We start from the raw sequence: 54,412 nt of genomic DNA on the forward strand, positions 1-54,412 counted from the left end.
TCCGAGGAACCTGGACATACGCCACAGGCTCCTCGACCGAAGGTCAAGGAGTGTGATGCCGTTACGGCCGGCATCAACCACGTGTAGGGGTTTCCACACCCCAGGGCAGCGCGTACTGCCCTATCGAAAAAGATAGCGGGAATCCGCCCGCTGCGCAACCGAATTCTTTACAAGATTCAATAGCTTCGCTTTACGCGCGGACACTTGTCTCAAAAGCGAGAGGTCACGCTTCGGGCGGTAAAGTGGTCAGAAAACCAAAGGAGGTGCGATCAGCGGAACGCCCATTGCGAGGATTGTCTGCCCACTCTCCCGGAGGAATAGGCTACCGCAAGCTCCGCCCATAGGGGGTCCTGGGTGAAGCTGGAAAGGGGCCCGCAAGCGTCGATAATGCTCATCTTGCCGAACTGCCCGAGAAGCGTTTCAATTCCCCCACGGCTAAAAGCATTCAACAGCGAAAATGGCTCGCACGGCGAGGAGATGATGCGATGGCCCCAAACCCCCGGCCGTTCGTCCTTTGACAGTGCGTTGAGAAGCTGTGTGTCACGATGGTTGTTCCTCAACGCCTCGCAGAATGCCCAGCGCATCAACGGATAATAGATCGTATGCCGACTTCCACCCAGGACACGCACGCCAGGCAGGATCGACGTTACGATGAACATCAGCAGAAGGTTCGGAACGATCCGGCCAGTTCTCAGGGCCTCCACAAGACTTGGCGGCGAGAATTCAACACAGACATCATCTGTCTCCTTCGACCGGAGGACCCTGCCATCCAGCCAAAGTGGAAAAAGCCGCCCTTCAATGCAGCCCCAGAAAAAATGCGTCGAGTTTTTCAGCCAGCCTCGCCAAGCCGTGTCAGCGAGTTGATCGATGAAATGGATGAGGCGCATCGCGAATGCTCGGTCCTCGATCAACGAGGCTCGCAGCCAGGACCGGCCATCGGAAAGGTGGTCCGCGACCAGATCGGCAACGTCGCTATCATCAAGCTGAAGAAAGTCCACCTGGCTCTCAGAATACCGCTTCCAGAGGCAAAGATTTGCCGCTTTGATCGCCTCTGCCGCCGACTGGAATTCGCCAAGAGGCAAAAGGTCTCGCAAGTAGGAAATTGCCTCCGAGTCATCACCGGGCCTGTCGACGTTTTGAAGATGGAATCTGTAGCAGCCGTTTCTGCCAAGAATGCTGTAGGGGATCATTTTGCTGCGCGACAGGCCGAAGACATTGACTGCATCGCCATCGACGTGGAGCCAGGCCGGACCCTTGCGACCGCGTTCTACGAACTTCACTGTCGAGCAAGCGTAGGAGATATAGGATGTCCTGCCATGCGCGCGAAGTCCCATCAGGGAGAACAGATGGGTGTAAAATGCGTCAGGCTCGATCAACAGGTGGAGGTGGGGGCCACACTGCAGCACCGGAGCGACTTCGATTTCGGCTTGAAAGCGCGTCACGGCCCCTGCTGAATAACCCTGACGTTGCGCGACGGCCGCCACGCGTGACCGCAATAGAGACATTGCCTGGCTTCGCGCGACGCACCCCGATTGATCCGATCCAACCGAGAAAGCCGCCTTTGCGTAGTCGTTCAGCGATGCCTGCTCAAACTGACGCAACCAAGGGAATAATTCAAAAATGAGGGCCAACACCTCACCTTTTGAAACCAGGTCACTATTGGGCGACGTCTCCATCCTCAGACGAACCGCCTTTCCACCGGCGCTCCCCGATCCATGTTAAAGTGAAAGAAGAGCGCGACGGTCACCATCAGCGCCCCGAAGAGGCCGAAAATCCCCGAAGGTGGAATTGCGTCTCCGATCGTCCCGATGATGCCATACGCAAGAAGCCCTATCGAAACACAGATCGTGTGGATCTGGCTTCGCGCCCGCCCCAACATGTCAATCGAAACAGTCGATTGAACCCGTACATCGATCAGGATTCGCGTGACATTGTAGCAGAAGCCAAGCAACACCAGTTGAACGAGCGCGGACAAAAAGCTCTGGAAAACAGGAAAGCCCAACAGAACAATGCCAGCGAGCGCCGACTGGAAGAGGATGCTTTGTCGTCGCGAACGCGCCCTTCTGAGAAGAAGGGTTGAACAGCCCGCAATCGAACCGAGGGCCCAACCTGCCTCGAGATAACCGAACTCTAGCGCCGACCCCATGAGTTCACGGGTGACATATGCGGCGCCCAATACACTCACAAGCATGCCCATCGCATAGGTCAACGCATACATGACGGCGGTGGTCTTCAGTGAGTGAACGACGAAGGTCATCGGCAACAGATCCATCCGACGAATGCTCTTTGCCTGCAAATCCGATCGAGAACGAGAAAGCGGCAGTCGGCCGAGTGCCAGCAGCCCCAACAGTGATAGGCCGAAAAAGGCGCCAGGGAGGATCGACGTCAGATTCATCCCGATGGCGGTTAAGCTGTACCCGGTGACGATGGCGGCGATGAGATTGCCCGCCTGCATCGCAATATAAGACGCCGAATTGAATGAAGTGAGGTTTTTAGGACGAACGATGTCTGGAATGATGGCCTGCAGCGCAGTCGAATAGGTTCTGTCGAGGAACGCGAAGATGGTCCACGATAGGCAAAGAACATCAAGTGGGTGACCGAACGAGAGACCAATGCCCGTTGAAAATATGAGGATCAACCTGGATAAATCGCAAGCGATACAGACGAAGCGACGATCAAATCGATCAACTAGAACCCCACCAACATTGCTGGTGAGCAACTCGGCGGCACTGCCGAGCGCCAAAAGGATGGCGAGAGCGCTCGTGCTCTTGCTGACATCTGTCGCAACCCATGCCGCCAGCACGAAGTAGACATTGCGGCCGGTGGCCGACGCCAGAACACAGAAGAGATAGATGCCGCGAGAGGCATAATACCCCATGCCGCTGCTTTCTGTCGCGCCCACTTCATCCACACTCCCTACTGGCAGGTTCATGGGGACATGCTATTCTTCTGAATAGCTGGCGGCTTTCATGAATTTGATATTATCTCTCGTCCAGAACCAGCTATTCTTTCCAGAGCGCCCGGTACTCGGCAGGGGAAAATCCCGTCTCTCGGCGAAATCTGGTCGAGAGGTGGCTCCCGCTGGAGTAGCCACAGGCGATTGCGATCTCGGTCACGCTGATCGCAGTTGTGCGGAGAAGGTCGGTCACGCGTTCAAGCCGGCGCTGGTTATAGAAGCCATAGGGCGTCGAGCCTTGCGACTGCTTGAAAGCGCGGGAAAAATGCTCGTAGGTCAATCCCGCCTCTTCAGCCAGAGCGCGCACGCTCGGAGGTCGATCGATGTGAGCTTCAATTCGCCCTATCACCCGCTTGAGAACCGTAGGAGACAATCCTCCTCGAGACAATCTGCCAGATGTGCCGGAGCGGCGCTGCAGAAGTCCGAAGATAGCCGCTAGGTGCCCTTCAACGATCAGACTCCCTACGGAATCGTCGTGTGAAAGTTCTCCGGCAATCTGCCGCGCCAAGCATTGGATTGGCAGATCTCTAAATCCAAGCTCCGGACGTAAGGTGCCTACGCGCGGGAGCTTGGTCGTGAGGTTGGAAAAAAAATCCTGCGTCACGGTTATCATAAGATAACAACCCTCAGCATCGCCTTCATCCCAACCGCTCCAATGGCAACCGGGCGGAATGTAAACAAGCGAGCCGTCTGGACGCGGACTGAACTCGACTCTTCGTCCGTCCACAAAATTTTCGCCGGATGCCGCCGTACCCCTTATGTTGAGGAAGATCAGGTGGTCATCCGCGACAACGTCGATAACCTGTCGCCCGAGACTGCGCCGGCGAACGACATCTGCGCGGGCATGGCTCCAAAGGCCTTGCTGGTGAAGAATGATCTCCCCTTGTGACTTTTTCATCCTCTCGGGGTGAATTGATGGAATGATCCCCACTCGAAAGCTGCTCCCCTGAAAAACCGGTGTGGTAGCGACCCTACCTCACCCCAAGTTGTCAACAAGCCAGGCTTTAACCTCAGGTCGAATTTCATGTCAATTTCATGAAAACCAATCAAAATCGTGGATGCGAAAACATGACGTTCGCGATCATCTTCTGCCGACATCATCGCTGACGGCACAATCTTTTCGGGATGCGCGATTTCCCTCCTGAATCCCAAAAACGCGATGGTGCGAGAGAAAGGCAGGCTTTCGCATGCGTGAATTTGCCGACTTCATTGAGGAGTGCGACCGCGCCCCTCGCCTTAACGAGCTTTCTGAGTTTTTTTCGACCACCGCATCCGGTGAGGCCGGAATGCCTATCCGTCCGCCCGAGCTCGATCGCCGCTTGTTTCCAGTGGACATGACGTTCAGGCGCTTTTCAGCCCTTCATCCGCTGCGCCGAGGTCCATTCGATAAGCACTACTTGAGCAGCATACCCTACCGCCTCGAAGAGGAGTGCCGCATAGGCGGCACGATCCTCAAATACGCGCGGGCCAGAAAGGGTCAACTGCAACTCTACACGCTAGGTACAGCCGAGGGGACGATGGCTCGTGTGATCGGCGAACTTGGCAAGGGCAGGATAGAAACGCTGTCATGCAGTCCCAACGTCGAAAACCTTAGAAGCTTCTATGCCTATGGCGTTCCTCCTCATGCCATGTTTTTTCACGGACCATTTCATCATTTGACATCGCAAAGGGTCCAAGAAGACGTGAAGCTCCGAAAGTTTGGCAGCGGTTTCGATATCATCCTCGAGGACACGACTTTCCAGATGTATTCGCCAAATCGCTTCGATCAGATCCGTTTCGTCTCGCAGCATCTCAAGACCAACGGGCTCTTCATGTTCGTCGAGAAGTTCAGGCATGAAGACGACGAGGAATATCGGCGGCGGGAACGCCAGAAGGACCATAGCTTCAAAGCTCGCTTCTTCAGCGCGTCAGATATTCGCGCGAAGGAAGAGACGGTGCTGACGCGAATGGATCGAAACGAAGTCACCCTTTCGGAGATGAGCGAAACACTACGCCGGTTCTTTGGACACTCATTCGTCACCTGGAACAGCGGCAATTTCTACACGCTTGTCTCCAGCAACAGTCAGCAGAATCTCGACCTATTCCTATCGAAGCTGTCCCCACCCGCGATTCCGGCAGAATATGTCTATGCGGACCTTCCCTACCGCCTTTATCCGGAATCCGAGGCAAGGCGGCTATCGGGGCGATCCTGGACCCTTTAGCGATTCCTCATCTTCACCGTCGCGTGAGCGCAACTGCGTCACGTCTTCACGAACAGGCAGGAACAGCATGAAGAAATCAATTGGCGAAGTCCGTCACTTCGTTGAGCTGAGCCCGCCGTGCAACGCGCATCTGGTCCTGCCACGAGCGCCATCATTCGCGGGTGAGGAAGATGTTCCAAAGTGCGTGCACGTCGCCGAGGCGTGTGTCGCAATCTCGCGCACGCAGCACGTTGCCGACAAGATCTGCACGCAAATCGAGGACTTCTACCAATCCCTCGTCTCCGTGGGACCTGACAGACTTCTAGCTTTCGAAGGTGGAGGCGCGATCATAAGGCCGACCAGTGAAAGCCTGTTCTTCACAGTTTCAGCGCGAGACCTCGTCACTTTCTGTGGCATCCGCGCGCTGCTGGAAGCAGGCTTGTTTCTGGCCACGTCCGTGTCCGAGGGGGCTATAGAGTGGCTTCACGCAGACAGCACGCGATCTGGTGAAACCTGCAATCGCCTCTACAACGACCGTTGCGGAACGGATGCACAATAATTTCGTCCGCTTCGCCACCCAAAGAAAGATCGATCTTCGGACAATCGGGTGATAGTGCTTTTTCAATCAACCATACATTTGTCCGCTCTCTTTTTCCCGACCCTCAGAGGTTGATGCCGCGACTGCGGTTGGCGGTCTGTTGGCGCCGCTCCACTATGATCTGCTCGCTGCTCTGCAGGCGGACAGTCTGCTGCAGGACCTTCAGCCGCTCCTGCATCGCCGCGAAAGCTCCGCGCTGCGCCGGTGGCACTACGTTGGCGATATCCTTATCGCCTCGGACGAGGGCATTGCGACCAAAGCGCTCGTCGAGCGCTCGGCTGACAGCGGCAAACTCCCGGCCAATGCCCGGATCGAGGGAAGCGGCGGAAACACTCAGCTTCCTGCTGTCCTTGCTCACCTCGACCGTCAGGTGCGCCAACGCCTCTTCCGCAGCTTTCGAAAGAGCTGGAATGGCAACCGCCATGCGCCGCCGTTCGTCCGTGATAGCCTGGCGTTGTGCATCGAGGGCATTGAGGTGGGCCGCACCGAGCGCGCGCAGGCGCGCTGCAGCTTCCGGCACGGCCGCCACAGCCTCTTTCCGCTCTCGGCCAGAGGTCAGCATCCGGTCCATCAGGCGATCCGAACCACGCAAGGCACCATAGGCGGCAGGATTGTTGGTCACCGCGGCTCCAATGCGCTCGGCGGCAAAACCTTTCTGGAGAAGTTCCTCGATCTTGCCGACGACTTCAGCCGGATCGCGCCAGATTGTCGTTGCCGCGTTCGCCAGTGCCGCACGCTGCTGGCGATAGACAGGCGAAGCAAGAGCCCGAGATCGCGCCTCGTCGTCGATCGGAACCTTGAACTCGGTGACGGCGGCAAACATGGGCGGCATGATGATTTTCTCCGTCCCTGGCTCTTTGCTCAAATCGGCACTCGCGCCGGCGACGACCTTCGAACGATCCCGACGTTCGGCGAGGTGCTGCTCGTCGGCAAAGCGTCGCACGGCGTCGAACAAGCGGGTCAGCTTTCCGCGCCATTCATCCGTCAGGTCCTCCGGCATGCGCTCGACAATGTTGCGTTCAGCGATCGCATCCGCCTTCGCGCTAAATGCGCTCCAGCCAAAGCGGGCCGTCAAAGCTTCGCTCACCGCCTTGATCTCCCGCACCACCGATCGATCTTTGGCGGCGAGCGCAAAGGCCGTCTTATAAGCATCGTCCCCGCCCTGGCTGCGCACCGCCTCGATTTCCATCAGACGTGCCATGGCGCGTTCGGAGAGCGCCGGGATCGACAATGACATATGCGCGCGGCGCGTCTGCTCGCGCAGTTCGAACCGTTCGGCGTTCCTGCGGAACTCGGTCGCATGGGCACGGGCCATCGGAAGCAGTTCCTTCACGGCCGCGACAGCGAGATTGCGCTCTTCACGCGCCGCGCGTCCGTCGACGATCAGCTCGGAGCCACGCAGCCGGCCAAGCCGACCAGGGGCTGCCGCAAGGTCGTCGGCGAGCCTGCGGGGTGCGACCCCGATATCCGACGCCAGTGCATTCAGGGAGACGAGCGCTGCATCCGGATCCCGGTAGATCTTCTGCAGCAGCGGCCGCAGGATCACCTCCCGCTCCGTCCAGGCCGGCGACGCAAGCTGCGCCAACCGCGCATCCTCCTCGACGCTGCTGACAAAGGACGTGGCCGGCGGGATCAGATAGCGTGTTTCAGCAGCACTTGCGCCCGAGACGGAGTGGGATGCAGTTCGCGCGTCACTGGACGTCGCTTCGACCATCGTCTGGCTCCGCTCTTCATTGTAGGCGACCCGCCGTTCCCGCTCGATGGCAAAGCCGAGCGCCACGCTTGCCCTCTCCCAGAGCTTTTCCACCTGCTCCCGCTTTGCGGCAATCCACGCCCAGCGCCGGGTAAGGCTTTGCTCCATCTCGGCGGCGGCAAGCGAGAGATGATCAAGCCCGCGGCGCCGGGCGAAGTCGTTAGCGTGTGCGCGGTAACTGGCCTCGCTCTCAAAATCGAGCGTCGTCGTCTTGGCACCGGAGCGCGACAAGCGTTCGACGAGCGGATTGAAGAGTTCCGGCCGATGACTTTCCCGCTCGATGCGCTCCTGTCGTGCGCTAGCGGTCTCGACCTGGCTGGCCGTCCAGACGTTGCGATCGACCTCCCTCTCCTCGTAATGCTTGTGACCTGTCTTCTCGTCGACTACGGCAATCTGGACCTTGACCCGCTCGACACCATCCTTTCTGAGCGTCACGGTGTCGCCTTCCTGGATGCCGGCCTCCTCGAGTGCCTTCGGCAGGCTCACGCCCCAAAGCCGATGGACGGTTCCGTCGTCCGCCCTGACGTCGGCATAAGGGCTGTCGTCGGCATCCTCGTCATCAGGCCGGAATTTGGCTTCGCCGGTTTCGACAAGCTCGCCGGTCACACCCGTGGCATGATCGACACGCGGCTTGCGTCCCCATTCAGGTTTTGCCGCAAAATCTTCTTTGGCCGCATAAAGATCGACGCGGTCGCGATGCCTCGTCATCGACACATAGGTCAGATGCTGGTCCATCATCCCGGTTGCCAGCACGAAGGTGCGATCGACGGTAGCGCCCTGCGATTTGTGGATCGTTGCGGCATAGCCGTGATCGACATGTCGATAGCTGTCTTCGCTGAAGACGAGCTTGCGGCCGTTGTCGAGCAGAACCGAAAGCAGCGGATCTCCACGCTTGTCGCCGGTGGAGACGACGGTGCCGAGCATGCCGTTCTTCACATACTGTGGCCCGGAGTGCTTGGCGCGCGGCTCAAGGAAGCGAGCGTTCTCCAGGAAGATGATCCGATCGCCGGCGGCAAATTCCCGTACGCCCCGCTCGCTCCGGAAGCTGCGGCTTTCACTGAGCGCTCCCTCCTGCGTCATCACCGATCGCAGCGCCTCGTTCAACTTGCGAACATCGTCGTTGGTGTGGGCGAGCACCAGCAGTTCATCACCGCGAAGGCGGCCATCCCCGCCCTCAGACGTTGATCGCTCTATTGCCTCTCTGCGCGCAGCAGCCCAGTCGGAGACGATGCGATCGATCGTTTCCTCGCGTGACCCTGCCTCGACCAGATGGCCATGCCGGGCATAGGCGTCGAGGCCCTTCTCGACCTCGCCGCGGGCAAACAGCCGCGAGGCATTACGTGCCCAGGCCTCACGCTGGCGGCGCACGCCGACAAGCTCTGCAAAGCCGATGCGTTCGGTAATTGCCCGGAAGGCAGCACCGGCCTGGATCGGCTGCAGCTGCATCGCATCGCCGACCAGCACGACCTTTACCTCAGCCTCCTCGGCAATCTTCAGCACACGGGCCATCTGCTGCGAGGCCACCATGCCGGCCTCGTCGATCACCAGCACATCACCGCGATGGAGCGTATCGCGCCCATTGCCCCAGGCCAGTTCCCAGGAGGCAAGCGTCCGCGACTTGATGCCGGAACTGTCTTGCAGCCCTTCCGCGGCCTTGCCGGCAAGGGCTGCACCGATCACCCGGTGTCCCTCGCTCTCCCAGGCAAGACGTGCGGCAGCAAGCAGCGTCGATTTGCCGGCGCCGGCAAGGCCTACAATAGCGGCAATGCCACCATCACCGGTGACATGACGGACAGCATCGACCTGCTCTGCATCGAGCCGAAACGGATTCTTTGGATCGCCGCTCTCCACGCGTTCGATCGCCACCGTCACATTCCGCTCGGAAACACCGAAGCCGCGACGCTCCGACAAAACCCGCGCCGACTGCGCCATGTCGTATTCGATGCGCAGCATCTCCCGCGTCGTAAACACCGCGGGCTCCGACACCTTTCCTGTCTCTGCCTCGATCTCCTGCGGCTTCAGTATGACCAATTGGTCCGACGCCATCAGCCTGGCGCGGATGTTGGCAAAATCGGTGGGATCGTCGACGTAACGGTGCAGCGCCCTGGCGATATCCCTCTCGTCGAAGGTAGAGCGTTCATTGCCGAGCTGCTTCAGCAAAAGCTCCGGCTCTGAAAGCAGCCGATCGGCCATCTCCTGGCGGCGGGCGAGATCGGCCGGCGCGAAGTGGAGCTCCCTGCCCTTCCTCGCCAGCGCCGCCTTCTCCGGCCCGAGATGTTTTTGCGCGATCCCGTCGAGGCCCTGTTCGGCATAGGAGCGACCGTCGAGGCGGATGTCATGTCCGGCCAGCGCCAGATGCCGGTTGGCCGTTTCCGCCCAGGCGATCTTCCACGCTTTCATCGTTTCCTTGTCGCCCGCCCAGACTTTGTAGACGATCTTGCCGTTCGGGCGGTCCGGCGTGACGACACGCAGCGGCTTGCCACCCTCACCAAGCACTGGAACCTTCTTTGCCCCGAACCCCTCCTCCGTCGCCGGCCGGAGCGTCGTCATCAGGTGGATGTGCGGGTTGCCGTCCTTGTCGTGATAGACCCAGTCGGCGATCATTCCTTTCGAGGTGAGATTGTCGCGGACGAATTCGCGCACCAGCGTGATATTCTCGGCCCGCGTCAGCTCCTCCGGCAGCGCGATGATCAGTTCGCGGGCGAGCTGCGCATCTGCCCGCGTCTCGAAGGCGTCAACGGCATTCCAAAACACTTCGCTGGCCTTGCTGACGGACTGACCTGATATCGCCGACCGCAGCCAATCCGGGATCTCATCCGGCAGCGCCAGTTCCTCATACATCAGTTCGCCCGCCCCACCGCGATAGCTGAACGACGTTCCCGCCTGCTCGTCCATCATCCGGGCGCGGTGGCGATAGGCGGCAGCCGAGACGATGCTGCGTCCCGATCCCCTGCTGATCACCTGCGCTCTGACGAACATGATCGCCACTGGCGTCTCCAGACTGGCCCAAGCACGTCGCGACAGCGACGTATATTGCGCCCTCAAACAGATCGGACCGAAGGGCCGATGCCGCTTTTCTGGTTGCACGGTAGCGCATTTTACTGTTTTATTCTAGTTAGTATAATCGCCCCTTCGACATCAAAGCAGAAAAGGAACCAGGAATGGCGACAAAATCATCGATTTCCGATCTCGACGCCCAGATCGAAAAGCTGCGCGAACGCAAACGATTGTTGATAGTTAAATCGGCCGAGCGGTTTGCCCGCGCCGCGACCAGAACCGGGCTGGCGGAGATGGAGATCGCCGACGAGGAGATCGATCGGATCATCGAGGAAATCGCCGCGCGATTTCGGAAGGGGGAAAGGAAAGGCGCCGCTGGCCCCACTCCTCAAACGCGTCGACCAGCAGATAGCGGCGCTGGAGCGCAGGGGCAGGTTCCAAATGACGGCTGACCGCAAGCGCGACACGCGCGAAAAGATCCTGCTCGGCGGGATCGTCGTCAAAGCCGGGCTATCGAAGGCGGATCGGGCGTTCCTGCTCGGCGGCCTCATAGAAATGGCAAGGCTCGTCCCAGGCTCCATCGAGCATCGGCGGCTGCGCGATATCGGCGAAGAGGCTTTCAAGGTCTCCTCTCTGAGGAACGGTTCATCGCATCTCGAGGAGAAAGTAAGATGGGCCTAAGAGGGAAACCGCATCCGAGCCTGTTACTCGTTTTGGTACCGATCGCCGTCACCACGATCACAATCTACATTGTTGGCTGGCGATGGCCGGGACTCGCCGCCGGCATGTCCGGGAAGATAGAACACTGGTTCCTGCGCGCAGCACCTGTGCCGCCTCTACTGTTCGGACCTCTTGCCGGACTTCTGACAGTTTGGGCCTTGCCGCTGCATCGGCGAAGGCCGGTCGCCATGGCAAGCCTTTTGTATTTTCTCGGTGTTGCCGCGTTCTATGCGCTGCGCGAATTCGGCCGGCTTGCACCTGCTGTGCAGGCCGAAGTGATCACATGGGATCGAGCGCTGTCCTATCTTGATATGGTCGCAGTCATCGCCGCCGTCGCCGGCTTCATGGCAGTGGCGATGTCGGCCCGCATCTCCGTCGTCGTCCCAGATGAAATAAAACGTGCCCGGCGTGGAATATTTGGAGATGCCGATTGGCTGCCCATGACGGCAGCAGGAAAACTGTTTCCGCCGGAAGGGGAAATCGTCGTCGGTGAGCGCTATCGGGTCGACAAGGAAATCGTCCATGCGCTTCCCTTCGATGCAAACGATCGTAGCACCTGGGGACAGGGCGGGAAGGCGCCATTGCTCACCTACAGACAGGACTTCGATTCCACCCATATGCTGTTTTTCGCGGGATCGGGCGGATACAAGACCACCAGCAACGTCGTCCCGACGGCGCTGCGCTATAGCGGGCCGTTGATCTGCCTCGATCCCTCCACCGAGGTCGCACCAATGGTGGCCGGACACCGAGCCCGCGCCCTCAAGCGCGAGGTCATGGTGCTCGATCCGACGAACCCGATCATGGGCTTCAACGTGCTCGACGGGATCGAAGCATCCAAGCAAAAGGAAGAGGACATCGTCGGCATTGCCCATATGCTGCTGTCGGAAAGCCTTCGCTTCGAAAGCTCGACGGGATCCTACTTCCAGAACCAGGCGCACAACCTCCTGACCGGTCTGCTCGCCCATGTGATGCTCTCGCCCGAATATGAGGGCCGGCGAAGCTTGCGCAGTCTCCGCCAGATCGTTTCCGAACCGGAGCCCTCGGTGCTCGCTATGCTGCGCGACATTCAGGAGCATTCCGGTTCGGCCTTCATCCGCGAAACGCTCGGCGTCTTCACCAACATGACCGAGCAGACGTTTTCGGGCGTCTATTCCACAGCATCGAAGGATACCCAGTGGCTGTCGCTCGACAGCTATGCCGCGCTCGTCTGCGGCAATGCCTTCAAATCGAGTGATATCGTTTCGGGCAAGAAGGACGTCTTCCTCAACATCTCCGCATCGATCCTGCGCTCCTATCCGGGCATCGCTCGTGTGATCATCGGCTCGCTCATCAACGCCATGGTGCAGGCCGACGGCGCCTTCCAGCGCCGGGCGCTGTTCATGCTCGATGAGGTCGATCTGCTCGGCTACATGAGGGTGCTCGAGGAGGCGCGCGACCGCGGCCGCAAGTACGGCATCTCGATGATGTTGATGTACCAGTCGGTCGGGCAGTTGGAGCGGCATTTCGGGAAGGATGGCGCGACGTCATGGATCGATGGCTGCGCTTTCGCCTCTTACGCAGCGATCAAGGCGCTCGACACGGCGCGCAACGTCTCTGCGCAATGTGGCGAGATGACGGTGGAAGTGAAGGGCAGTTCCCGCAACATCGGCTGGGACACGAAGAACAATGCATCCAGGAGATCCGAGAACGTCAACTTCCAGCGCCGGCCGCTGATCATGCCGCACGAGATCACCCAGTCGATGAGGAAGGACGAGCAGATCATCATCGTCCAGGGGCATAGTCCGATCCGCTGCGGCCGGGCGATCTACTTCCGGCGAAAGGAGATGGATCAGGCAGCTAAGGTCAATCGTTTCGTCAAACCGGTGCTATGATCGTGGTTTTATGAGCGGCCCACCTCGTCCTCGCCGGCATAGGCGTCGACGGCGTTTTCGAGTTCGGCAAAAAGCTCGTCGGGCATCGTTTCGATAGTGCCGACGGTGCGTCGGTCTGCCTGCCTGATCAGTTGCTGATAATCTTCGATATTGAGGAGAACCAGCCGGGGTTTGTTCCGCTGGGTGATCGTCACCGGATGGCGCAGCGCCTCGACGATGATGTCGCCGGATTTACGTGAGAGGTCACTGGTTGAATACGTCCCGCTTGGCTTCGGCATATGGGCTTCCTTGTTGCTATCGCTGGGATTTACAGCATTTACAACATTACTGTGATTGTTGTGAAACTTCGCAGCCGTCCTTCCTCGGCTCACTTGAGGGCCATCGGCAACTGAGAGGCAACCTCGTCTGTCGCCTCTCAATATGTGAGATGGTGCTGCTACCACCATGACCAAACGGCGCGCCCCGCATAGACCGGGATGCGAGTTGCCAACGTGATATCCTTGATGATCGGCGCCAGCGAGCCGAGTTCGTCCGCAATCAGCGCAACGAGCTCAGGATAGTTGATATCGACGCCAGTGTCGTCGGCAGCCCAAGCGCTCATCCAATCGCCGCCGTTGACGCGGAATTCACGCGTGTCGTAATCAAATTCGAGTTCGTCCAGCAGATTGATAGTGAAGCGCCCGAAAATCTCGATCTCGCCCTCCAGCTGATATTCGGCGAATTCATCCTCCCCGATGAGAACACTTCTTTCCAATTCCATGATGACGCGGATCCGATCGATTGCCGCGTCGAGCCCCTCAACCAGGCGATCGTGAAGCTCTCGTGAAAAATCGCTGTCGCAGCCGAAGCGGTTTGCCAGGACGACGAGCCGGAAGCCGGCAAGCTTGGTGTAGAGCATGAGGTTCTGATCGGTTGTCACAATGTGATTTCCTTCATCTTGATGACGGAGATCGGCCACTCTGTTGCAAAGAGGGGTCAAGGACCGCGGAACGCGGCTCGCAAGCGGGGGAACCGATTTTTCCAGAGCGCAGTGAAACGCAGCAGCGGAAAAATTGGGGGAGACGCGCCGTCCTTGACGCCGGATTTGCTGGAGTAAAATTGGACGTCAGAGAGAGAAGAGACCCGCGGACCCGAAGGGGACGCGACCGTTTCCGGCGTGAGCCGGCAGCAGGTGTCGAGGATAGAACCCCGCCCTGCGGCTAGGCAATTCGCTCACGTCATTCCGCGAGAGGGGGCGTGACCGGAGGCGCAGACGGTGTTCGGGCTCCGTGAGCGGAGCGAATAGCACCCGGCAGGCGATTGGCCGGCTCGCCCAAATCCATGATCTTCGGCTTCGACGATCATCACAAAAATGAATCGGTGTGGGCCGATCGATTCATAAGTGTCGTTAGACGCAAAAGCTGGAAGAGGCGACTCTCCGTCATGCTCACTCAACCCTATCAGCTCTACATCGAACGCACGGACGCGACGAAAAACATGGCGCGCTTCTACGCGCTCGCAATCGAACCGACGTTGTTCGGCACACCTTGCCTGACGCGGCGATGGGGACGCATCGGAACGATCGGACAAGCCATGGTGCATCACTTCGACAGAGAGGAGGATGCAGTCCGTATGTTCCTCGAACTTCTCCGATCAAAACGGGCGCGCGGCTATAGGCCGAACACAAATGCCGGACGGGAACCCATGGTCCGGGCTGTCCGCGGAAGTCTTCCTGGTCCTTGCCGGTGATTATCGGCGTGAAGCGCAGCTTCGGGTCGACGCGCCGGTCGATCCGGCGCGCCGGCCCAGGCGAGGAGGCAAACGCCGCGCCTCAGAAGGGTGGCGCGGCGTCGATGGCGCCCTCCTGCTCGGCGATAGCCACCCTCAGTTCGGCCCGAGCGATCTCCAGCTCCGCTTCGATCTGGCGGCGCTCAGCCGGATCGGCGTTCCTGAGCTCGGCCCGCAGTTCCTCAACCTGAATTTCGAGTGCAATCGTCATCGTCGTCATCTCCTGAAATGTGAAAGATGACGCCCGGGGTCGTGAGGATCGGGCCGGGTCAAGGATCGCGTCAGCGACCGGCGGAGCCGGCGAGCGGAGGAACCGATTTTCTGACGGTGCCCTTCAGGGCGCCGGCTGAAAATTGGAGGGGCCGCGAAGTCCTTGAGGCGGCACGAGCCTCACGGCAGACTTCAAGTATCTGGGCAGACAGGGTCCTTGGTCTCGTGTGGCACGACAGGAGGATTGAAAGCGGGCTCGATGCCCGCTTTCAATCCCGCTATTGCGCGCAAAACTTGAGATACGACGAAGCCGGCCCCGATTGCTCGGGGCCGCTCGCTTTGTTCTTCAGTTCGGGCTGTTCCAGAGGATCACCTTCTTGCTCGGATCGCCGCCGGGTGCCGGTGCGAGATTGCCGAAGATCACACCGATCTCGGGGGCCTCAAGCTTCACTGAGAGGTATTCCTCGCCGGTCTGCCGCGCGATGCGGTTCCAGGCGGCGCCGATCTCGAAGCCCGTCTTGCGGTGAATGACGCGGTAGTCGGGCGCTTCTTCGCTTGCCTTGCTGGCATTTGGGACGATGGCGATCGGGGCGTTGACCCGGATCGTGGCGAAGACGCCTTCGAGGATGCCGTCGGTCTTCTGCGTGAGCGTTGCGATCGTGGTGGCCATGGTTGTTGTCTCCGGTTGCTCGGGACCATTCCCGATGGCGCACGAAGAGACGGCCGACCTGCTGCGGTCAGCTCGCCTGAAAATTTTGCAAAATTCTATTTTCCACCAGGACAAGCGAACCGAAATCGAATTTTGCAAAAATTTCGGGCGAGTCTTACCCCTTCAGGGGTTGGCCGCAAAAGCAGGCGGTCGTCTATATGAGCGACATAAAACGGGAATGGTTCGGGGCAATCGAAGGCTGCGACAAACCATCATGGCCCCCTGGTCCAAGCACTGGGGGATATTGCCGCGCACTCCACGGACGCTTCGCCCGCATGTCGATCAACATAATCCCTCGCCCACTCCCGGCTGCGGCAGGCTGTGAGCACCTCGATAGCATTTCTGCTGATCGGCGAGGTCGCCGCGGCACCGCATTGCCGTCTGCAGACCGTGCTCCAATCCCGGGTGAAGCTGTTCACGCGGGTGTCGAATGAGTGATCTTCCCCAAACGTGCCCGCTCCCAAGCACCTGAGCCGCCGATGGGTCGCCAGGTACATCGCCATTGGCAAACACGCACCCGGAACAATCTGAGCCGGCTTCATCCGCGGAGCCAAGCTCGGTGAGATCACAAGGCAACAGGATCGGAGCAAGTCACAAACGGAATGCCATAAAGCGCGACATTTTGATCGTCCGAAACCAAATACGCTCCCTCCGCCACGGCTTGCGCCATGAGCAGATGATCGAAAGGATCGCGGTGATGAAGTGGAAGAGCAGCGAGAGCGATAAGATGCGCGTCCGAGATATCCAGCCGGTCGAAACCTTGATCCGGCAAAATCGCAACAATCTCTTCGATATCGGCATCAAGTTTGCCGATGCGCAGCTTCACAGTGATTTCCCAAAGGGAGACAGCACTGACGAGGACATCATTCTCGGGATCGCCGATAAGGCGACGCGCATGGTTCCCTAGCTTCTCGTCGTCGTTCAGCCACCACAGCAAGGCATGTGTATCGAGCAGCAGCCTCACGTCCCGTCTTCCATGGACTTCAGAACATCCGCCGGCAGACCATCGAAGTCATCGGCAACTTTGATCTTTCCGCGCAACGCGCCTGGTTTCCGCATGACGACGCCGGCTGACGGCGGGCCGATTTCGGCGACAACCTTGTGATGGGACGTCAGGACGAACCGCTGGCCGTCTTCGACCTGCTTGAGGAAAGACGTCAGGTTGCCGCGAAATTCCCGCACGCCGACACGGCGGGGAGATGGTATCTGCTGCCGAGATTGGGTCATGGCGAAGCTCCGTTTCAACGGCAAATGTGTACACAATTTTTACGAAATGCAAGCATCTCCTTCAGCCGTATGGACAGATGGCGCTTACGCGCCATCTCCCGCCGCTTGCCAAACGGAGATGCCAAGTCGGCGAGCCTTGTCGGCCAGATTGCCGGTAATGCCGGAGCCGGGGAAGATGACGACGCCAGCCGGCATGACCGAGAGCATGTCGTCATTGCGGCGGGAAGCCAGGGGAAGAAACCTGAGCGACCCGCTGAAGGCCCGCCCGCCGCATGGTAAGGGTCGCCTCTCGGCAGGCCCGCGGGGCGGGCGCCTACCCGTGCGGCGACCGGCAGAGACCGGCCATCCTGTAGGCCCTCACGCCCTCACCTTCCCCGTCCGGCTCGATCATGCGGGCAGAAAGGCCAGAGCGTTTTCCAGAACGAGCTGCGCCCTGAGATTAGCGATGAGCCGTTCCGGGCTGAGCCGGCGCAGATCCTCGTTGAAGTCGCCGAGCTCCGGGGCAAGCACTAGCGGCAGGATCCCCAGCGCCTGGGCGCGGCAGCTCAATCCCTCGATACGTGCCGGCCGGCCGCATCGACGTCAGCTGCGATGTAGAGACGCCGGCAGCCATCGGGCAGTCGGAAGGCGGCAAGGTGATTGGCGGTTCAGCGCCGGCCGGCTCGAAGGGCTGGGTAGCCCGCGATTAGAACTCACTTTATGCTGGCGCAGCCTCTACATTTTGACGGGCTGACGTCTAATCAACGCACCGTTGACTTCTAATTATCATGATCGTTAATTTTAATTTTTGGAGGCTGGAATGCACGTATCTTCTTTCCTGCCTATGGCGTTGAAATCGGCCCCAGCGGCCGTAACATTTACATACTAACTAATTTGCGCTAGTAAAGTCCGCGAAGCTCATGCTACGCCTTCCTTTTACGGCTCGATCAGCCTTTGGTCAGGCAAGGGAGGAACGACGTGCGACAGTTTTTGATCGGCAACCAGGCGTTCGACGACAGTTCTCCAGAGTTTCTGCCGCAGCTCGAACGCGCTTACGAACAGAAGCTCAGGCCATTTTGCCCGTGTCGGCAACCGCCGGTGCCGATGTACATTGCCCGGATGGATGGCCAATTCCTGATCAAACGCATGCCGCTCTCAGGCCGGCAGCATGATCCCGGCTGCTCGTCTTACGACCCGCCGTATGAGCTATCCGGCCTCGGGCCGTTGATCGGCAACGCCATCCAAATCGACGCGGCGACCGGTGCGGCAACGCTGAAACTCGATTTTTCGCTGTCGAAACGAGGGGGCCGATCGACGTCGACATCGCCTTCGGAGCCGTCGGAGACTGTGCGAAGCGAGCCCAAGAAGCTCTCGCTCAGGGCGATGCTCCATTATCTCTGGGACATGGGGGAGCTGACGGAATGGACCTCGCTATGGGCCGGGAAACGCGGCTGGGGGCGCGTGCGCAGCAGTCTGGTGAACGCGGCAAAGCAGATGATCGTCCGCGGCGGCCCTCTCAGCGATATCTTGTTTGTCCCGGAAGTGTTTCATCAGGACGACAAAGAGGGGATTTCAGCGCGGCGTGCGGCTATGTTGGCCGGTGCCCAGTTAACCGGTCCCGGTCCGCGGAAACTGATGATGACCGTCGGAGAGGTAAAGGAATTTTCCTCAGCGCGCGATGGCCAGAAGATGCTGGTGCGCCACCTGCCTTTCCCCTTCATGCTCGATGAGGGTGCGTGGAAACGGTTGAATGCCCGATATGAAACCGAACTGGAACTGTGGCGATCCAACGAGGGGTTTCATCTCATCGTCATCGCCACGTTCGGCATTTCGGGAGCGGGGATAGCTTCGGTCGAGGAAGTGGCGCTGATGGTGGTCAACGAGAACTGGATCCCGTTCGAAACCATCCATGAACAGCGTCTCCTGGAGCGGCTCTCAAGCCTGAAGCGAAGAAGCGTGAAAGGACTCCGGTTCGATCTTTCGCGCGACCAGCCGATTGCCTCCGTGACCTTACCGGAGGCAAAGCCAGCGCCGATCGCCATGTTCATCGTTCCGACGAAGGCCGACGAAGACTATGACGTTGCACTGAATGAGATGATCGCCGCGAGAGCCGAGATGACGCCGTGGATCTGGCGTGTGGCCGACGGCGAAATGCCGCGGCTGCCATGATCCACACCAGCCTCCTTGGTCAGCGACGTAGGCGCCCTAAAAGGAAGCCATCGCCCGGGCGATTTCGAATGCGTGAAGCTATATCCCGGTCAAATCGGCCCAGAGAACTCTCTGCCATTTCTGCATAGCTGCACTGCACAAAAAATGTTTTACCAAGCGGTCAAAATATGAGCATATTGTCTCCAGTTGATGCAGTCGATGGTTTTCCTCCCAGTGCCATCGTATCAGCTGTTCCCCTCTGGAGGTTATTGACCTTCACACCTTAAAGGGCCCTGGTTTTCCAGCGGCCCTATTTTTCTGCATAGTTGGTGAGGCGGCCCCTTTGCATTGCACGATCACATCGGAAGCGGAGCGCTTGCCGTTGGCGGTAACCCACGCTTCAAGTTGGCGGGTCGAGCTCGTTCGCCGCGCGCTCCTATGGCACCCGGAAATCGGAGATGGAAAGGGGAAGACATTTCAGTTATTGCAGTTATGAGCGACTTGCCCTATATTCATGGTCAGAGGTGTTCGCCATGACCAGCCATGTTCTTCAATTTACCAAGTTGTCTGATCGCGACCGCAAGGCCGTCGCGCCTATGCCAAATCTGGCGGAGGGCGACCAACTGGAACTACGGATTCGCCGTGAAGGTGGACAACTTCAAACCCTTTTTCTCCCTGCCTCGGCTCTCGCGCCTGTCGAGGCACTCCTCGATCATCTGTTGCGCGGTAAGCGCGTTGCCGTGCTCACGGAAGATCAGGAATTGAGTCCGACCGACGCCTCCACCATCCTCGGCATCTCACGTCCTCTCGTGGTGCTGCGCATGGATCGCGGCGATCTGCCCTTCCGCTATGTCGGCAAGCACCGCCGAGCCAAGTTGAAGGATGTTCTCGCGCTCAAGGCCAAGCTCGATGCTCGCCAGGAAAGCCTCGACGCGCTGGCCGAGGACACAGAGGATCTGATCGTCAATCATGGCCTCTAAGCCGCCTGTTGCGGTCTATGATGCCTGCGTCCTCTACCCTTTCCATTTGCGTAATGTCTTGGTCCAGTGTGCTTTCGACGGTCTCGTCGACGCACGCCGGACCGACGACATCCACGCCGAGTGGATTCGCAATCTGGCCATTCGGCTCACCCGAGATACCCTTCTGGAAGCGACCCGTGATCGGATCAAGGACGTTTTGCCCGATGCCGATGTCGGCAACCATCGAATTCTCATCCCCGACCTCTCGCTACCGGGTCCGGATGATCGTCATGGTTTGGCTGTAGCCATCGCCGGAAAGGCTTCTGTGATTGTCACGGGGAATCTCAAGGATTTCCCAGCCGCGGACCTTCGGCCTCATGGGGTGACCTGCGTATCGCCAGACAATTTCCTCGTGGGCCTCCATTCCACCTTTTCGAGCGCATTGATCGACAGCATCAGGCGCGCCCGTTTGAATTTACGCAAGACGGTGCCGGCGGTTCACGAATTCATTGATGCACTGGACCATCAGGGGCTCCGCGCGTTTTCAGTGGTCCTGCATGACAAGGCCGCACAATTGGACTGACGGTCGAGACCGACAGAATTGTTAGAGGCCCGGACGCAACCCGTTAAGCTCGATCCGACGAAGAGCGGCCGAGGTCAGTCGCGACGTCTCGATAGTAGATCTCGCTCACCCGAAACCGGCCGTCGATCCGCTTGCATTGGATGATGATGTCGACCGCGATCGTCAGCATCTCGCGGATGTCGTGCCGTTCGAGGTCCCCACCACCCTCCGACTCCTTGACCAGCAAAGTCAGCTGCTCAAAAGCGAGGCGGGCCGAGTCGGCATGGACCGTGGTGATGGAGCCAGGATGGCCGGAGTTGACATTGCGGATGTAGTAGAATGCCGTCCCGTCCCGCAGCTCCTGCAGCAAAATGCGGTCGGGCCGCATGCGCAGGCAGGATTCGAGCAGGTCCTTCGCGCCGACCTTGGCGAGCCCCTGCCCGCCTTTGGAGTAAAGGAGCCGAACATGGTTGGGCTGCGGGACCACCAGCTCGGGAGTGTCTTCGATCGAAATAATCCGCTCGCTTTGCGGAATGTGGCGGATCAGCGCTTTCGATAGAGTTGTTTTTCCCGACCCGGTGGCGCCGGAGATGATGATGTTCTTTCTTGCAAACACCGCCTCCCGGAGAAACGCCTTGTAGGCACCGATGCGATAGTATTCCAACAGCCTATGGTCTGATCGTCGCCCGTCGTCTTGGGCCGGCACAACATCGGCGAACAATCCCCCATGATCGAGATCCTCCAGGGTCAACGACACGGAGGATGGCTTACGGATGGTGATGCTGACGGTTCCCTTCGTCGTTGCCGGCGGGATGACGATCTGAATTCGCTCATCATCCGGCAAGGTCGCCGACAGGATCGGTCGCGTCTCGTCGATCGACTGATTGGAGAAGCTCGCGACCGAGCGGGCGAGACGCATCAACCTGTCGAAAGAGAGTTCGGGCATCTCATAAGTCTGCCATCCGTCCCTACCCTCCGTGACGACCTGCCCCGGCCGGTTGACGATGACCTCATAGAGCGTCTTGTCGCGCAGGAAGCGTGATAGCGGCGAAAGCAGTTCTCGCACGACGCCGGAGTCGGCAGCTTCAGTCATTGCCGAACCTATTTTGTCACGAGCTTCGAGGAGGGGCCGAAATCCCCAAGCACGGCGCGGTCATAGACGCGATTGCGGGGCTCCGTCACGCGAAGCCGATAGACGCTGGAGAAATCGAGATCGCGCGCCACGAAGATCGAAACGAGCTCGCCCTGATGTTTCATGAGCGTCGGCGGAATGTTGATCGACTGCTCGACGGCGATCGCCGCTGCCTGCTGACCGGCGCTGGCGGTGTTTTGCGCGTTGACATCACCGTCCTGCAGCCGGCTGCTTGCGTAGGAGCTGGCATCGCCGACAATCGACAGGAGCATTGCGCTGCCAAACCGCTCCCACCAATGGGTGTCGACATAGCCGTCGATGCCGGCGCGGCCGAGCGCATCGGTTGCAGGCGACGCCAAAGTGATGATCACGCCTTTCGGTGTCTTCGCCCGGCTCCAGAGGACGAACAGACGCTTTTGTCCACGCCGAATTCCGCCGCGATATTCACCGACAATCTGCGTGCCTTTTTCCATCAGCACAACGCGGCCGTTATCTGAAAGAACGTCCCGGTTGATGACGCAGCTCGTGAACCCCGGCTGATCGGAGGAGAGCGCGGTCTCGAGAACGCAGGGAATGGATGTCCCCATGGCGACGATGAAATCACGATTGCCCAACGTGCCGGCACGCGATCCCTGCAGTTGCGTCGGCGTCAGCAAGCGGTTGAAGTGCTGGTCCTCGTTTTCGCCCTGCGAGCCGAGGTCTGCTTGATTGTTGCCGAGCGGCACATAATTCGAGGCCTGATCCGACGCCTCGCCCTGATCCTGCCGCCGCGTTGCCGGCGATTTCTCGCCGCCATAGGCGATGACCGGCGCACGGCGGGCCGCATCGAGCAGCTTGTCGCCGTCGGTCGGCGCCTGCTCGGCGGCGACAGGCGTCGGGAGCTGGACCTGCGGCGGTGTCGCCACCGGCTGTGGCTCCTTCGCCGGTTCGAAATCCGATGTCTGCCGGATGACAACGCGCTGCTGCTCGGCACCGTCTGACGGCTTGTCCTGCCCTCGCATCGACCAGAGAGCGAACGCGACAAAGACGACGATCGCCAAGGCGACAGCGCCGCGTTTGAGGATCGGGTTATTGTCGAGCCGGCCGCCGGCCGACGTCTCGGCGCGCTCGCCCGGAATCTGGGTCATCTCTTCCTCGGCCATGTTACCTCCTATTGCGCCGCGCCGGGCGGCACTTTGACGACGCGCTCGACCGATGGTGACGTCGTGTTGGTCTCGGGATTGGTGCCGACGCGATCGTAGGCTTCGTTGAAGACGCAAAGCACGTCGCCGCCACGGCGCAGTATGAACTTGCGGCTGATCGCGTGAACGAGGACGAGATTGCCGTCGACTGACTTCGGAACCAGGCTTTCGCTGCCGTCGGAGTTTTCCATATAGATCGCCGGCATTTCCTGGTTGCCGGCAAAGGCGAAGGTGGTGACCTTGCCGTTGTCATAGACCGCTTGCGGTTCGAGCGCCTGGGACCCTTGCGCCGAATAACGCCAGTTGCGCGGTCCATAAGCTTCGTGAAGGGCAAGCACGCGATCTGCCTCGCCGGCCTGTGCCGCCTGCGCGCGCGCAGCTGCTTCCTGCCGGCGCCGCTCCGCCTCATCAGCGGGATAGCGGTATTTTACATAGAAATAGGTGTTCTGACCGGCTTCGACGCTGCCGTCGCGGACGGTGAGTTCCATCTGATAGCTGCGGGTCGAGCCGTCCCGTCGTGTCGTCACGACCGAGATATTCGTCACCGGCTGATTTTCCCTGGGCTTCAGGAACAGGATGTTGCCGGCCGGCGCCACTTCCCAAGCAACGCTGTTGCCAAGCGCCACATGAGCGATTTCCTCGTCGGCGGCGAATTCGATTTGCACCGAAGACCGCAGCGTGCCGACGACTTTGGTGATGTTATAGGGCTGGTAGTCGACGAAACGGATGCGGCTGTCCTGCGCGGCGCCGCGCGGCGTCTCGAGGGCGAGCGCTGCAGACGAAAACCCGGTGGCCAGGATGAGCGGAAGGAGAAAGTGCGGTCTCAATTGATGGCCTCCGGATCGGCGCGATATTCGCTGACGACGAAGCCGAGCGGATTGGTCAGCCGGTCGGTCGAGGACATCGGAGCGTTGGCATAGGAGAAGGTCAGGGTCGCAACCCAGTGCGTGGTGCGCACCTCGTCACCGCGGGTCACGGTCCTCATATAGCGGACGGATGCCACATTGGCGTTGATCAGCGAGATGGAAACAATGTTGATCCGCGACGTGGCGCTGCGGCCATAAATGTTCTGCGGGGAATCGGGATTGCTGCCGCGGTAGACTGTGGCAAATCGAGTCTGCTCCGGCTGCGTCGATAGCAACGCGACAGTGCGAAAGTTCTCCTCGCCTTCACTCCAGACATAGCCTTCGCGGGCGCGGACATATTTGGCCGCGAAATATTTGGTGACGGCCTCGTCGTAGGTGCCGGCGGTGGATGTCAGCGCCGAGACCACATCGACGATGCCGGTGGAATTGTCGACCCGCACGACGAAGGGCTCGACGGTTTTCAAAGGCGTGAGGCCGGCAACAGCAAAGACTGAAACGGCAGCAAGGATGCTCGCGCAAACAGCGACGAACCAGGCAATGCGGGCGGAACGCTCGACCTGGATCATCCGGTCCTGATCGAACCGGCGGGCCTTGTCGAAGTAACTTTTGAGGTTATCCGTGGTCACCATGTCACTCGCCCTCGCATGGACGGTAGGAGCCCGCGACATCGAAATGCGCGAAAGCGGCCGGCGTAACTGAGGACGGCTCCTGCACATAGGCAGCGGCGTGACTGGTCGGCTCAGCGGGAACGGCCCGGGTCGCCGGCTGCTCGCCTCCACTGTCCTGCCATTGCCACATGGCGCGGTTCAACGGCCGGCGGGAATAACCATCACATTTGGGTAGCGGGTGGGACATCGAACCGCAGCCTACGAGACCGGCGGTCAGCAAAAACGACAAAACGATTCGGAGCATCCAAAAAACCTGTTCAATTGTCTGAAGCGTTGGTGACCGTCATTCGGTCCGGCCTGGAGTCAGGCGGCGGCCGACGGAACGCGCGCCGCGGCCGGCCGCTCTCACTGTGCGGGATGTCGCCCAGGCGAGCGTGCTTTCATGCGCATCGCGGGCGGCGCCGTAGCCGTAGGTGAGCGACGCCCCGCCCGCCGCAAGAGCCGAAGCAATGCCGGGCAGTTGGTAGAAGACGTAGAGGGCGGCAACGCAAATGGCGCAGAGCGCGATCGGCCGCATCAGCACGTCGCTATAGCTTTCGATCGCCGTAAACGTCGTATCGATGCAGGTGATCAGCAGCGAGCCGATGGCAACGACCAAGACCTGAAGGATGACGAAATTGACGAGCTGGCCGATCCAGGATTCCGTGAATCGGCGGGTCGACTGGAACATGGCGAGCGCGATGAAGATCGGACCTATTGCCAGCACGATGGCAAGCGCCAGCCGGGCATAGAGCGAAACTATATAACCGATCGCCGCGACAAGAAAGCTTGCGCCGATAACCAGTAGGCCGCCCACGCCGGTGACGATATCGATAGGCCAGGAGCCCCGCGACCATATCTCTTTGGCGCATTTCTGGCCCTTATCGAGCAGGCTGTCGAAGGTCGACGCGCTCGGCGCCGTGCCCGAATTCAGCGCCTGCGAGATTTCGCGCGGCAGCGCATCGAAAAAGATATTGGTGACGTAGGTCTGATAGTCGCCGGCGTTCCTCACCAGCATGACGATGATGGCGAGCTTCATCGCCCGGAAGGCGAATTCGAGGATCGGTTCCTGCACGGAGCCGCGCAGAACGAGATAACCGTAGAGCACGACATAGAGGGTGAGTGCCGCCGTCAGCGGGCCGCTGACCCAGCTGGCGATATTTGAGGTGCCGGAGGAAATGAAATTTTCGAGCGGTGTCTTGAACTGTCCGTCGACGAAGCTGAAGACCTGATACATCGTCAGCCTCCCAACGATTTGCCCATCCGCTCCAGCCGCAGCTTGCCGTCGGCTGCCTCGGCGTTGCGGCAATTGGGCGTATCGCGGAGTTCTCCGGGATTGTTACGGCATTCGCCGATAATCCTAGCGAGCAGAGCATCGTCCGCCATGAGCTCATCGACGGTGTAAATCTTATCCGCCTGTGGGGAGCAGGCCGCCAGTAAAAGCATGGCCGTGCCGGAAAGAAACCACCTCATTTGAGCGCCGCTCCCATCGTGTCCATGCGCTTGCGCCAGTCCTCGGCCTTGCGTTGGTCGTCGACCTGCACCTGGGCCTGCTGGACCATCTGCAGGCCCTGCATGCGCAGGACGTCGGTTTGCAGGAAGGCGGTCTCGGCCTGGAGGCGGGCCTGCAGATCGGCGATGTCCTTGGCGTCGGCAGCACTGGAGATTTTCTGGCGAAGCTCATCGATGCCGTCGATGCGCTTGGTCGCTGCATCGTAGATCTGCTGGCCGAGGCTCATCTGCCCGGCGTTCTGGTTCTGGATGCGCGACAACTCCTGCGCATAGAAATCGTCGGCATCGGTGCGATAGCTGGAGTTGTCCTGGCGGAATTTCGAAGCGGAACTGCCGAAGACGCCGCTGCCGGAACCTTTGAGCAGCCCCTCGATCGCGTTAAACTCCTGTGGAAGCGCCTTGCGGATCGACGGATCGTTCAGCAGATTGGCGACGTCGGCCATGTTGGTGATCTTGTTCAGCGAGCCGTAGAGCTGCTGGGCCTGCTGGAGCTGCTGGTTCAAGGTGTCGAGCTGGGACTTCAGCTGCGTGATGCTCTCGATCTGCTTAGCGATCGATGTCTGATCGATGACGGGGATGCCTTGGGCCGATGCCAGCATCGCCGACGCCAAAAGAGCGGCCGATACAAACAACGGCCGCATCGTTCCTGTTCGGATCATGCTGTCTTCCTCCTCTGGTGAAACACGGCAAGCCAGTCCTCCCGTCCCTCGCCGATCTCCAATCGGATGGCATCGGCAAGCTCGACATTGGCCGTCCGGCCGGAGAGGATGGCGAGTTCGTCGTCGAAGCCGTTGAGGTTCAGCTCGGCGACGACGCTGTTGTGCCCCTGCTTGACGATGAAGCGGCGGCTCTCGACGGAGAGCTCGCGCGAGACGAGCTCGAATTCGCGCTCGGTCAGCTTGAAGCCGTCGACATAGTCGGCGCGGTCGCCGCGCGGGTTCGGAAGAAAGATCTGGGTCGGGCACTGCTCGATGATCGTGTGGGCGATCGGCGAGACGATGGCATCGCGCGGGCTCTGGGTCGCAAACAACATGAGACCGTTCTGCTTGCGGATCGTCTTGAGCTTGTTCTGGGCGAGATCACGAAAGCCTTCATCCTGCAGCGCCTTCCAGAACTCGTCGATGACAATGATGATGCGACGCCCGTCGATCAGCTGCTCGATGCGATAGAACAGGTAGGCCATCAACGGGGTGCGGATCTCCTCATTGTCGAGGAAATCGGTCATGTCGTAGCCGATGAACCTGGCGCCGATACCGATATCGTCAGCCTCGTTGTCGAAGACCCAACCAAGCGGCCCGCCCCTCTCCCACCGTCGCAGACGTGCGGCAATGCCCTCGGGATCGGTATTGTTGAGGAAGGTGCGCAGGGCGCCGATGGAGCGACGCTCCACCGGCAGGTCCGCCACCCCGTCGATCGCCGAGGTGATGTCGCGCAACTCGGTGATCGACAATTCGCCAGATCCGGATCGGACCAGCTTGGTGATCCAACCGGTTAGGAATACTTTGTTTTCCGCAGTGAATTCCAGTGCTTTCAACGGCGCGCAGCCGGTGGCGACACCATTCCTCAGCGGCAGATAAGTACCGCCGGCTGCGCGTACGAAGAGATCGGCGCCGCGGTCCTTGTCGAAGAAGACCATATGAGGATCGTGCTTTTCGAGCTGCGACAGCATGAAGTTCGACAGCACCGTCTTGCCCGCACCCGACGGGCCGCAGACGAAAGTGTTGCCGAGGTCGCCGTGGTGGAAATTGAAATAGAAGGGTGAGCCGGACGCGGTCTTGAGCATGGCGACGGCCGGTCCCCACTCGTTGCCGTCCTTCTTGCCCGCCGGATAGGAATGATAGGGCGCCAGGGCTGCGAAGTTGCGCGACGTGATCGCTCCCGAGCGCGCGCGATAGCGGAAATTGCCCGGCAATTGCGCCCACCAGGCGGCCTCGAGCCCGAGATCCTCGCGGGCGACGACCGCGCCGCCGCTGGTGAGATAGGCGCGCGCCTTCGCCATGTGATCGGTCAGCTCCTTGACCGAAGGCGCGAAGACGGCAAGCGCAAGGTGATGTTCCCCGAAAACGAAGCGATTGGATTCGAGATCGTCCATCGCCTCGCCGAGTTCCTCGATCTGCGAAGCCGCCTTGTCGCCGGCGCTGACCATCTGGTTCTGCTTGCGGCCCATGATCGTTCGGGCATCTGCCTTTGAGGTGAAGGCGAAGGACTGCGTCAGGATGAGCTCGAAAGGTGCGGTCAGGATAGCGTCGAGCATGCCGCTGCGCGTCGTCGCCGGATATTCCTTGAAGCCGAACATGCCGGCATAGCGGCTGTCGGCCTCGTGACGGATCTCGACGGTCTCACGCCCGAAAATGACCCGGTCGGAATAGATTGCCGAGGAAATTCGTCCCTCCGTCAATGGGATCGGCTCCCGCCGGCCGCCGACGATCTGGTGGAGCACTTCGCTCGGCTCGGAGAAAAGGATCCCGTCCTGTTCGTGGAGGGTGAGCAGCCGCGGCTCGAAGCGCTGCAGGCCGGCGACGACATCCGCCACGCGGTCACGCAGATGCTTCAGAGCCTGCCCGTCGAGCTCGGTATCGGATCGGCGGGCCTTGCGCAGCCGGGAGAGAAGCCTGGCCGCCTTTTCGGCAGGATCCCGGCCGGGATGCCAGACAAGGGTGAGGTAAAGATCGTTGCGAAACAGGTCTTCCCTCACCATGCGCTCGCGGTATCGCGCGTTCAGACCGTCGGAGAAGGGATTGGCGAAGCGTCCCTCGGGATAAGCATTGTCGCGGCGGCGCACCACATGCGTCCAGAGCGCCAGCCGCTCGTCAGCGATATTGCGATAGAGCGTGTTCAGGCTGCGGTGCAGGCCGTTGAGGTCCCTGACGTCTGATGTCTCGAAGGAAACGCCGTCGAGAGCGATCATCGTCATCAACGCTCGGGATTCGAGCGCAATGGTCGTCTCGTCGACATGCCTGACATAGGGGATGAAGGTTTCCGGCCCGAGCTCGCGCGACCGGAGCGTTGCAATGTTAGACAAAGCTGAGATCCCTTTCGTCATAACGTCGGATGAGCGCCAGGGGCGAGAGCGTGGCCCCGCCCCAATAGGCGGCATTGCGGGAGCGGCCGCGGGTTTCAATCCACGCAATCAGGATCCGAAACATGTTGTGGTCGTGTTTGACGAGCGCGCGAAACAGGACATGGAAGACGATCCCGACCAGCGCGTAGGCGATTGATCCCGCGGTGATGTAAAGGATGGTCGTCAGCATGATGTTGACGCCCATCGCCTCCATCGTCACGCCGGCGATCATTGCCGGGCGCGTGCAGGCGAGAAACAGCGTGTCGTCTTCGAGGATCGGAATGCTCGCCATGGCGCTCAATTCCCGACGATGGTGTTGACCAGTTCGGTGGCGCCAAAGATGCCGCCGATCCCGATAATCCAGAAGCCGGCCCGCCTCAAATCCATGTAGCCGAACATCCAGGCGATGCAGATGATGATGACGGCGATGACCGCCAGCAGACGGGCGATATTGCCTGTCAGCATGTCGACGATGTTCTGCAGCACGGTTTCGATGCCGGCGGCCTGGGCGAAAGCTGGCTCGACCAAGCAGATGACAATGGCGGCCGCCATGAGCGTGGATGCGGCAAGGGGGCGAAGACTGGCTTTGGAGATCATTCACTTTGCTCCGATCAATCATTCTGGAAAACGAGAACCGTGGATCGCCGCCCTGAGCTGAAAACATCCCAGGATGCGGCCTCAGCGGTTTGGGAGGATTGTTTCGCAAGCGCCGGCGGCGCCTCATCTTGCGTCGGCACGCCAGACCCGGCCTGGTCACCTCGTTCGCCAATCGTGAGCGAGGCAAGCGTCGGCAATAACTGCTTTGCTTCCTGGCGTACCTGCTCGTCATATTTGACCATGGCGCCGAGGGATCGATCATCGCGGCCATAATAGGACTGGAGCATCACCCTTTCGGCCTGAGCCGGATCCCCCGCGCGTAATGCGGCGCGGTAGTATCCGTCGAGAAGCGTAGCCGTGGCCTTGAGGTTCATGCAGGGATCGAAGGCGTCGACGACGGATAGCTTCAGTTTTTGGAGCGCCTCGATGCCAATACCGCCAAGGCCGATCTGAATATCCTGGCGATCGGCAATCAGAGACGTGGCAACCTCGATCGCTTCGGCCTTCGATGCGGGTTGAGCGGCGAGTGGCGGGGCGCTGTTGATGCGGATGGCGAAGGGCTGAAACCGGCTCTCAAGGCTGACAATGCCGGCCAGCGTCTCGACCTGAACCATCGGCGCACAGGTTTGCGCGATTTCGACGAATGCAGCACCCATCGGTCAGTACCAAACGCGCTGTTTACCGGCGCCGTCGATGGTGACATCGACATAGTGCGGCTGCGATCGCACATTCGGGCGCGTTATCGGATAGCCCATGCACTGGCGGTGCCCGTCCACGCGCTGCCAATGTGGCGACAGGACCGAATTGTCCCGGGAAGCATAGTCGTTCCCATCCCAGCAGAGGCTGTTGCTGACCGGCTGCGGCGATGTCGACACGCAGCTTGCTTGCCGACCGCCGCGACCGCTATCAGTCGTGAGCTTGTACCCCGCATCGCAATAATAGGGTTCATAGACCGGCCGCGAACTCTGAAAACCGACGCCGCTACAGGTCGGGAATGAGTGGCCCTCGGCAAGCTCCCGCCACAGCTTCTGGATCGGCGGCCGGCATTCTGCATATTGCGTCGGCCCGCCGGGATTGGAAAGGCATAGGATAACCTGGCATCCCCAATCCTCGGCCCGCGCTTTACTGCCGAAAATAAGATAGGGTGGCGCAACGAAGCAGACCGTAAGCAGTGAATTCAGGAGAAGGCTTTTCATGAACAGGATCCTTCGAGACGATGGCGCCGTATCGCGTTTCGGGAGACCCAATCCGCCTGCCCGCATTCATACTGCCGTATATAACATAGTTAAATGACATGACAAGCGCGATTAAAACGCAATGGCACAACCTTGCCTTCTCGGGACTTATTCTCCATGAGATCCTCGACCATCCGCTGGAGGACGAGACCCCGCAGGCGAGGCTGAAGCAGATCGGCATGATGACGATCCTCTACACCATGACTCAGGCCCACCAGAAGCTAACACTCTCTAATATCATTGAGATTACCGAGCTAACACGCAGCGGTGTGAAGGAGACGGTCGACCTTTTGGTAAAGCGGGGAATGCTGGTGGAGACGATGGGGAAGAACTCCATGGGCCGCGGGACGGCGCGGCAATTCGAGATCTCTGAGGACCTCCTGAGCAAGCTGAGCTCTTTCCGCACCAGCCAGGAGGCGGGGTTAAACTGACTGATTTTCGGCTTTAATGGAGTGAGATGCGAATCATCTGGCAGTCCCGATCGTATGGTTGCCGGCAGCGATCCGGGGGCAACCCGCCCGCAGGCGGGTTCCACTCAAACAATGAAGAGTATCGGAGAAATCAGCATAGCGGCGCCGTCAGGCGGATTTCGGGAATTCTCGACACGCTAAGGGCGGAACAAGGGCAGCCGCAGGAGCCTCAGCATAGCGGCCGTCAGGGAGGCGGGACCGACTGCCCCCGCCCGTGCGTTCCCTATCTCCGTCGCCGCTCAGCATATGGAGCGCGTTGCGCACCGGCGAACTCGGCTGGAACATGACCTACCGGTGAGGGCGCCGATGGTTGGCTCTCCAGTGTCTATCCGGCATTACGCGCCAAGCGAAAACAGATTTCATGAACGGGTCCAACGCGTTTGGACGGAGAGATCGCTAATCCCAGGCAGGATCTGACGAAACAGGAAAGACGTTGTTTGCAGCTTTTATCCGACGGCGATAGTGACGGTGCTATCCATAGGAGACTGAAACTTATCCATTCAAACCGTCCGCCTCCATCTTTCCAATGCGCGCCAGCGGCTGCAGGCACCCGCTCGTGTTGAGGCCGCGGCCAAAGCTGTCAGCGCAAATTTATCAAAGCAATATTTTTTGCTAGTTCCAAATAGATCATCCGACGACCCGCTGTCATCAACGCTTCTCTCGATGCTACGCACGACGACTCGTTCGCGCGGGACATCGTTCTCGTTCGCCCTCGGCGGACGATGGCTTCCGCCATCGCGATGCTAAGGGAGGATCTGCCGGAGGAGGTTGTAAGCCTGCACAGTCGCGTGATTTTCAGCATCGACGGTCGAGGGGATGCGCTGGTTCTCACCACGGGCCGCATGACGACGCCGTCGGAATACTTCGCGCGTCACTTCAATATGCCGGTGAACACGCCCCACTAGCTGCGCGAGGTCAATGCCTGACGATTTTAGACGCCGGTTCGCGGGATAGGAGCTTCCGGCCGTCGGGTCGCGGCAGTGGGCGGCGTCCGGGTGGCGAAGAAGGAGACGGCTCACGCCGCCTCCTCCTCGTTGAGGTCCGGCTGCAAGTCATGCAGATAGTCGACCGCGCGCTGGGCATGAGCTGCCGCTGAAAAGATGGCACGCTTGTCGCTGCCGAGAACCTTGAGCCAGTCATCGAGATAGCTTGCATGGTCGGGGCGTGGTTCGAGCTCGGGGACGATACCAAGATCGGCGCAGAGAAAGCAGCTGCCGAGTTCGGCAATGAGCTCTTCGCGGGCGCGTTCGCTCCTGTCTTTCGCATAGCGGCTGAGATCCCGATCGAGCCTTCGCGGTGCAGCGGTCCAGTGCGTCATCTCGTGACTGAGAACGGCGACATAGGATGCATCGTCCCGGAAAGCGTCGAAGCACGGCATCTGGATGTAGTCACGGGCAGCAGCATAATAGGCCGCCGATCCTCCATGGCGGATCAGGGCGCCGGTATTGGCAAAGAAGCGGCCGGCAGCACCGATGCGGCTCATCCAATCCTGGTCAGGCGCGATGGAATGGGCAAGGCCATCAAGGCCGGTGATCTGGTCGGTGTTGAACACGGTGTAGGTTTTGAGGAAGGGGATGTCGCGTTCGATTTCGGCGCCTGTCTCCGTCGTCTCGGCGCGGATGAAAGAGCTGGCGAAGACGACGGTCGTGCCGGTTTCGCCCCTGCGGACGGCGCCGCCGAGCTCGATTGCCTGGCGAAACGTCATCCACCTTGGTGATGCAAAGCCGCGGGCGATGGCTTCAGACCAGAGGAGCAGAGCATTGATGCCGGTGTAGGGTTGGCCATTGTGGCGCAGTGGCCGGCTGACCTCGGCTGTCCAGCCTCCCGTCGTCCATGGCTTGGTCCATGGACGGACGCCCTGTTTGAGATCGGCGATGATCTTGGTGGTGATGCGGCGGTAGATATCGGATCGTTGATTGGATTGCTGCCTGTTCATCTCTGAACCTCCGTTCGAGGTCGCGGCCATCGCGACCTGCTACGGCGGTCCAAAAGCCAGGCTGCAAGTGCGGCCAGCACCCGCAGGGCCGCAACGAAGTGAAGGACGGCAAAGCCGTTGCGGGCAGCGCGAGCCTGGCAGGACCAAAAGCCGGGGCAGGACGGGATGCAGCAACACCACGGCGAGACAGGTTTGAAACCCAGGCAGAAATGAAAAATCCAGTCTATTACGCAAGGCGGGAGCGTCCGGGATGAATCGATGGACCCGAAGCGTGGCATCGACCTTGCGCGGCCGTTCCTCGTCGACGCAATGGAGAAGGTTAGCAACGAGAGTGCCATTTCGTCGAGGAAGCCAAGACCGCCGAGACCAAACTCGTAGTCTTCGCGCGCATGCAATTCGACCCGTACCTCAGCCCCTACTTCGTCGCCAACCAGGACAAGATGCGGGTAGAGTTCGAGGATCCGTATATCCTCATCCACGAAAAGAAGCTATCGAACCTGCAGTCCTTGCTGCCGGTAAGTTGAGGTCTGATGGAGCATTCCAATCGGCCGACCGCCTTCAGCAAATAGGCAGAACCATTACGAAATCACGGCGCAATCACTGGCGTTTTTTTTCCGCCACCCGTTCAAATGGCCGAAAGTTTCGAGTTGATCGAATTGAAGCTCCCGTGTTCGGGAAGTGGTGGGATCCGGGAACGTTTGGCAAGATTCAACGAACCACTGGCCGCCACGCCCAGAGAGGGTCATAGGGAATACGATGACAAGCGCGGACGCTCAGTCGTTCAGTCAGGTTGCGAGCACGTATCAGCTTGGGATCGGTATGACTCACATAGCGCCTCCAACTGATTTACGGCACTAGCCAAATCGTGAAGTTCCGATTTCAGCGATTGGATGATGTCGAAATGTCCGGAGCCATTCGAATTCGCAGTTGAACTTTTCAAATCCGCAGAATTTCTATTCGGATGGGGAAATGGGATGAGCTTTTGCACGGTTATGCTTTTGACGATATTGACTCAGAATAGTAGATTGTACTGGGCAAGTCTTTGCAATGGCAATCGAAAGCGAAAACACGTCAACGTATGTTTCGTCGCGCAATTCGGTACAGGGCCTGCATATTTCGGAACATCAAAGCACCTGAAGTTTTAAGTAATTCCTATTGGTCCGCGTTTTATCCAATCGCCCAGAGTAGTTTGGGCTTCCGTTGGATGAGTGCGGTATAAACAGCGCCGCAGGTGGCGTGGATCCTGCGCGCTGTTAGCCGTAGGCTTCACGCGGTTCGGGTCCCAACAGATGCGGGAGGCAAGCGCATGAGTGCCACCCCTTCCTCTGCGGGCATCGGCGTAAGATGGGAATCAGCGCGAGAGAACTCGGGCACTGCGTTTGCAGCGAGAAGTTCGGACTTCGGGATGGGCTTGCTATAGTAGAACCCCTGTGCCACAGCGCAGCCGCTTTCAGCCAAGAATTTTTCTTGATCGACCGTCTCCACGCCCTCAGCGACTACATTTTGCCCTAGGCAGCGCGCAATTGAGAGAATTGCCTTGACCAGTTCTCTACTTCGCTTGTCGGATCGATTGATGAATGACCGGTCAATTTTGAGGGTATCAATGGGAAAGTTAGCCAAATAGCTCAGAGATGAGTAGCCGGTGCCGAAATCATCGATCGCTATGGAAATTCCGCTCGCATGCAATTGAGAGAGTGTCGTCGAAACGCCCTCGCAGTTATGGAGCAGGAGACTCTCAGTTATTTCAACCTCGATCCACTCCGCACGACAACCGGTTTCCTGCAATACGTCCGCCACCGTTTGCGACAAACGCGGGCATTGAAACTGCTTAGGAGACAAATTTATCGCAATCTTGTGCGGGGGCAGTCCATCTGCATTCATGACGGCAGCCGTGCAACACGCCTCATGCAGCACCCATCGTCCAAGATCGATGATCAATCCCGTTTCCTCGGCGACACCTATGAATTCTCCCGGAGGGATCATTCCCATCTTCGGATGATGCCATCGTAGCAGTGCTTCTGAACCGATCACCTTTCCGTTGTCCAATAGGACCTTTGGCTGATAATGGAGTTCAAGTTGCTCATGTTTCAAAGCTAGGCGTAGGTCTGATTCTAGCGCTAGGCGCTTTTCAGCCCCAATCGTGAGATCCTTTGAGTAGAAGCGGAAGTTGCTACGCCCCGAGCGCTTCGCCAAATACATCGCAGAATCCGCATATTTCACCAAATCGTCGGGAGCGTCGCCGTCATTTGGAAATACCGATATCCCGATGCTGCAGGATACAAAGATCTCCCTGTCGGAAAGCATGAAGCGTTCGCCGAATGCGGCAAGCATTCTGCTGGCAATTTGAGCCAAATCGTCATTGTCCTGAACATTGGGCAGCAAGACTGCAAATTCATCTCCACCGAGTCTCGCCACGGTGTCGCTGGCACGGACGCCTTTTTTCATGCGTGTCGCCACCTGCCGCAGCAACTCGTCACCGACGGGATGTCCCATAGTGTCATTGATCGCTTTGAAATGGTCCATGTCGATCAGCATCACCCCGGCTCGCTGGCCCGCCGAAGCCGCGTCCCCGATCATCTCGCGTAGCCGTTCATTGAAAAGTGTCCGGTTAGGCAGGCCGGTCAGAGAATCGTAGAATGCCATCTGATGGATTTTCTTACGGGACGTGTCCAGTTCGGTGATATCGCGGGCGACGCCGAGGATCCCCATCAGCTTTCCCCCCGTGAATACCGGAACCTTACGAGTCTCCAAAAGCGTTGATCGACCGTCCTCGTGAGCGGTAAACCGTTCCTCATTGATGAGAATACGGCCGGCTTGCATGGCCTCCTCATCCTTGTCACGAAAAAACTGGGCGAGTTCGGGAGTAAACAGGTCATAATCCGTTTTCCCGACGATTTCCGCTTCTGCCTTGCCGACCAATTCTTCGAAGGCATGATTGCACAACAGATATTTGCCTGTTACGTCTTTCAGCCATACCATATCCGGAATGGTCTGCAGGACACTTAGGAGGCGAGCCCGAGCTTCAATAGTCGTGCCCTCGGCGTGCTTTCGTTCGGTAATATCGCGAGATAACACCAGAAAAGTGACGGTTGAGTGATTGCTGCTTGGTCGCCTTGCGACCGACAGTTCAAACCAACGGGATTCGCCGTTTGGTAGGGCTATACGGACACAACGACCGTAGGAGGCGCCGGTTTCATCGGCTTCTTCAAGAGCCAGCATAGCGATGTCGGCCTGATCTGGAGGGAGCACATCGCGGACAAGCTTGCCGAGCAGCACTTCTTTTCGCTGCGCCAGGATCTCCTGATTCCTTGCCCAGACCTGCAGGTAGCGACCGTCGGCATTTACCTCGAACAGAACGTCAGGAATGGCGGCAATAATTCCCTCTGCGAATTCAAGAGCCTCTTTGAGATCATGCTCCGCACGTTTTCGCTCTGTGATGTCCAACATCGCGCCAACCAAGCCGATCCTGTTACCAGCGATATCAGTGATTGCGGTCTTGCTGAGTAAAAGATCAACGACACCACCATTCTCGGTGGTGGCCTTTGCTTCATATTGCTGAACACCGCCATTTGCAAAAAGCGCCTCGTCCAACGCGGCATACGTCTCGGCTATGGGTGCGGGCACCAAATCGAAAACGGTTTTTCCGATAATATCTCCCTTTGAGCGGCCGGAGAAGCTTTCGAAGGCCCTGTTGCAACCAAGGTGTATCCCATCTCTGTTTTTGAAGAAGACGGGTAACGGGATCGCGTCGAGTACGACGGCACTGGACATCTCTTCGGCGTTGAATGGCAAGTCGACGTTTGTCGCAGGATGCCGGGGATTCGCCCGGAAAGCCTTCTCAAACGGTTGCTTCAGACTTGCGACATCTGCGTCGTGACCGTGCGATGGCCGGACAACGGAGGCTTCCGAAAATGGCGGGGCCGTGCCCGTGGCAAGCGGAGGGCTGGCATTGACCGCGTTGCGGAAGGCTCCACGCCCCTGGTCGATTTGAGCATCAGTCGCCATCTGCACTTCCACAGGCTGTTCGGGGCGGGATGTGCGTTCCGATTGACGTACGTGTTTCATGTGCCTGTCCTGCTTTGTCACGTGGCTGAGCAATCATGCGTCAAGCCAGCATTTTGTTAGGACCGCACAAGTCATTTGGCGGAGTACCATGCCGCTACCCCACCGGGATATCGCTCTCATTCAGAATCATCAGAGACGTGTATTTGCATGTGGTCGGCGACGCCGCCCATATCATTTAGAACGCTTGCCAATCATCATTCGAAGGCGCGAGCACCAGGTTACCACGGCGCATCGGATAGTCTCCGCGGTCAACCATTGTCTGACCGGGCGGGAAGCTCTTCCCAAGTTCGCCCGTGACCTTCTGTGGCTTCCCGCTCTCGTCTTTGAAGTGGAAATGTTTCAACAGTGCGGCTAGGCTTTGGCTCTCTTGAGCGAGGTGCGATCCTGCAGTATTCATCTCCGCGACCATGCTCGCATTTTCTTGAGTGGCATGGTCCATATGGTTAACCGCGCCGTTGATCTCGCGCAGGCCCGACGATTGTTCCTGGGAGGCCGTTGCGATTGCGTCCATATGAAGATTTACATCCTGCACAAGCTCTTCAATCGTTCTCAGGCCCGATCCGGTTTCACTCACGAGCCTTACGCCTTCGTCGACGGCAAGAGCTGAATTGCCGATGAGATCCTTGATTTCTTTTGCCGCTGTCGCTGAGCGCTGTGCAAGCTCCCTGACCTCCTGGGCAACAACCGCAAAGCCTTTTCCCGCGTCGCCAGCACGCGCTGCTTCGACGCCGGCGTTCAGCGCCAGGAGGTTCGTTTGGAAGGCGATCGCGTCGATGACGCTGATGATCTGGGAAATCTGCTTGGAGGAGTTTTCAATGCGATTCATGGCGCCGATAGCATCGCGTACAACCCGACCGGACATTTCCGCATGATCTCGCATCTGTTGGACGGCTCCGCGCGCCTCAGCCGTCCTCTTCGTGGTCGATGCAACGTTGACGGTTATCTCCTCCAACGCCGCTGCAGTTTCCTCGAGCGAAGCCGCCTGCTGCTCCGTGCGTCTTGAAAGATTTTCAGATGCGGCCGAGACGCCCGAGCTGCCATTCGTGACCGTTTCGACTGAATGGCCGACGGTAACAAGCACGTCCCGGAGCTGACGAATGGAAGCGTTGAAATCCCTGCGCAAACTTTCAAACTGTGGCGCTAACGGCTCCTCAATTTCATAAATCAAGTCTCCATCCGCCATCCGCTTCAACCCGGTTGCCAATGCCGTCGTCGCTCGGATGAGGCGCTCTTCTGCTTCTTTTTCCGCCCTTACCTGAATATCCAGCTTCTCTTGGTCAGAACGAATGCGCTCAGCTTCCGCGGATGTCTCCAGGTTACTTTTCTGTATGGCCGCGCCGCGGAAAAACTCAAGGCAACGCGCCATGTCCCCGATCTCGTCGCGTCGGATCGTCAAGGGCACCGGCGCCGACGTATCGCCTTCTGCGAGTGCCTTCATTCGGCTTGTCAGAGTCCGAATGGAGCTTGAAATTCTCCGAACGACCGAAATGCACAAAATGAGTACCGTAGACATGATCAGAAGCGTGGCGCCGGAGTAGCCGATAAAGGCATTGCGAAGATCGGCGTAACGCTGAAATGCCATCTCGTCCAACTCGTCGCCGGTGCGCATAATGAGTGCGGTCAACAAAGCAGCCCGCTGTTGGGTGATTTCATTCCATCGATCCAACGTCTCGGGGGGGAAGGAAACGCCCGGCTGGTTTGCATACATCTGATCGCGAACGCCCGCGATGAACTTGCCTGCGGCGCTGGCCTCGAAGTCGTCATAAGATTTGACGAGATCGGCGGGGAGAAATTCCTGCATCGCAGGCACATAAAGCTGCTTTAGATTTTTTGACTGTAAGAGGGACGAAAATAGATCGACGGACATGGCTGAATTTTTGACGTAGGCTCGGCCGGGCCTGATCTCCAGCAAACTAGCTTCCGTGATCTGCATGAGCGCGTGAAAACCGGTAATTTGGCGTGCTAAATCCAAATCATTGACAGTCGCCCCAGTGCGACGGACGAGCTCCAAGCCCGCAAGGGCAGCTGGGCGCAAAGCAACAGCTCCCTCCGCCTCGCTAGCCGTTCCGTCATCGACGCGCCGGCGGAAGCTATCGATATTGTCCCGCCTTTCACGAATGATCTGTACCGCCCGTTCTATGGCCGGATCGTCGAATGCCTTTTTCCAAGAGTCGTAAGCGGAAAAGACCGCTGTAAAAGCCCTGTCCGATGCAGCTTGCTTTGCCCGACGCACGTCGGCGCCTGCAAACGCTTCCGCCGCTATAGCTTGGGCGAGGAATCCGCCTTCCCGCCCAAGTCGCTGCGTTGTTTGTGCGCTGCGGAAGGTAGAGTATTCTCGGTAATATCCCAGTGATGTTGATACTCCGATGATTACGAACGCCGTCAACGGGATAATTGCCAAAATCATTAAAAGTAGAGATAGCGGCAGTCTCGACATATGTTCCTCATAGACGACTATAAATTACACCGGCTTCCATTAGCGACGCGGTCCAGAACATTGCGACATTGACCGCTATGTGTGAGATGACCTCGGCATAATTACTATAAGATTAACCCCTGTAGTGGTCTTGAACTGCGTTGCGCAGATCGGAACATCGTCGCGTTCAGGGGATCATCTGCAAGACAGATCTTGGGCCGAGGCAGTCGGCTTTTCTGGAGAGTGCTGTTGCTGCAAGCCTTGAGGACGGTCGAGCGTGCCGGCTGATCGTAGCTCGGTCGGCGCAATCTGCTTATGATATACGCAATGTTTCCGAGGGAAGTACCCCATAGCGCTTGCGATAGTCCGCAGAAAATCTGCCTCTATGCACGAAGCCCCATTTCAGAGCGACCTGCGTGACCGAGAGGCCAGGTTCGCCTGTCATCAGTTCCTGATGCACTAATTCCAACCGTAGGTGCTGCAGGAATGCCAGAGGGGTCGTATTCCGAAAGTTGCGAAAACCGCTTTGAAGAGTGCGTCGGCTTACGCCACAAGCCGTTGCGATTTCCTCAAGAGATAGCGGCCGAGTAATATTGGCACGCATATAGTCGACCGCCCGCTTAACGGCCTTGGGTAAGGGTGATTCAGCAACGCGGCATAACTCAGATGAGTAGCGATGCTGCGCAGCTTCGATCAAAAGCTCCATCGTCGTTTCAGTGAGGTGATGAAGTGCTATCGGTGATTGAAGGAGGGTTCCGTCTCGTAATCCAGCATACAGCACTGGTACCAGTTGAACCAAAAGGGAGCCGAACCCGACCGATAGGTCGATTTCTGGCGAAAAATCGAGGCTGCCTCTTATTGGCGTATTGAGCCGACATCCCAAACGGCGCGTCAGCTCATCATGGGCGATCCTAAGCCCCAAATGTTTCCTGGGCCCAATGAATTGGGTCGTACTCGCCGACATACTGTTCACGAAAACGCCCCGCGTTCCCTCTGACGGGATTTGTCTGCCGTCAACGGTAACGACCGATCGCCCATGTAGTGGAAGCATGATGATGTTTGCCTCCGCCGGTCCCCGGTGCTGGACGGTTAGGTCGCCCTCGTAGTGCGCGGCAATAACTGCAATCGGACCATTGGTAATCGCATGTACATCGTAGGCGATCGTCTTATCGCCATGTACATGCGCTTCAGATTGCGGGGAAAGCCTCGAAAGCGCTGCCGCGAGTTCCTCGCTGCAGGTACCTTTGAGCGAGAAATGGTCAATCTTAGAGGGGGACACTCTCAACTCTCCACATCATCACTTCCTTCCCGAAACGGTATTCAAGCATGAGGCCCGCCTATCGCTAACGACAGGCGGACAGGGCAATTGACTTGTCGCGGCCAGTCCTCGCCGTGAATTCGACGCAGTCGAAGTCGCCTAAGTTGATAGTGCGAAGATCAATCATTGTTATATATGGAACTCCGACAGAATTGTTACCTGCTGCCAACCATCGCTTCGCAACCGATTCCCAAATGTCTGGCCTTTGATGGTCTCCATTCACGGCCCAGCAGACTCGGGCGTGCTCGCGCTAGCGACTAAACCTCATCCTTTAAGGTTTCTTTTTGCGTGATCAAACGTGCGGAGTGATGGCCGGAAACAAAGATCCATAGCCAGCTTAGTCCCACTGCCAATCTGCTCCTCGTACCTATCAGGAAGTAGATATGGGCAAGCCCCCAAATCCACCATGCAATTCCGCCCTTGAGCCGGATCTTCCCAAAGTCGATAACAGCCGAATTCGGCCCGATGGTAGCCAGGTTTCCCAGATGCCTATATCTGAACGCACTTGGAGTGGGTATACCCAGACGTCGTGCTTCAATTACCGAAGCGACATATTTGCCTTGCTGTTTGGCGGCGGGAGCCACTCCGGGGACGGGTGTTCCATCAGCGGCCTTCACGGAGGCAGTATCTCCAATAATAAAAATCTCGGGCTTACCGCCAACAGTCAGATCTGGCTGCACGACCGCCCTACCCGCCCTGTCCTTTTCAGCACCGACCCAGGCGGCGGCGTTCGACGCTTGCACCCCCGCAGCCCAGATGACGGTCCGGCTTGAAACGAACTCATCTCCGATCGCGATGCCGTTCTCGTTGCATGCCGTCACGGGAATGCCTGTTCTCACTTCGACGCCCATCTTGATTAGCGACTGCTCGGCATATCTCGAAAGTGCCTCCGGGAACACGGGTAGGACACGTGGACCTGCCTCGATGAGAAGGATGCGCGCCGATCTGGTGTCGATGCTACGGAACTCCTCAACAAGGGTTCGTTGGGCCAGTTGCGCTATAATCCCAGCCATCTCCACGCCTGTCGGGCCTGCTCCGATTATGCTGAACGTGAGCATTGCCTTCCGCCGTTCGGGATCAGCCTCCAATTCGGCCTTCTCAAACGCGAGAAGAAGCCGCCGCCGGATGGTCGTCGCGTCTTCGAGTGCCTTTAGCCCGGGCGCAAACGGCTCCCACTCGTCCCGGCCAAAATAGGCGTGCCTTGCACCTGTCGCGAGAACGAGCGTGTCATAGGGAATAGCATTCCCATCCTTGAGCGATACTACGCGTGCCTCGGTATCAACGCCAACAACCTCGCCCAGCAGCGTCGATACATCCTTTCGTCCTCTGAACAATGCTCTGATGGGCCAGGCTATCTCCGAGGTTGCCAATACAGTCGTGGCAACTTGGTAGAGGAGCGGTTGAAAGAGGTGATGGTTGCGCCTGTCGACGATCGTTATGGAAGTGTCGGGACACTTGAGGTCCTTCGCTAACTGGAGTCCGGCAAAGCCACCGCCGACTACGACAACTCGATGCGTATCCATTTCGTCTCCCTCAAACCTGCGCGCTCGGGGCGCGCGCCTCGTAGAAATGGCCATTGCGCCCGATCAGTCGCTGATACGGGTATTTACATTAATCGACGGTGGACTCACCAACAGTGGAAGAAGAGGCTCCAGCACCCGCTTGACATTAGGATGTTCGCCATGGCCAACGACAGCCGCCTCATTCTGCCAGCCGTCTAAGATGATGAAAGTGTTCGGATCGTCCGACCGCTGGTAGAGGTCGTAGTAGAGACAACCAGACTCTTCGCGGGCGGGTCCAATGAATTCCTGAAGGAGTTCTTTTACGCGATTTCGATTTTGGGACGTGGTTTTGAATTCCACGACAAGGTGCTGTTCCTCTGACTTCTTCGATGTCATTTGCGCTGGCTCCTAATTGAAAACGACGACCGGCTTGATCACTCGCCCGGCTTCGGCGTCCGCGATCGCTTCGTTGATCTTCTCGAAGGGATACTTGGTGATCAATTTTTGGAAGGGGAAAAGCCCAGCCTGATTAAGATCCATCATCTGCGGAATGAACAGCTGTGGAATCTGATCACCAAGGATCGCACCCTGGATCTTGCGATTGAACACCATTAGATCGAGGGGGATGGGAATGTCGTTACCGAGCGCGTCGAGGCCGAGCAAGACAACGTGCCCGCCGGCACGGGTGCACTTGATCGAGTTCAGAATAACCGGAATGATGCCAACTGCGTCAATCGCGAAGTCGGCACCGCCGCCCGTCAGCGCATGGATCTGGTTGACTACGTCGGGATCTTTGCCGTTGATCGCATGTGTGGCACCAAGCCCCATGGCCATGTCTAGCCTCTGCTGATTCAGATCTATGATGATAATCTTGCTGCACCGACGAACTTTGGCGGCCATCACGGCGGCCATGCCGACAGCACCTGCGCCGAAAACGGCTATCGTCGACCCTATTTCCGGCTTCATCGCGTTTATCACTGTTCCTGCACCCGTTGCCATGCCGCACCCGAGTGGCGCAGCGTCGGTAAGGTCGAGGTCTGTTTTCGGCAAAAGCGCTGCATTGTTTTCAGTCGCAAGGATATGCGTCGCAAAGGACGACTGGCCCACGAAATTGCTGCCAATGCCAACTTCATCGCAGAGCAATGCCTTCTTACCATTCGGACGAAGCCCCGTAAGATTGTACTGGGTATAGTTTTGGCAGTTCATTGGGTGAGAACGGCGGCAGTCGGCGCAGAATCCGCATGAGCTCTGGCTCAGTGCGACGTGATCACCCACTTTGAGGCTCTGAACTTCTGGTCCGACCGCCTCGACGACGCCGACGCCTTCGTGCCCCGGGATCACCGGTGCCGGCGGGCCAAAAATACCGTCGCGAAGCAGCAAGTCCGTGTGGCAGATCCCGCTCGCAACCGTGCGAACCAGGATCTCGTTGCCTTCGGGGTCAGCCAGTTCGAGTTCACGGAATTCCAGCGGGCTCTTTGGCTTCACGGCGACAGCCGCAGTGATTTTCACCATTATATTCTCCTGCGTTCTCCCGCAATTGCTACGGGAATGACTTGATCGGCCCGACGGACTAGACGCGACCCGCGCGCGCACCGTAGATGATTGCGGCAAATGCAATGATCACGCCCTGGACGATAAGCTTGCCCGGCTCCTGGATGCCGAAGACGGTCAGCATCGCGAACAGGAAGCTGAAGGCAACGACGGCAACGAACGGCCCGGCGACGCCGCCCCGGTCGACGCCGAACGTCACACCGCCGAGGATCGTGGCGGCGAGCGCATTCATGAAGGTGTCGAAGCCTGGCTTGATGGTGCCGACCGCCAACGCGGATACCTGGACCAGGGCCGCGATGCCTGTCAGGGCGCCCGCGAGCGTGTGCGAGACAAAAATCGTACGTGCCAACGGAATTCCTGTAGTTTCCGCCGCCCTTGGATTGTCGCCGACGGCCCTGAAGTAACGCCCGACGATGAGAAAGCGAAATGCGATAGAAATCAGGGCGGCGATGACGATCCACAGGACCACGGAATAGGAAAGGCCGTGGATATTGCCGCTCGTAAGTATTCGAAGCCAGCTTGGCGTTGAACCGGGCGCGCGGCCGGCGCTCATGTATTGGACGATCCCAATCAGAATGGCCGAAACACTTAGTGTGGAGATAACGGCAGAAGCGCGCACGTATGCTACGAGTATTCCGTTTACACCCCCCACAGCTAGCCCAATCACAACAGGCATGAGGACGGTCATTAGCGGTGGATAGTTGTTGAGCTGGCCCGAGCTGGCCAAATAAATCGCGAACGCGAAAATACCGCTGACAGAGAGATCGATGGATCGCACCCGCATGACAAGCGACTGGGCGAGCACCGCGATCCCGAGCGGCGCTGACTGCTTGAGGATTACAAACCAGTAGTTGGGATTTATGAGCGTGGCGCTCACTGCTGGAGCAACCGCAACCAGGATTGCGAGCACATAGTATGCGGGCGGTAGCCCGAGTATCCACGAAATGGCGCTCTTACCCCTCAATGAGCGAGATGGTGCTTCAGTTTTCGAGTCTGATGTGGTCATCGAGAAGTCCATCTCTTTCAAAGTCCGATTGTTTTGCGTCGCTGCGAAACGACGAGTACGAGAAGCAACACACCCTTGACGACCGACTGAAGAAATGCAGAGACGTTGGCCAGATTCATCACATTATTCACTGTCCCGAGGATCGCCGCGCCAACGACGGTTCCCACAATGCTTCCGATGCCCCCGGCGAGGTGGACCCCACCCAATGCTGCAGCCGTTACAGACTCAATCCCGAATGAAGCGCCGCCCTTAGGATCACCCGATGCAAGGCGACCTGCAAGAAACATCCCCGCAGCGCATGCGAATAGAGCGGAAAGAACATACGCTTTGATGATGGTGCGCTCGACGGGAACACCGTTCATCCGTGCGTTGAAGTCATTGCCGCCGGAAGCGAAGAGGTAGAGGCCGAAGGGACGACGATAGAGAATCCAGGATGCGAAGAGCGATGCCGTGATCAACCAAAACAATGAGTTAGGTACGGGGCCGATGGATCCGGCTACCGAGCCGGAAAGCCACTCCGGAACGCGCCCACCTGGGATTGGCAAAATGATCAACGCGATACCTTGGCCGATGCCCATTGTTGTCAGCGTCATGATGATTGGATGTACATTGAGGCGCGCGACACCGTAACCGTTCGCTACTCCGAACCCCATCGCCACCGCGATGCAGATAAGCACGCGGGTTATCTCAGGAAGATCAAGCGTCATGATCGTCGTCGTTAGACTGATGACGGACCCAACCGACACGTCGAGGCCGCCAGTGAGAATGACGAACGTCTGACCGAGAGCCGAGATGACGAGCACCGTCGATTGCGCCAGGAGATTAGACAAATTCTCCGGATCCATGAAGTCCGGCAATAATATTACCGAGGCGACAACCATCACCAGGAGCGTTCCAATGGAAAGCCCGATCGCTCCCGCGCGATAAGGGAGCTTCAGGCGACTGGCAAATGAATTCATAAGTTATCCTCCTCAATGCACCGCAGCACGGGGATCCGGTGACGCACTCGCCCCCAGCGCAGTCTCGAGGATTCTTTCCTCGGTCGCCCCCTCTGCGGACATCTGCCCGACGATCTTCCTGTCATGAACGACCAAAATGCTGTCGCAGAGCCCTATAAGCTCAGCGTGCTCGCGCGACGAAACCACGACCGCACCGCCACGATCACTGAAGTCCCGCAGCAATCTGTAAATCTCTGCCTTTGCACCGACGTCGACGCCGCGCGTGGGCTCCTCAATAACGAGGATGTCCACTCCGGAGAGCAACCAGCGGCCCAGCAGCACCTTCTGCTGATTCCCGCCCGAGAGTTTACCTACGGGCGCATTGGGATCGGCGGCCGCAACTCGTAACGACTTGATCACCTCGCGGACCTTCGACACCGATCGCCACGCAACGCTTGCCATATTCCGATTGAGCTGTTTTCCCAGCGCGATGTTGTCGTAGATAGGCAGGCGCAGGAACAGCCCTTCCTGCTTCCTGTCCTCAGGGATAAAACCGATTCCTGATGCGACCGCGCGAGCGAACCCTGACCCTACATTCACCACGTGCATGCTGTTGTCGGGGCCGGCACGCCACACGGCGATGGCCTTTGGCGATTCAACGCCCACAATGGCACGCATTATCTCTCGCTGGCCCTGTCCTTCGAGCCCTGCCAGCCCGATGATTTCACCTTTTCTGACAACGAAAGTGACTGTCGAGCTGCTGTCGTCGAGGCGCAAGTCCGAAACCTCCAGCATTGCCGCTCCGGTGGCCTGCGAGCGCGGCGGAAAGAAGTTCTGAAGTTCGCGACCAACCATTGTCGCTACCAGCGTTTGCAAGTTGAAGTCCTGCGCTCTTGCAGTCCTTACCCAAGCGCCATCTTTCATGACGGTGATGGTGTCGCATAGTTCGAAGACTTCATTCATGCGATGAGAGATGTAGACGACAGCCTTATGTTGAGCCTTAAGGTCGCGGATAACCTTGAAAAGATGCGCGACATCGGTCGAGTTCAACGCCGCCGTTGGCTCGTCGAAGATGAATACGTCCGCGTTCGACGTAAGTCCCTTCGCGATCTCAACTGCCTGCTGCTGCGCGACAGTCAGTGTCTCGACGATCGCGGTTGCGTCGAGCTGTGGAAATACGTCAGCCAGCAAAGCGCGAGCGCGTTTCACTACCTCGACGCTATCGATCGAACCGTCAATGCGACGAGGTTCGTGGCCCAGGAACATGTTCTCAGCAACGGTGAGATTGGGGATCAGGGTAAACTCCTGAAACACCGTCGACACTCCCGCCAACCGTGCCTCCTTAGGGGAACGGAAATTGACTTCCTCCCCGCGGAGCCGAACACTTCCTGCGCCCGGCTGATATACCCCCGCCAGAATACGCATCAGGGTGGACTTCCCCGCGCCGTTTTCCCCCATCAGAGCGTGCACGGAGCCACGTTCCAGGGAAAAGCGAACGTCCGAAAGGACTTTCGTGAAACCAAACGATTTGTTGATGCCGACCATCTCGACAAGCGTGCTCATGGGAATTTCCATCTTCGACAGGGATACGGGCACGAGTGATCGTGCCCGTAGTTCATCAAGCCTTGAAATAATCAAGGAGCTTTTCGTTCGGCATTTCGGTCGGCGCCCAGTACGCATCAGTGAGATCTGCGCGATAGAACTGGGAGAGCGTCTCGTCGGTGATCGGCTTGGGGCGGTTCGTCCAGTTACGCTGAATCGGCTTCCCATCCAGCAAGGCGAAGGCGGCCCGTAGCGCGGCAGTAGACAGAGCGGGTGGGCAAATCGGACCGATCGAGGAAAGTTTTTCGTCATTCCAACGACGCATCCAGCCGTTAAGTGCTTCGCCCGTGATTGGCGGGATCGTTGAGGCGCCAGCCTCCTGCAAGGCATCCAAAACGCCAAGAGACATGTTGGCTCCATCGGTCCAGATGCCCGCGACATCGGGGTCGGAGAGATACAAGCTTTCGGCAATCTTCTTTGAGTCCTCATAAGACCAGCTTCCGTGCTGGGTCGACGTGATCTGAAGTCCAGACTTGCTGAAGACTTCCATGGCGCCTGCATAACGATCTGCATCGATGGGATGCCCGGCGACGCCACGCAGAACCCATACCTTGCCCTTGTTGCCAAGCTTGTCGACGAGGAACTGAGCCATCACGCGCCCGAAATAGAAGTCGTCGCCCTGGACCTGAACCGTAAACTCCTCGGTGTCGACGCGTCCGAGATAGACTACGGTTGGAATGCCAGCAGCCTTTGCCTTCTTGATGCCCTCGACGGCGGAACCGGTGGTTAGCGGTGCGATGATGATCGCATCGACCTTCTGGGCGATCAGATCCTCGATATCGGCAACTTGTTTGGAGGCATTGAGATCAGCGCTCCGGAACTGGTAATCAGCGATCCGATCCTTGTTCTTTTTTATTTCATATTCGGCTTCAAACGCCGTCTGGTAGGTATGCGTTGAACCAGCGAGGCCGTAGTGGCTGTGTCCGATCTTCCACGGGCCTGACTTCTTGAACTTACCCGCGTCGACAATTGGGTTGGCGCCTTCGGAGGGCCAAGTGTCAGGTAGGAGACTGATCGCGTCGTCGGCGCGAAGAATCCCCGGCATTCCGAACGTGCCGGCTACAGCAATTGCCCCGCTCGCTTGTAGAAATGTACGTCTCTTCATGAAAATTCCTCCTCCGGCCGCTCTGGGCGGCATTGTCTGTTAAGGCGAGAGCCTTGCCTTCCCAAGCCGTGCCGGACTCTCCTCAATACGGCGGAGTGCATTGGTATGAGCTATCAGACAATCTGTCAATAAATATAAACTTCGACGTTTGTTTTTTCGACATCGTTTTGTTTTCACTTGCACATAGTCGCACTTGACGGATTGTCCGATAGTGCGACAATATTCGTGTTCGCTAAATCGATGGGAGGGTTATGAATGTCCACTCTGGTGATTGTCCGGCATGGCCAAAGCGAAGGGAACGCGCGCGGGGAGTTCACGGGTACGAGCGACGTGCCGCTCACACAGGAGGGCTGGTCTGAGAGCAGGCGAGCCGGCTCACTGCTCGCGAACCTCGGCATCTCGTTCGATATTGCGTTTAGCTCTGCCCTCTTGCGCACAGTCGACACTTGCAGAGCGATTTTGAACGAAACCAACGGCGATCTGCTGGAGCCAATCAGGAGAACCGAGTTGAACGAACGCGACTACGGACAGCTCACCGGCATCAACAAGAACGTGGCACGTGAGCGGTGGGGCCAGGATGTTGTCCAGGTTTGGCGCCGCTCGTACAGCACTCCACCACCTGGGGGAGAAAGCATACGGGACATAAGCGCGAGGGTTCTGCCCTTTTTGATAAGCGAAGTGTTCCCCCCCTTGTTGAGAGGGAAATCGGTTCTTGTGGTGGCCCACGGGAATACGATCAGGTCACTAAAGCAGGGCATCGAACGCCTCACGATCCAGGATACGCTCGCTATTGAGTCACCGACCGCCGCGCCAACTGTATACCGGATTGCGTCGGACCTCTCGATCATCGAGAAGACTAACGTCCTGGTTGGTACTGTCTGTTAAGCCTGGCTGGCAGTAGCATCGTTTGTAGTCGGTTGAACTTGGCAATACCGGTGTCTCGAAGCTGTCGATAGCCTTCAGAACCGGCTCGACGTCGGCAAGCGACGCCATCCGGCTCGCCTCACACGTTGCTACTAAATTTTCGTCTGCCGATCTTTCAGCCCAAAGCGGGACAAGACGCATGCTCCCTTTCGAACATGCATCGGAACCCTTTGATCACTTCAAATCAGCGTTCACTCGTGACTTTGCAAAAATGCAGCCCTGCTCCGGTTGAACTGATCTAATTTAATAGAGTAATTATTGACTGATTGTCTGACGATGAGTACGTTCGCGCGAATTGCGTTGTGAGCCTTGGAGGAACAGTTACATGAAGCAGGCATATGCGGCGGTCTCGCGCGAAAAGGCGAAGCCCTTGATCTTGGAGTGCATAGGGATTGAGGAACCTCGTGCAGACGAGATTTTGGTCCGCATCGTCGCATCGGGGGTATGTCATACCGACCTGGTGGTCAGGGACCAGGGATATGACGTACCTCAACCTGTTGTGTTGGGACACGAAGGCTCTGGCGTCGTCGAGGCCGTCGGGAGCGCAGTTAAAGATCTTGTGCCCGGTGATCACGTTGCTTTGAGCTACGCCTATTGCGGCAAGTGCGAAAAGTGCCTTTCCGGTACACCTTTCTACTGCGAGGACTTCTTCGGTCGCAATTTCCGCGGCACTCGTCCGGATGGCACCTGCCCGATCCATGATTCTCACGGGAAACAGATTAGTGGCTGCTTCTTCGAGCAGTCGTCATTTGCAACCTACGCCATCGCCAGCGAACGAAACGCCGTGAAGGTTGCAAAGGATGTTCCACTCGAGTTGATCGGACCGCTCGGGTGCGGGCTTCAGACCGGTGCTGGCGCGGTACTGAATTGCCTCAAGCCGAAGCCCGGCTCGTCAATAGCAGTGTTCGGTGCTGGTGCGGTTGGCATGGCGGCTACGATGGCCGCGAAAATCGCCGGATGCGCGACCATCATCGTGATCGACTTGAACGATGAACGGCTGGAACTTTCGCGCGAACTCGGGGCGACGCACACGATAAATGCCCGCAAATTGGACAGCGTTGCCGCGATCAGGAAGATCGTCCCCGCAGGCGTTGATTTCAGCTTGGAATGCACGAGTTCGCCGCGAGTTTTCCGTCAGGCAGTCGACTGCCTTGGTACGCCGGGAACATGCGGTCTCGTTGGCTCGTCCGCTCTCGGCACTGAAGGCACGATCGATATCGGGAACTTCCTTTTCGGCCGCACATTGATCGGCGTTGTCGAAGGACAAAGCGTTCCGTCCGAGTTCGTCCCGCAGTTGATCGAGTATTGGCAGCAGGGACTTTTCCCGTTCGACAAACTGGTTCAGTTCTATGACCTCGACCAGATCAACGAGGCGATGGCTGATTCCGAGAGCGGCAAAGTCATTAAGCCGATCCTTCGCATGAAGCATTAGTTTTGCGAGACTTTTCGAAAGACAAGACGGACCGCGATTAAATGCGATCCGTCGGAACAGCCGTGCTCAAGACGAGATATGGTCGAACGCTGCTTTCGATGCAATCGCGGGCCACATCACTCCGATAGGCCTGCACGAATGATGTGCTGGCAGGGCCCACGCAAAAGCTCTAGGACTCTGCCGGTCAAAGGCGGCCCCCTACAATCACCGGCAGGTAAGTGGCGAGGGCGGCTCCGTTATCCAAGGGGTCCAGAGAACACCTGCGCGCCAAACACTGAAAAGACGTTGCTCCGGCCGACGTGTTCAGCTGACGTGTCCTGGTCCAACAGGTGGCCAAACCGATCGCGCTTTGTCTTAAAATAAGTGATGTTGGACGCGCTAGATGCGGCGATCAGACTCTGGCGAGACGACACGATGACGCCTGACGTTCGCAGCGCCTCTATTTTTGTAGGATTGTTGGTCAGAAGCCGAACGCTGCCGATACCGAGGTCGCGGATGATATCCGCCGCTGCGTTATATTCGCGGGAATCAGATGCGAAGCCGAGTTCCCGATTTGCCTCAAGAGTATCACGACCATGATCCTGCAGGCTGTAAGCCGCAATTTTGTTTCCTAAGCCAATGCCACGCCCCTCTTGCCCACGCATGTAGATCACGCAACCAGCGCCCGCTAACTGGACCGCCCGAAGAGCCATTTCGAGCTGTTGACCGCAGTCGCATCGCATGGACCGGAACGCCTCACCTGTCAGACATTCAGAATGCACCCGTACCAGAACGTCTTCCTTCTCGCACAACTCGCCAAGTGTCAAAGCTAAGTGTTCAGTTCCCGTCAAACTATCGCGATAAGCAATTGCCTTGAAATCCCCAAACCGCGTTGGCATAAAGGACTGCGCGTAACGCTTTACCCTCGTATCACGACTCCTGCAGTACTCAATCAAAGCGTCGATCGTTACTATGTGCAGGCCATGTTCGATTGCGAACTTCTCGAGATCTGGCAGTCGAGACATGGTTCCGTCGTCATTGGCGATCTCGCAGATTACGCCAGCCGGCGCCAGGCCGGCAAGTCGTGCAAGATCCACGGCAGCTTCGGTGTGGCCAGGACGGCCCAGGACACCGAGACGATTTGCACGCAAAGGAAAAATGTGACCCGGTCGCGATAGGTCTTCCGGCCGCGTCTGCGGATCGATGAGCGACTTGACGGTTGCTGCTCGATCTTCGGCTGAAATCCCTGTCGTTGTGCCGTGTTTGCAATCGACGGAAACGGTAAATGCCGTCTGCAGTGAGTCCGAATTACGTGTGACCATCAGGGGGATCTCGAGTTTGTCGAGACGTTCGGCTGGAAGTGGCACGCAGATAAGGCCTCTCGCATATTTCATCATGAAAGCGATGTGCTCAGCTGTTATTTTTTCGGCAGCAACGACTAGGTCGCCTTCATTCTCCCGGTTTTCGTCGTCGACCACGATAACCATCTCGCCCGCTTCGATCGCCTCGATCGCCTCATCTATGCTCGAAAAAGACATGGAATCCTCCTCCTTATTATGGGCTGACGGCGCGACGCGCGGCATCGAGCTCTCTGTCGACAAGCGCGCGCAGGTTCTCAGAAAGAGCATCGTTCTGAAAATCTTCATCGAGAGCGAAAATGAAACGGCTATGTATTTGCGCTTCGAAAAAGTCGAATAAGGCTTCCATCGAGGCTTCGACGAGCGGCTTGTGACTCGATGCTTTACCGGTTGCAAAAGGGATCACATAGCGGCCCTTAAGCGCTTTCATGTCGACAAGGTCGAATAAATGCTTCAGCAACCCAGTGTAAGATGCTTTGTAGACCGGACTACCAACAACTAGCACGTCACTAGCCAAAATATCGTTGAGTGCCGCTTTAACAATCTCAGCGGCGCTGGAGGGCAACACTGTTGCCCCAAGGTGCGGATGAAGGTCGACAAGGTCCCAGCAGCTTGCTTCGTTGCCGGACGCGCGCACCCGACCCACCATGAAGTCTGCTACGGCCCGGGTTTTCGAGGGGCGCGATAAATTCCCCGTTATTACAACAACTTTCATGTCACAGGACTCCCAACATTCTCGCATAAGACAATCTTACAATTTTCACTCACACCGCAATGGAGGTCGTTGAGGACCCGTGGGGGCAAAAATAGTCCTGCGGTGTCCTGAGCCCTCACAACCCGTAATTTCCCAACCTCGAAGGCTGGATTGCTTCGCAGAAGTCTTCTGTCTCGTACGACTTTATTCTCTCAATGGGTGGGCTCGCCGTGCAAGCGCACCTACTGTCTGCAATCCCTGCCGCTTTTACCGACCCAGCACGTTTGCGTTAGAACCTCCTGGACACGGAATGAGGCGTTGCCGCTTGATATACGGTCGCCGTGGCTCCACCTCAGTTACGACAGGTAGTATCCCGGTCACTTACGGGAACTCTGGTGAGCTTGCCTTCGATGGATCATGGGCGAGCCAAGGTTCCGCATGCGATACCCATACGTTTGACATCGGCACACTTCCAGGATCGGTATCGAACGTGCCGGCTCTAACGACTTTGAGCTCCGGGCTGGCCGGCCGCTCCGCATAAACGTGCGAGCCACATACCGAACAAAACCACCGCAGCTTTCCAGGCGTCGATTCGAAGCTATGAAGCGTATCTTGGCCTGTAAGGATCTTGAAGTGCTCGCTTTTCACCTTCGCAGCGGTATTGTGATCAGCGGCGTGTGACTTCCGGCATGTTTGACAGAAGCAATTCCACATGGGTCCATCAATTTCCTGAACCTGGTACGTTACCGCTTTGCATTGGCATGATCCGAAGATTGGCATCGGGTATCCTTTCACTGATTCATTACGTTGATTTCAAATTTCTCGTCGCCGCTAAGCCAGCGTTTGATGTTGCGCGCAGCCTGGCGGATGCGGTGTTCGTTCTCGACGAGCGCCAGACGGACGTAGTCGTCGCCCATTTCGCCGAAGCCGATACCCGGTGCAACGGCGACGTCGGCCTTCTCGACCAGCAGCTTGGAAAACTCCAGCGAACCGAGATGACGGAACTTTTCCGGGATCTTTGCCCAGGCGAACATGGTGGCAGCCGGCGGCGGCACGTCGAAGCCGGCCTTCCCGAAGCTTTCGACCATGACGTCGCGGCGACGCTTGTAGACGTTGCGAACCTCCGCAATGTCGGAACCGTCGCCGTTCAGCGCATGGGTCGCGGCCACCTGGATCGGCGTGAAGGCGCCGTAGTCGAGATAGGACTTGACGCGGGTGAGCGCCGCGATCAGCCGCTCGTTGCCGACGG

51 protein-coding genes and 2 pseudogenes are annotated in these 54,412 nt (G+C 58.3%); 14 read left to right on the top strand and 39 right to left on the bottom strand.

Going from position 1 to position 54,412, the window contains the following annotated elements:
* Nucleotides 1–269: 269 nt before the first annotated feature.
* The 3 genes from AF337_RS31650 to AF337_RS31660 all read right to left on the bottom strand — a co-directional run bounded on the left by AF337_RS31650 (nucleotide 270) and on the right by AF337_RS31660 (nucleotide 3,854).
* Nucleotides 270–1,676 (bottom strand): hypothetical protein, encoded by a 1,407-nt coding sequence (locus AF337_RS31650; RefSeq protein WP_012489507.1) that lies wholly within the window; start codon nucleotides 1,674–1,676, stop codon nucleotides 270–272.
* Nucleotides 1,677–1,678: 2 nt separating this feature from the next.
* Nucleotides 1,679–2,932: an MFS transporter gene (locus tag AF337_RS31655; protein ID WP_029875465.1), complete on the bottom strand. Its 1,254-nt coding sequence runs from the start codon at nucleotides 2,930–2,932 to the stop codon at nucleotides 1,679–1,681.
* A 70-nt stretch (nucleotides 2,933–3,002) separates the two neighbouring features.
* Nucleotides 3,003–3,854, bottom strand: coding sequence for a helix-turn-helix domain-containing protein (locus tag AF337_RS31660; protein ID WP_157214064.1), 852 nt, complete (start codon nucleotides 3,852–3,854; stop codon nucleotides 3,003–3,005).
* A gap of 289 nt (nucleotides 3,855–4,143) precedes the next feature.
* On the opposite strand from AF337_RS31660, the gene AF337_RS31665 reads away from it, so the two are divergent.
* Together AF337_RS31665 and rctB are read left to right on the top strand one after the other, a co-directional pair.
* Nucleotides 4,144–5,157, top strand: a complete 1,014-nt coding sequence (locus tag AF337_RS31665; protein WP_049735250.1) for a class I SAM-dependent methyltransferase — start codon at nucleotides 4,144–4,146, stop codon at nucleotides 5,155–5,157.
* A 67-nt stretch (nucleotides 5,158–5,224) separates the two neighbouring features.
* Nucleotides 5,225–5,695: an SMa0974 family conjugal transfer regulator gene (gene rctB / locus AF337_RS31670; protein ID WP_012489503.1), complete on the top strand. Its 471-nt coding sequence runs from the start codon at nucleotides 5,225–5,227 to the stop codon at nucleotides 5,693–5,695.
* Nucleotides 5,696–5,798: 103 nt separating this feature from the next.
* On the opposite strand, the gene traA is transcribed toward rctB, so the two are convergent.
* Nucleotides 5,799–10,475 (bottom strand): Ti-type conjugative transfer relaxase TraA, encoded by a 4,677-nt coding sequence (gene traA / locus AF337_RS31675; RefSeq protein ID WP_041684029.1) that lies wholly within the window; start codon nucleotides 10,473–10,475, stop codon nucleotides 5,799–5,801.
* A 173-nt stretch (nucleotides 10,476–10,648) separates the two neighbouring features.
* Here traA and AF337_RS31680 point away from each other — a divergent pair, with 173 nt between their 5' ends.
* The 3 genes from AF337_RS31680 to traG are packed head-to-tail and all read left to right on the top strand — an operon-like array spanning nucleotide 10,649 to nucleotide 13,075.
* Nucleotides 10,649–10,936: a TraC family protein gene (locus AF337_RS31680; RefSeq protein WP_012489501.1), complete on the top strand. Its 288-nt coding sequence runs from the start codon at nucleotides 10,649–10,651 to the stop codon at nucleotides 10,934–10,936.
* Nucleotides 10,926–11,165 carry a conjugal transfer protein TraD gene (locus tag AF337_RS31685; RefSeq protein ID WP_009983795.1) on the top strand — a complete coding sequence of 80 codons (240 nt, stop codon included), beginning with the start codon at nucleotides 10,926–10,928 and terminating at the stop codon, nucleotides 11,163–11,165. Before AF337_RS31680 ends, AF337_RS31685 begins: the two co-directional genes overlap by 11 nt.
* Complete coding sequence (traG, locus tag AF337_RS31690; RefSeq protein ID WP_012489500.1) at nucleotides 11,156–13,075, top strand: Ti-type conjugative transfer system protein TraG; 1,920 nt, start codon at nucleotides 11,156–11,158, stop codon at nucleotides 13,073–13,075. The genes AF337_RS31685 and traG overlap by 10 nt, the downstream gene beginning before the upstream one ends.
* An 8-nt stretch (nucleotides 13,076–13,083) precedes the next feature.
* Here the strand turns inward: traG and AF337_RS31695 are convergent, their stop codons facing one another.
* Nucleotides 13,084–13,353 carry a type II toxin-antitoxin system prevent-host-death family antitoxin gene (locus AF337_RS31695; protein ID WP_009990963.1) on the bottom strand — a complete coding sequence of 90 codons (270 nt, stop codon included), beginning with the start codon at nucleotides 13,351–13,353 and terminating at the stop codon, nucleotides 13,084–13,086.
* A 158-nt stretch (nucleotides 13,354–13,511) separates the two neighbouring features.
* Nucleotides 13,512–13,994 carry a hypothetical protein gene (locus tag AF337_RS31700; RefSeq protein ID WP_010066437.1) on the bottom strand — a complete coding sequence of 161 codons (483 nt, stop codon included), beginning with the start codon at nucleotides 13,992–13,994 and terminating at the stop codon, nucleotides 13,512–13,514.
* Nucleotides 13,995–14,497: 503 nt separating this feature from the next.
* Between AF337_RS31700 and AF337_RS31705 the strand changes: the two genes are divergently transcribed.
* Nucleotides 14,498–14,803: a WGR domain-containing protein gene (locus AF337_RS31705; RefSeq protein WP_012489498.1), complete on the top strand. Its 306-nt coding sequence runs from the start codon at nucleotides 14,498–14,500 to the stop codon at nucleotides 14,801–14,803.
* Nucleotides 14,804–14,885: 82 nt separating this feature from the next.
* On the opposite strand, the gene AF337_RS43855 is transcribed toward AF337_RS31705, so the two are convergent.
* From AF337_RS43855 to AF337_RS45815, 5 genes and pseudogenes are all read right to left on the bottom strand, one after another.
* Nucleotides 14,886–15,053, bottom strand: coding sequence for a hypothetical protein (locus AF337_RS43855; RefSeq protein ID WP_004676096.1), 168 nt, complete (start codon nucleotides 15,051–15,053; stop codon nucleotides 14,886–14,888).
* Nucleotides 15,054–15,398: 345 nt separating this feature from the next.
* Entirely contained in the window at nucleotides 15,399–15,722 is a 324-nt protein-coding gene (locus AF337_RS31710) for a DUF736 domain-containing protein (RefSeq protein WP_004676095.1), read from the bottom strand.
* 604 nt (nucleotides 15,723–16,326) lie between these two features.
* A complete protein-coding gene (locus AF337_RS31720; protein WP_008536014.1) occupies nucleotides 16,327–16,725 on the bottom strand; it encodes a type II toxin-antitoxin system VapC family toxin in 399 nt (132 codons plus the stop codon).
* Complete coding sequence (locus AF337_RS31725; protein ID WP_004676093.1) at nucleotides 16,722–16,988, bottom strand: type II toxin-antitoxin system Phd/YefM family antitoxin; 267 nt, start codon at nucleotides 16,986–16,988, stop codon at nucleotides 16,722–16,724. Before AF337_RS31725 ends, AF337_RS31720 begins: the two co-directional genes overlap by 4 nt.
* Nucleotides 16,989–17,375: 387 nt before the next feature.
* Nucleotides 17,376–17,635 (bottom strand): annotated as a pseudogene (locus AF337_RS45815) (toprim domain-containing protein); the annotation flags it as partial.
* 310 nt (nucleotides 17,636–17,945) lie between these two features.
* Here AF337_RS45815 and AF337_RS31730 point away from each other — a divergent pair.
* From AF337_RS31730 to AF337_RS31740, 3 genes are all read left to right on the top strand, one after another.
* Nucleotides 17,946–19,136, top strand: coding sequence for a DUF1173 domain-containing protein (locus AF337_RS31730; RefSeq protein WP_012489493.1), 1,191 nt, complete (start codon nucleotides 17,946–17,948; stop codon nucleotides 19,134–19,136).
* Nucleotides 19,137–19,573: 437 nt separating this feature from the next.
* Nucleotides 19,574–20,095 (top strand): MerR family transcriptional regulator, encoded by a 522-nt coding sequence (locus AF337_RS31735; protein ID WP_032984850.1) that lies wholly within the window; start codon nucleotides 19,574–19,576, stop codon nucleotides 20,093–20,095.
* Nucleotides 20,085–20,657, top strand: coding sequence for a PIN domain-containing protein (locus AF337_RS31740; RefSeq protein ID WP_010067915.1), 573 nt, complete (start codon nucleotides 20,085–20,087; stop codon nucleotides 20,655–20,657). The genes AF337_RS31735 and AF337_RS31740 overlap by 11 nt, the downstream gene beginning before the upstream one ends.
* Before the next feature lie 43 nt (nucleotides 20,658–20,700).
* Here AF337_RS31740 and virB11 read toward each other — a convergent pair whose 3' ends face one another.
* Genes virB11 through AF337_RS31805 form a run of 13 tightly spaced genes read right to left on the bottom strand, consistent with a single transcriptional unit; the run spans nucleotide 20,701 to nucleotide 30,828 of the window.
* Nucleotides 20,701–21,729, bottom strand: a complete 1,029-nt coding sequence (virB11, locus tag AF337_RS31745; RefSeq protein ID WP_049735251.1) for a P-type DNA transfer ATPase VirB11 — start codon at nucleotides 21,727–21,729, stop codon at nucleotides 20,701–20,703.
* Nucleotides 21,730–21,737: 8 nt separating this feature from the next.
* Nucleotides 21,738–22,910, bottom strand: coding sequence for a type IV secretion system protein VirB10 (virB10, locus tag AF337_RS31750; RefSeq protein WP_049735252.1), 1,173 nt, complete (start codon nucleotides 22,908–22,910; stop codon nucleotides 21,738–21,740).
* An 8-nt stretch (nucleotides 22,911–22,918) separates the two neighbouring features.
* The gene (virB9, locus tag AF337_RS31755) at nucleotides 22,919–23,776 is read right to left on the bottom strand and encodes a P-type conjugative transfer protein VirB9 (protein ID WP_009996879.1); all 858 of its coding nucleotides are present in this window, start codon (nucleotides 23,774–23,776) and stop codon (nucleotides 22,919–22,921) included.
* Entirely contained in the window at nucleotides 23,773–24,444 is a 672-nt protein-coding gene (locus AF337_RS31760; RefSeq protein ID WP_029875461.1) for a VirB8 family type IV secretion system protein, read from the bottom strand. The genes virB9 and AF337_RS31760 overlap by 4 nt, the downstream gene beginning before the upstream one ends.
* Nucleotide 24,445: 1 nt before the next feature.
* On the bottom strand, nucleotides 24,446–24,727 hold the full coding sequence (locus AF337_RS45820; protein ID WP_012489488.1) for a hypothetical protein: 282 nt from the start codon (nucleotides 24,725–24,727) through the stop codon (nucleotides 24,446–24,448).
* A 39-nt stretch (nucleotides 24,728–24,766) separates the two neighbouring features.
* Entirely contained in the window at nucleotides 24,767–25,699 is a 933-nt protein-coding gene (locus tag AF337_RS31770) for a TrbL/VirB6 family protein (RefSeq protein WP_009996881.1), read from the bottom strand.
* A 2-nt stretch (nucleotides 25,700–25,701) separates the two neighbouring features.
* Complete coding sequence (locus AF337_RS31775; protein ID WP_009996882.1) at nucleotides 25,702–25,935, bottom strand: EexN family lipoprotein; 234 nt, start codon at nucleotides 25,933–25,935, stop codon at nucleotides 25,702–25,704.
* On the bottom strand, nucleotides 25,932–26,633 hold the full coding sequence (virB5, locus tag AF337_RS31780) for a P-type DNA transfer protein VirB5 (protein WP_012489487.1): 702 nt from the start codon (nucleotides 26,631–26,633) through the stop codon (nucleotides 25,932–25,934). The genes AF337_RS31775 and virB5 overlap by 4 nt, the downstream gene beginning before the upstream one ends.
* Nucleotides 26,630–28,996, bottom strand: coding sequence for a VirB4 family type IV secretion/conjugal transfer ATPase (locus AF337_RS31785; RefSeq protein WP_029875460.1), 2,367 nt, complete (start codon nucleotides 28,994–28,996; stop codon nucleotides 26,630–26,632). Before AF337_RS31785 ends, virB5 begins: the two co-directional genes overlap by 4 nt.
* Entirely contained in the window at nucleotides 28,989–29,327 is a 339-nt protein-coding gene (locus AF337_RS31790) for a VirB3 family type IV secretion system protein (protein WP_010068249.1), read from the bottom strand. Before AF337_RS31790 ends, AF337_RS31785 begins: the two co-directional genes overlap by 8 nt.
* A gap of 5 nt (nucleotides 29,328–29,332) precedes the next feature.
* The gene (locus AF337_RS31795; protein WP_009991942.1) at nucleotides 29,333–29,632 is read right to left on the bottom strand and encodes a TrbC/VirB2 family protein; all 300 of its coding nucleotides are present in this window, start codon (nucleotides 29,630–29,632) and stop codon (nucleotides 29,333–29,335) included.
* 14 nt (nucleotides 29,633–29,646) lie between these two features.
* Nucleotides 29,647–30,288, bottom strand: coding sequence for a lysozyme family protein (locus AF337_RS31800; protein WP_012489485.1), 642 nt, complete (start codon nucleotides 30,286–30,288; stop codon nucleotides 29,647–29,649).
* Nucleotides 30,289–30,291: 3 nt separating this feature from the next.
* Nucleotides 30,292–30,828, bottom strand: a complete 537-nt coding sequence (locus AF337_RS31805) for a hypothetical protein (RefSeq protein WP_012489484.1) — start codon at nucleotides 30,826–30,828, stop codon at nucleotides 30,292–30,294.
* Between the two features lie 98 nt (nucleotides 30,829–30,926).
* On the opposite strand from AF337_RS31805, the gene AF337_RS31810 reads away from it, so the two are divergent.
* Both AF337_RS31810 and AF337_RS31815 read left to right on the top strand, forming a co-directional pair.
* Entirely contained in the window at nucleotides 30,927–31,298 is a 372-nt protein-coding gene (locus AF337_RS31810; protein WP_012489483.1) for a hypothetical protein, read from the top strand.
* A gap of 761 nt (nucleotides 31,299–32,059) precedes the next feature.
* On the top strand, nucleotides 32,060–32,242 hold the full coding sequence (locus AF337_RS31815) for a hypothetical protein (protein WP_009993909.1): 183 nt from the start codon (nucleotides 32,060–32,062) through the stop codon (nucleotides 32,240–32,242).
* Nucleotides 32,243–32,352: 110 nt separating this feature from the next.
* Here AF337_RS31815 and AF337_RS31820 read toward each other — a convergent pair whose 3' ends face one another.
* Complete coding sequence (locus tag AF337_RS31820) at nucleotides 32,353–33,273, bottom strand: ArdC family protein (RefSeq protein ID WP_029875459.1); 921 nt, start codon at nucleotides 33,271–33,273, stop codon at nucleotides 32,353–32,355.
* Between the two features lie 294 nt (nucleotides 33,274–33,567).
* Between AF337_RS31820 and groEL the strand changes: the two are divergent.
* Nucleotides 33,568–33,791, top strand: a pseudogene (gene groEL / locus AF337_RS45825) (chaperonin GroEL); the annotation flags it as partial.
* A 748-nt stretch (nucleotides 33,792–34,539) separates the two neighbouring features.
* Here groEL and AF337_RS31830 read toward each other — a convergent pair.
* The 10 genes from AF337_RS31830 to AF337_RS31875 form a co-directional block, all read right to left on the bottom strand.
* Nucleotides 34,540–37,338 carry a sensor domain-containing protein gene (locus tag AF337_RS31830; protein ID WP_012489479.1) on the bottom strand — a complete coding sequence of 933 codons (2,799 nt, stop codon included), beginning with the start codon at nucleotides 37,336–37,338 and terminating at the stop codon, nucleotides 34,540–34,542.
* 175 nt (nucleotides 37,339–37,513) lie between these two features.
* Nucleotides 37,514–39,775 (bottom strand): methyl-accepting chemotaxis protein, encoded by a 2,262-nt coding sequence (locus tag AF337_RS31835; protein WP_008534399.1) that lies wholly within the window; start codon nucleotides 39,773–39,775, stop codon nucleotides 37,514–37,516.
* Between the two features lie 292 nt (nucleotides 39,776–40,067).
* Nucleotides 40,068–41,033 (bottom strand): helix-turn-helix transcriptional regulator, encoded by a 966-nt coding sequence (locus AF337_RS31840; RefSeq protein WP_008534397.1) that lies wholly within the window; start codon nucleotides 41,031–41,033, stop codon nucleotides 40,068–40,070.
* Nucleotides 41,034–41,329: 296 nt separating this feature from the next.
* Complete coding sequence (locus tag AF337_RS31845) at nucleotides 41,330–42,595, bottom strand: NAD(P)/FAD-dependent oxidoreductase (RefSeq protein WP_012489478.1); 1,266 nt, start codon at nucleotides 42,593–42,595, stop codon at nucleotides 41,330–41,332.
* A 63-nt stretch (nucleotides 42,596–42,658) separates the two neighbouring features.
* Nucleotides 42,659–42,970 carry a putative quinol monooxygenase gene (locus tag AF337_RS31850; RefSeq protein WP_004671505.1) on the bottom strand — a complete coding sequence of 104 codons (312 nt, stop codon included), beginning with the start codon at nucleotides 42,968–42,970 and terminating at the stop codon, nucleotides 42,659–42,661.
* Nucleotides 42,971–42,982: 12 nt separating this feature from the next.
* Nucleotides 42,983–44,086: an NAD(P)-dependent alcohol dehydrogenase gene (locus tag AF337_RS31855; RefSeq protein ID WP_004671507.1), complete on the bottom strand. Its 1,104-nt coding sequence runs from the start codon at nucleotides 44,084–44,086 to the stop codon at nucleotides 42,983–42,985.
* Nucleotides 44,087–44,144: 58 nt separating this feature from the next.
* Nucleotides 44,145–45,143, bottom strand: a complete 999-nt coding sequence (locus tag AF337_RS31860) for an ABC transporter permease (RefSeq protein WP_026188838.1) — start codon at nucleotides 45,141–45,143, stop codon at nucleotides 44,145–44,147.
* 5 nt (nucleotides 45,144–45,148) lie between these two features.
* Entirely contained in the window at nucleotides 45,149–46,090 is a 942-nt protein-coding gene (locus AF337_RS31865) for an ABC transporter permease (RefSeq protein ID WP_004671512.1), read from the bottom strand.
* Between the two features lie 12 nt (nucleotides 46,091–46,102).
* On the bottom strand, nucleotides 46,103–47,632 hold the full coding sequence (locus tag AF337_RS31870; RefSeq protein ID WP_012489476.1) for a sugar ABC transporter ATP-binding protein: 1,530 nt from the start codon (nucleotides 47,630–47,632) through the stop codon (nucleotides 46,103–46,105).
* 55 nt (nucleotides 47,633–47,687) lie between these two features.
* Nucleotides 47,688–48,776, bottom strand: a complete 1,089-nt coding sequence (locus AF337_RS31875) for a substrate-binding domain-containing protein (RefSeq protein ID WP_004671515.1) — start codon at nucleotides 48,774–48,776, stop codon at nucleotides 47,688–47,690.
* A 255-nt stretch (nucleotides 48,777–49,031) separates the two neighbouring features.
* Here AF337_RS31875 and AF337_RS31880 point away from each other — a divergent pair, with 255 nt between their 5' ends.
* Together AF337_RS31880 and AF337_RS31885 are read left to right on the top strand one after the other, a co-directional pair.
* Nucleotides 49,032–49,661 (top strand): 2,3-bisphosphoglycerate-dependent phosphoglycerate mutase, encoded by a 630-nt coding sequence (locus tag AF337_RS31880; protein ID WP_008534389.1) that lies wholly within the window; start codon nucleotides 49,032–49,034, stop codon nucleotides 49,659–49,661.
* A 364-nt stretch (nucleotides 49,662–50,025) separates the two neighbouring features.
* Entirely contained in the window at nucleotides 50,026–51,132 is a 1,107-nt protein-coding gene (locus AF337_RS31885; protein ID WP_004671520.1) for an NAD(P)-dependent alcohol dehydrogenase, read from the top strand.
* Nucleotides 51,133–51,368: 236 nt separating this feature from the next.
* Here AF337_RS31885 and AF337_RS31890 read toward each other — a convergent pair whose 3' ends face one another.
* From AF337_RS31890 to AF337_RS31900, 4 genes are all read right to left on the bottom strand, one after another.
* The gene (locus tag AF337_RS31890) at nucleotides 51,369–52,649 is read right to left on the bottom strand and encodes a bifunctional 3,4-dihydroxy-2-butanone-4-phosphate synthase/GTP cyclohydrolase II (protein ID WP_004671523.1); all 1,281 of its coding nucleotides are present in this window, start codon (nucleotides 52,647–52,649) and stop codon (nucleotides 51,369–51,371) included.
* A 16-nt stretch (nucleotides 52,650–52,665) separates the two neighbouring features.
* Nucleotides 52,666–53,184, bottom strand: coding sequence for an NAD(P)H-dependent oxidoreductase (locus AF337_RS31895; RefSeq protein WP_012489472.1), 519 nt, complete (start codon nucleotides 53,182–53,184; stop codon nucleotides 52,666–52,668).
* A gap of 360 nt (nucleotides 53,185–53,544) precedes the next feature.
* Nucleotides 53,545–53,943, bottom strand: coding sequence for a GFA family protein (locus AF337_RS41185; protein WP_010029274.1), 399 nt, complete (start codon nucleotides 53,941–53,943; stop codon nucleotides 53,545–53,547).
* An 11-nt stretch (nucleotides 53,944–53,954) separates the two neighbouring features.
* On the bottom strand, nucleotides 53,955–54,412 hold a 458-nt coding region (locus AF337_RS31900), incomplete at its 5' end, for an aminotransferase class I/II-fold pyridoxal phosphate-dependent enzyme (protein ID WP_152971267.1).

Source organism: Rhizobium ecuadorense (assembly GCF_001187535.1).
In the GTDB taxonomy this organism is placed as follows: Bacteria; Pseudomonadota; Alphaproteobacteria; order Rhizobiales; family Rhizobiaceae; genus Rhizobium; species Rhizobium ecuadorense.

Coding starts and splice junctions, on each gene's coding strand:
- AF337_RS31775 (WP_009996882.1), bottom strand. CDS start 25,935: ATGAGGTGGTTTCTTTCCGGCACGGCCATGCTTTTACTGGCGGCCTGC.
- virB11 (WP_049735251.1), bottom strand. CDS start 21,729: ATGACTGAAGCTGCCGACTCCGGCGTCGTGCGAGAACTGCTTTCGCCG.
- AF337_RS31820 (WP_029875459.1), bottom strand. CDS start 33,273: ATGAACAGGCAGCAATCCAATCAACGATCCGATATCTACCGCCGCATC.
- AF337_RS31815 (WP_009993909.1), top strand. CDS start 32,060: ATGGCTTCCGCCATCGCGATGCTAAGGGAGGATCTGCCGGAGGAGGTT.
- AF337_RS31850 (WP_004671505.1), bottom strand. CDS start 42,970: ATGACATCGAAGAAGTCAGAGGAACAGCACCTTGTCGTGGAATTCAAA.
- AF337_RS31725 (WP_004676093.1), bottom strand. CDS start 16,988: ATGACCCAATCTCGGCAGCAGATACCATCTCCCCGCCGTGTCGGCGTG.
- AF337_RS31835 (WP_008534399.1), bottom strand. CDS start 39,775: ATGTCGAGACTGCCGCTATCTCTACTTTTAATGATTTTGGCAATTATC.
- AF337_RS31865 (WP_004671512.1), bottom strand. CDS start 46,090: ATGAATTCATTTGCCAGTCGCCTGAAGCTCCCTTATCGCGCGGGAGCG.
- AF337_RS31870 (WP_012489476.1), bottom strand. CDS start 47,632: ATGAGCACGCTTGTCGAGATGGTCGGCATCAACAAATCGTTTGGTTTC.
- AF337_RS31770 (WP_009996881.1), bottom strand. CDS start 25,699: ATGTATCAGGTCTTCAGCTTCGTCGACGGACAGTTCAAGACACCGCTC.
- AF337_RS31705 (WP_012489498.1), top strand. CDS start 14,498: ATGCTCACTCAACCCTATCAGCTCTACATCGAACGCACGGACGCGACG.
- AF337_RS31665 (WP_049735250.1), top strand. CDS start 4,144: ATGCGTGAATTTGCCGACTTCATTGAGGAGTGCGACCGCGCCCCTCGC.
- virB10 (WP_049735252.1), bottom strand. CDS start 22,910: ATGGCCGAGGAAGAGATGACCCAGATTCCGGGCGAGCGCGCCGAGACG.
- AF337_RS31890 (WP_004671523.1), bottom strand. CDS start 52,649: ATGTCTTTTTCGAGCATAGATGAGGCGATCGAGGCGATCGAAGCGGGC.
- AF337_RS31760 (WP_029875461.1), bottom strand. CDS start 24,444: ATGGTGACCACGGATAACCTCAAAAGTTACTTCGACAAGGCCCGCCGG.
- AF337_RS31800 (WP_012489485.1), bottom strand. CDS start 30,288: ATGGGTGCTGCATTCGTCGAAATCGCGCAAACCTGTGCGCCGATGGTT.
- AF337_RS41185 (WP_010029274.1), bottom strand. CDS start 53,943: ATGCCAATCTTCGGATCATGCCAATGCAAAGCGGTAACGTACCAGGTT.
- AF337_RS31845 (WP_012489478.1), bottom strand. CDS start 42,595: ATGGATACGCATCGAGTTGTCGTAGTCGGCGGTGGCTTTGCCGGACTC.
- AF337_RS31680 (WP_012489501.1), top strand. CDS start 10,649: ATGGCGACAAAATCATCGATTTCCGATCTCGACGCCCAGATCGAAAAG.
- virB5 (WP_012489487.1), bottom strand. CDS start 26,633: ATGATCCGAACAGGAACGATGCGGCCGTTGTTTGTATCGGCCGCTCTT.
- AF337_RS31710 (WP_004676095.1), bottom strand. CDS start 15,722: ATGGCCACCACGATCGCAACGCTCACGCAGAAGACCGACGGCATCCTC.
- AF337_RS31655 (WP_029875465.1), bottom strand. CDS start 2,932: ATGAACCTGCCAGTAGGGAGTGTGGATGAAGTGGGCGCGACAGAAAGC.
- AF337_RS31735 (WP_032984850.1), top strand. CDS start 19,574: ATGGAAAGGGGAAGACATTTCAGTTATTGCAGTTATGAGCGACTTGCC.
- AF337_RS31830 (WP_012489479.1), bottom strand. CDS start 37,338: ATGAAACACGTACGTCAATCGGAACGCACATCCCGCCCCGAACAGCCT.
- AF337_RS31895 (WP_012489472.1), bottom strand. CDS start 53,184: ATGAAAGTTGTTGTAATAACGGGGAATTTATCGCGCCCCTCGAAAACC.
- AF337_RS31880 (WP_008534389.1), top strand. CDS start 49,032: ATGTCCACTCTGGTGATTGTCCGGCATGGCCAAAGCGAAGGGAACGCG.
- AF337_RS31695 (WP_009990963.1), bottom strand. CDS start 13,353: ATGCCGAAGCCAAGCGGGACGTATTCAACCAGTGACCTCTCACGTAAA.
- AF337_RS31885 (WP_004671520.1), top strand. CDS start 50,026: ATGAAGCAGGCATATGCGGCGGTCTCGCGCGAAAAGGCGAAGCCCTTG.
- AF337_RS31790 (WP_010068249.1), bottom strand. CDS start 29,327: ATGGCGAGCATTCCGATCCTCGAAGACGACACGCTGTTTCTCGCCTGC.
- AF337_RS31860 (WP_026188838.1), bottom strand. CDS start 45,143: ATGGACTTCTCGATGACCACATCAGACTCGAAAACTGAAGCACCATCT.
- AF337_RS31810 (WP_012489483.1), top strand. CDS start 30,927: ATGACAAGCGCGATTAAAACGCAATGGCACAACCTTGCCTTCTCGGGA.
- AF337_RS31855 (WP_004671507.1), bottom strand. CDS start 44,086: ATGGTGAAAATCACTGCGGCTGTCGCCGTGAAGCCAAAGAGCCCGCTG.
- traG (WP_012489500.1), top strand. CDS start 11,156: ATGGGCCTAAGAGGGAAACCGCATCCGAGCCTGTTACTCGTTTTGGTA.
- AF337_RS45820 (WP_012489488.1), bottom strand. CDS start 24,727: ATGCTCCGAATCGTTTTGTCGTTTTTGCTGACCGCCGGTCTCGTAGGC.
- AF337_RS31660 (WP_157214064.1), bottom strand. CDS start 3,854: ATGAAAAAGTCACAAGGGGAGATCATTCTTCACCAGCAAGGCCTTTGG.
- AF337_RS43855 (WP_004676096.1), bottom strand. CDS start 15,053: ATGACGATTGCACTCGAAATTCAGGTTGAGGAACTGCGGGCCGAGCTC.
- AF337_RS31740 (WP_010067915.1), top strand. CDS start 20,085: ATGGCCTCTAAGCCGCCTGTTGCGGTCTATGATGCCTGCGTCCTCTAC.
- rctB (WP_012489503.1), top strand. CDS start 5,225: ATGAAGAAATCAATTGGCGAAGTCCGTCACTTCGTTGAGCTGAGCCCG.
- AF337_RS31650 (WP_012489507.1), bottom strand. CDS start 1,676: ATGGAGACGTCGCCCAATAGTGACCTGGTTTCAAAAGGTGAGGTGTTG.
- AF337_RS31875 (WP_004671515.1), bottom strand. CDS start 48,776: ATGAAGAGACGTACATTTCTACAAGCGAGCGGGGCAATTGCTGTAGCC.
- AF337_RS31795 (WP_009991942.1), bottom strand. CDS start 29,632: ATGATCTCCAAAGCCAGTCTTCGCCCCCTTGCCGCATCCACGCTCATG.
- AF337_RS31805 (WP_012489484.1), bottom strand. CDS start 30,828: ATGAAAAGCCTTCTCCTGAATTCACTGCTTACGGTCTGCTTCGTTGCG.
- AF337_RS31685 (WP_009983795.1), top strand. CDS start 10,926: ATGACGGCTGACCGCAAGCGCGACACGCGCGAAAAGATCCTGCTCGGC.